This window comes from Haloferax sp. DFSO52, from assembly GCF_048158745.1.
GTDB lineage: Archaea > Halobacteriota > Halobacteria > Halobacteriales > Haloferacaceae > Haloferax.
Genome location: NZ_JBLOPB010000004.1, coordinates 112,217 through 168,349, shown reverse-complemented (window position 1 = coordinate 168,349; position 56,133 = coordinate 112,217). Strand labels below are relative to the sequence as shown.

Sequence of the window (56,133 nt, the reverse complement as noted above, 5' to 3'; positions counted from 1 at the left end):
CGTGTCTATCTTTGGTGACAGAGATGTTCGGGTACTGTCGCTCCTCCTCGGTGGAATGAGTGTCTTTAGCATCATCGCACTTCCGCTCATCCGTGGATACTACTATCTCGGGGCGGGCGATTCGCTCACTCACCTCGGGTGGGTTCGTGACGTCATCGACGGCGAGACTGCCATCAGCGAGTTGTTGTACCCCGGGATCCATTCGTTCGCAATCCTCCTCTCGAACGTCACCGGATACTCTCCAGAACGGTCGTTGCTGTTGGTCGTCCTTTCGTTCGTCGCACTCGCGTTCCTCCTCATCCCCCTGATCGCGTTCGAAATTCTCCCACGGGACGATACGATCGTCATCGCCACGTTTTCTGGGTTACTCCTCCTCCCGATCAACACGATCAGCACGCACCTGGCTCCGCACACGTTCAGCCAAGCGATGCTGTTTTCGGCACTTGGGCTGTATCTGTTCCTCCTGTACGTGGCCCGTGCGGACCCTCGCCGGTCGAAGATTCCAGTCACGTCGTTCGGTGTTCTGTTCGTCATCGTCGGGATGGCGACGGTGTTGTACCACCCGCTGCAAGCGCTCAACTTGTTCGTGCTCCTCTTCCTCGCATCGGTACTGCAGGCTGCTGTTCGGTGGCGCGGGTGGGAGAGTCCGATTCGGGACCACAAAACCACGTACGTACAGACCGGCATTCTCGGGATTGCATTCCTCGCATGGACGAGTCGTCGCGATGCATTCTGGAGCACGCTCAGGGCAGTTGGACGGGCGGCCGAAGGGTACCTCAGTGGGACGCCACCGACCGCGGCCGGCAGTACAGTCGCACAGGGTGCCTCGCTGCAGGCAATCGGTGCGGGACTCCCCGAGATATTCGCGAAGCTGTTCCTGGTGAGTTTCGTCTACGTCGTGCTCATGGGTATTCTCGTCCTCGTGGTCGTCCTCCATCGCCTTGATAGCCTCCCAGAGACCGATGCGAAAGTTCGGTATCTCACACTCGGTGCTGCCGGAACGCTTCCGTTTGCAGTCGTGTTCCTTCTCGGGGACATCGGCGAACTTCACTTCAGACTCTTTGGCTACCTCATGCTGATTGCATCGGCTGTCGGGTCTGTGACTATCGCCCTCGGATTACGGCGACTCGCTTCGAGAGTCGGGGTCCGTGGAACCCACGTTGCAGTTGCAGTGATGCTGCTCTTGTTACTGCCCGCTGCACTCGTCGCAGCGTACCCGTCACCGTACATCTACCAGCCGAACCAGCACGTCACACAGTCCGAACTGGTCGGATTCGAACAGGCGTTCGAACTACACGATGGCGACCTGCCGCTTGCGGCCGTCCGTCAAGGGCCGTGGCGTTACAACGACGCGATCTACGGAACCGAAGAGACGCCACGTGACGACTACGACCGCTCGGTTCCGACACGGGAGATAGATACGCTCAATTCGACGTTTGCGAGAGATGGCTACCTCGCGGTGTCCACGTACGACCGTGAGCGCGAGATTCGCGCGTACAAGGAACTCAGATACACTCGAGAAGAGTTCGATTCACTCGACGCGCGCCCGGGAATCAACCGAGTCATCTCGAACGGTGAGTTCACGCTCTACTTCGTCGAAGAGCGTGCCCTGAACGCAGACGCCTGAATTCGGGCGCGTCTGGCGGACGTCGGATAGTATGCGAATTATAACTATCCAGTAAACGAGCGAATGTCGCGGCAGAGCTATGACTGCGCATCCGAACATCGTCTGGATTACGTTAGAGAGTACGAGGGCGGACCACACTACGATGGGTGGGTACGACCGTGAGACGACACCGAACGTACAACGAATCGCAGACAGCGACGGTGGACGGTATTTTTCGAACTGCTACTCGCACGGTATCTGGACACTCGCCTCTTCAGCTTCTATTCTCACTGCGACCTATCCATCGCACCACGGAGCGGGAATGACCGGTGAAGCGATTCCAACTGCACTCCCGACTGTGGCGGAACGATTCAAGCAGGTCGGTTACGACACAGCGTGCATCTCTCCGAACTCCCACCTCAGTTCTGCGACCGGACTCGACCGTGGGTTCGACGAGTTCGTCTGGCTGAGTAAATCGACGTTGCGGCAGTCAGTGGGCCTCAAGACGATTCTCTCGTACGTGCGCAATATCGGAACTCACGGTGGTGGCTTGACGCTCGACACCCGGAAACACGGCACAGATTACATGCTGAACAAACTGGCGCTTCGATGGCTCAGAGCGCGGGAAACGAAGTCTGCCCCGCTGTTCTTGTACCTCCACTACGGTGGTCCACACCACCCGTATTACCCGCCAGACCGATATCTCGAGCAGTTTGCCGACGACACCGGTCTCTCGATGGACGAAATCAAAGCGATTGGGCTGGACCACCACGATAACCTCTACGAACACATGGCCGCAGACAGTCCCTTCTCTGCCGAAGAGTGGCGGGCGCTCGCGGCGCTTTACGACGGTGAAATCGCACACGTCGACGAGTTCGTCGGCGAACTGTTCGATACGGTTCAGACACTCGATATCGGCGACACCGTCTTCGTCATCACGTCAGACCACGGCGAACTGTTCGGGGAGAGCGGGCTTCTCGCGCACCAACTCGTAACGAACGAGGCAGTCTCGCACGTCCCACTCGTGACGCACGGTTTGGACCCCGCGCTCGCGTACGAAGGAGAACTAGTACAGCATGCAGACGTGATGACGACGCTGTTAGCGATGGTCGGCGCACCGACCGAAGGAACACAGGGAATCGACTTCCAGACCGGACACCGCGACGTAGCAATCGTCCAGCGCGGCGCAGACCGGTGCCGACAGAACGTGAACAAACTCCTCGAACTCAACCCCGATTTCGACGCGTCTCGCTTCCCCGACTCGACGCTTACAGCACTCTTCACCCATGAATTCAAGTACCAACACAGTGACGACGGAACCGAACTCTTCCGTCTCCCGGACGAAACGACCGACGTGTCCGAAACGTACAGTGCCGAGAAAGCAGAGTTGAATGAAGCATTCGTTGCATGGTCCGCGACACAGGGAACTCCGGTGACCGACCAACGGCAGAAAGGGAAGTTCACCAACGAGATGCGCGAGCAACTCGCCGACCTGGGGTATCTCGTCGACTGAGTGGCCCATCGCGTCACTCTGGACTGACGCTCGATTCGATACTGTTTCTCACCGGTTTGTACCCACTCTAGCTCCCTTCTCCCGCTACCCTACTCTGTAATTTCACTATCTACAGAAAATACAGATATTCACGGTCACACACTAGTCAAATTCTCACACAGTCAATTTTCTTCATATTTTTCTCCCCCGTGTGAGAGCACCTGATAACTAACTGGCGAGCGCTCTACACGCTACTAATAGCCTAATGGTTAACAAATGTCCAATAAAAGGACTTAATCGAAGCATAAATTTGGTCTAATCGCTTCAAATGTGGTCAAATCTGTTATTTATTCAAGTTTCTTTGGACCGAGTATGCAGAAGGACCCCGACCAGACCGAAAGCAACCAAACCCACGACAAGCCTTCCAGCAAAACAAACTTGGGTCGCAGATCGTACCTGCGCATGGCCGGCGTTGCCCTCGGCAGCGTCGCCGCAACCAGCACCGTCGTCGAGAACGCTGCTGCAGCCCAGACCGTCCGTGGTATCACGTTCGACCGTGTACTGAACGCCGCCGACTTCTGTGACACCTCGGGTCAGAGAGATTGTTCCGGCGCAATCGAGAGCCGCCTGACCAACGGAACGCTCATCAAGTTCCCCAAGGGGACGTACAAGATTTCGAACACCATCTATCCGGGTGGACCATCCAACGTCGGGATGTACTCCGAAGATGGTGCCGTGTTCAAGATTCCGTCGAACACTGAGCCAACGGTGTTCCTCAACAAGGGCGGCCGCAACGTCCTCTTCGAGGGCATCACGATCGACCAGACCGCGAGTGGCGCGTTCGCGAACATGAAGTTCCTGTGTGAGCGCAACGCACAGATTCGCGACATCGAGATTGTCGGCCGCGCGCCTGCGGCAGACCACCGCCTCGACCAGCACATCCTCTGTGACGTCCACGACCCCAATGGGACCTCCGTCATCGAGCGGTTCGTAGCGAAAGACGGTGGTGTCCTCGGTGAGTACCGCAACAGTGCGGGTGGTATTCAGGCGACGCCAAGCCACCACGGGACGCTGAAGATTATCGACTGTCACATCGAGGAGATGTCGAACAGTGCAATCTACGCCACGCGTAACGACGGTAACATCCAGATCGAAGGTGGTGTCTACCGGAACAACGACGTTTCGCAGGTCCGCTTCATGGGGCCGAACTCGTACGTCGACGGCGCGCTCATCGAGATCGACATGAGCAAGGCCAACAACCCCGGCACCCCCCGGAAGATGCGTGGTGTCTGGATAGAGACCAAGCAGTCCAAGTTCGACGGGACGAAGAACGGTGGCTACGTGCGCAACAGCACGCTCATCGTTCGCGACTCGCCCAACACCATCGAGGCGATCGACCTCGACGAGACTGGTGGCTGGCTCGAAGTCGAAAACTGTGACTTCATCATCGACCGCGACGGTTCGCGCGCCATCACAGGGTACAAACCGACGGACAAAGCGTCGAACTACCCGAAGGCCCCCAAGCCGTGGGACCTCAAGGTCACGAACTGTACCATCAAGGGCAGTGCGGCAAACCGCGAGAGCCTCAAGATCGTCGGCCGTCCAAGCTCGACAGTCGAGAACGTCTGTATCCAGCAGACTGCGTCGGGCCGTGACGGTGTGACGGTCGTCGATGCACCCGACTGTTTCGTCGGCAACTCGACCATCAACGTCGGTGGCCAGGCTGTCAACGAAGTCGATGTGAACGTTCAGACGACCGATATCCAGACGTCCGGTAGCTGTTCGCTCACTAGCGATTCGGGTTCGACGGATTCGGGTTCGACGGATTCGGGTTCGACGGATTCGGGTTCGACGGATTCGGGTTCGACGGATTCGGGTTCGACTGACTCGGACTCGACTGACTCCGGTTCGACTGACTCAGGAACCACGACGCACGAACTCGTCATCGACGGCAACGGAAGCTCACAGCTGTCTTCCTACGAGTTCACGGTCAGTGGCTCTGTCGAGCAGACGGACGACCCTGGCGAGGACAACGTCAGTGGCAGTACCGTTTCGGGTGCTGTCGGTGGTGGCCTCGACAGCTTCGACTTCACGGGTGAAATCACCTCGTTCAGCATCGACGGACCTGCGACGGTCTCCCTCGATGGACAGGAAGTCGACCCAGCGACGCTCGATGGCTCGAGTGACTCGTCTGGCTCGGGTGACTCCTCTACCGACACGACCACGACGCACGAACTCGTCATCGACGGTGAGGGCCGCTCCGAACTGACGAACTACGAGTTCACGGTCAGTGGCTCTGTCGAGCAGACGGACGACCCCGGCGAGGACAACGTCAGTGGCAGTTCGGTCACCGGTGCAGTCGGTGGTGGCCTCGACAGCTTCGACTTCACGGGTGAAATCACCTCGTTCAGCATCGACGGCCCTGCAAAGGTCACTGTCGACGGAACGGAAGTCGACCCGGCGTCGCTCGACGGTTCGAGTGACTCGTCCAGCGACTCCACCGACACGGTCGACACGGTCAGCAAGCTCACCATCGACGGAATGGGTACTGACGACCTTGCCCACTACCGGTTCGCTGTCAGTGGCTCTGTCAAGCAGATCGACGACCCCGGTGAGGACACCGTCACCAACAACAAGGTCAGAGGAGCGACCCGCCGTGGTATCGACGAGTTCGAGTTCACCGGTCAGATTACCGACTTCGCGATCAAGGGCCCTGCCCGTGTCTACCTCGACGACACGAAGGTCGACCCTGACACGCTCGGGTAACCCGACCACACTGAACTAACCACACCCCCGCTCCTTCTGCCGTCACGTCCCTCCACCACCCTTTTATCGCGACCGACCCGCTCGAAACTGGCCGACTGCAGAGTATCGGCGGCCTGTCTGGTGGGTAAGTCACCCATAACAAAGCCCTGAGGTGCCCCTCATTTTCATGAACACGTCGGCACAACGAGGCGACCACCGTGGTCTGCAATCGGGGGTCGAGACACTCGTCTGCGTGCGCTGGCCCCGAAAACGAGTTCGGGTCTGCGCTCGACGCGACGACGAGGAACCCAATTCATGGTGACAAGTTCGATAATTCGAGGGTTGAAAGCGATGTTTGCTGCGCAGAGCGTCTCGCTTCTCTCGAAAGGACTGTTGATTATCCTCCTCACCCGATTTTTCCTCACCGCCGAAGAGTACGGACTACTCTATTTTGCGATTTCCATACTTTCGGTCGCACTTCTCTTTGCAAACCTCGGGCTCGCGAAGTCCGCAGCGAGATATCTCGCAGAGTACCGAAGGACCCAGCCGGGGCAGGTACCGAACATCCTCTGGTCGACACTGAAGTACAATCTCGTGACGATACTCGTCGTCTGTGCTGCGGTCGTGGTCTTCAGCGAACCTGTGGGACGTCTGCTCAACGAACCACGGGTGGCCCCACTCCTCGTGGCCGGTGTTGGCTACATCGCCTTCAGTTCGCTGAAGACGTTCCTCTCGCTCACGTTTCAGGGATTGAATAGCGTCGACTGGAGCGCAAAGACGGATATCGTCGCTAACGTCACCCTCGTCGTCTTCATCGTCGGGTTCCTGTTGCTGGGCCTCGGTCCACTGGGTGCGATTCTTGGGTACACTGTCGGCTTTGTACTCGCCGTCATCGTCGGGTTCGTCATCCTCTACGTCAAATTCTACCGGCCACTCGACGAGGGTGCACCGATGGAGTCCGGCCTCTCCCGACGAATCCTTCGGTACAGCATCCCACTGACGGTGACTCGCGGGGCAGTGATGCTCGACAGCCGTGTCGACGCCATTCTGGTCGGCTATTTCCTGAATCCGGTGGCAGTCGGGTACTACATGCTCGGAAAGCAAATTACGGACTTCGTCATCGCGCCTGCGACGACGATTGGGTTCTCGGTGTCACCGACCTACGGCGAACAGAAGGTGACGAACAAACTCGAACGGGCGGCGAACCTCTACGAGACGACGTTCGAGTACGTGGTCACGCTGTACATCCCTGCCGCCGTGGGGATGGCAATTCTCGCAGAACCGGCCGTCCGTCTCATCTTCGGTGCTGAGTATCTCGGTGCGGTTCCCATCGTTCAGGTGTTCAGTCTCTACGTCCTACTGCGCGCGATAGACAAAATCACCAACGACAGTCTCGACTTCATCGGACGCGCTGGCGCGCGCGCCTACGCCAAGTCGGCGACTGCAATCGCCAATTTCGCGCTCAACATCGCACTCATCCCGACGTTGGGCGTCGTCGGTGCCGCCCTCGCGACGGTCATCACGTACACCTTCCTCGTCGTGTTCGAAGTCTACCTCATCTACACCGAGTTCTCGCTGTCGCTCACTCGACTCGCCCGAACGACGGCTATCGTCTGTCTCGTCACGCTCGGGATGGCGCTGCCAGTCCTCGCGTTCGAACCGTTCATCTCCGGCCTCGTGACGCTCGGTGCGGCGGTCGTGCTGGGTATCGTCATGTGGTCCGTCCTCGTTTCGGTGAGCGGCCTCCTCAGTTTCCGACGCGTCGTTGGGATGCTCCGATAAGTTCTCTCATTGCCCGACGTGTACGGACGCGTCATGTGAATTGAACGCACCATCGCACCGGTTTCTGTTGGGGACGAACTTAGACTGCCGGCCGAGTTCGAACCGTTGGCCATGTGATTCGAGAGTAACTCGCGCCGTTACCACCTCGCGGTCATTCTACACTAACCGACATCTGTTTCTGTTCGTCAATTGTCAAGGTATATCGAAGCTCGACCGAAGGGCCTTCCATCATCGTTCCTGCTAGCTTGAGAGTACTCGTGATGCTGTACTTCCCAGTTGGAAAACACGACGTTGTCTGGCTTGGTTCGAAGATATAGTGACTTTTGGCGTACGTCTCGCCAGGTTCAATTACCGTGTCGAAATCGAGGTCCTCGACCACGAATTTACTCCCGTCCGGCAGTTTCCAACAGCCATCTGTGCGTGACTCAGGGAGTTCGCCACCTCGAATGTGAACGTGTTGTTGGACTTTTGGAACGAAGTAGACGGTGTGACCGGAGTCGTCCGATAACGTGAGAAACTCCAGTGGGAGGCCGCTACTCTCGGGTGAAACAGGAACAGAACGTTCCCCGTCGTTTGTGAGACCTAACTCGACCTCCGCAGGGCGTTCTTCTGATGCCTGCTTGACTACCTCCGCGTGAGGGGAGATAACTGAAGGGTCGTATGGAGGGGTTGTTGTTTGTTCAGTCACTGTTGTATTTTGAGTCGACGCCTGTGTTCGCTGCGTCCCAGTTGAAGTCTCCAACGGTGGTGACTCTACTGTGGTCGTGGGGCTCTCAGCATCCCCTTGTGGCGGTTGAGATGGAGCAGTACAGCCAGCAATCACGGTGACTAGTGCTGCACCAGAACGAAGGATATTGCGACGTGAGTGGGAGGACATGACACAAATACTGTCACACTGACATATATTTTTTTTAATTTATATCAGGGTTGCGAGAAATCGTATAACCGATACACTCCCACTATTCAGCCAGTCTCAGCAAACTACCTGCGACCGAGGATTTCGATAGAGCCGCATTCGACTACGCATTCTCGACCGTCATTGAGCGGGAACAGGTGCCGAAACAACCGTTCGAAAAATGAGAGCGTCGTTAGTCCTGTCGCGCAGCGTCGCGAATCGCTTCGAGGAGGACCATCGTCCACATCGATTCTTCTATGGGGACCGGCATCGGGCGTCCCGAGGCGAGTGCCTTGGCTTCCAGGTCGATCTGGTAGAAGTGGGGATTGGTCTGTTTGACGTTTTCCCATCCGTCGTCGTACTTCACCTTGAGGACGGTGCTGGCGTTGCCGACGACGCCACCGATGAGGTCAGCGGAGCGCTCGACGTTGTAGCGGACTTTCGACAGCGACGTGCTGGTTGGGTCGTGGGACACCTTCATCACGGTCTGTGAGACGAGGTCGGCCATCAGCGACCGCTTCTCGCCGTGGACGACGACGAGGCGCTGTGGAATCGCTCCGGAAATCATCTTCACGCTCACGAGGCACCCACCGTTCGTCCGATACTGCACAGCCGCGTTGTCGTAGGTGAACCCCTGTTCGTACTCGTATGCCAGACTGGTAACCGCGGAGATGGCGTCTTCGTCCTCTGGGTAGCCACCCGTGGCCAAGGCAAGATATAGTGGGTGGGGGAGGCCCTCCTCGAACTCACCGCCGTCGAGTTCGAAGGTCCACGCACCGCGTTGTTCGAGATCGGGTTCGGTCAGTCCCGTGAAGATGACTTCCACGCTGCGGACTCTGCCGAGGTCACCGCGTTTCATCTGCCGGGTGACTGTGCGCATCGCCGGGTCGAAAACGTGCTGGTGAACTTCGGAGAAACGAACGCCACGTTCGTCTGCGTACGCCTGTAGTTCGAGGAATTCGTCGAGCGTCGTGGTGATCGGTTTCTCGATCTGTACTGGAATGCCCTTGTCGATCACTTTCTTCGCCAGTGCGACGTGGCTCTGGACCGACGTACAGATGTGGACCCAGTCGAGCTCCTCAGATTCGAGCATCTCGTCGATGTCGGTGTACGCAGTGATGTCGTACTTGGTGGCGACATCAGTGGCACGCCCTTCGTCGATATCACAGATTGCGACGAGGTTGGTCTGGGGATTTCGGTCGAGTGCAGAGAGATGCGTTCCAGAAACGACACCTGCACCGACGACTGCTGCGTTGAGTGTCATACGTGAGGCGATAAGAGTGAGAAGTGTATTGTTATACGCTCAATGACTTCTGGAGTGTGGGTGCTAACGGTCTCGCGAAGTCGGACAGGGCGTCGAAATTCGCGTGACTGAATCCGAGCAGGAGCGAGTTAGTGGCGGCTCGCCGACCGCGTCACTGCGCGACGAACCGAAGCCATTCGAGGTGGCCGTTGCTCGTCCCCGTAATCGCGAGCGTGTTCTCTCTGTTTGACAGTTGCGCGAGGTCGCCACCCGCAACGCAGCTGCGTATCTCCAGTAACCCCCCACCGTCGACACGATACTCGTTTTCGTCGATGGTGACGGTACTCCCGCTTCGGATTGGCCCGCTCGAACTCGACGAGGGTTGTACCTGTGGATTAGATTCGAACTGGAGGAGACACGAATCGGTCTCGGCCTGCCCGTTCACTTCGACGACGAACGGGTAGCGGGTCGTCGTGACAGACCCACCGTCGATGAGCGTCGAAATCGAGTCGACCATGAAGATTCCATCTCGGTCTGGCCCTGTTTGCTCGATCGTGCAGTTTCTGATGACCGAGTCTGGTGCATCGTACAGCATCACGCCCGCGAGTCCACCTGCACTTCCAGTGATTCGAACGTTTTCGAGGTCGACCCAGTGTGGTCCAGCGGTCGGTTCGAACCGACCCTGCGATTCGAGTGGGCTTCTGTACACTGCAGGTACTCCGTCTGCGTCTACCTCGACTGTGGTATTTCGCACCGTGACAGTCCGCCCAGTCGGGAAGAGGTTGATTCCGCCTTTCGACCGGGGGGTATCTTTGATACGAATCGTACAGTCACGTATCAGTGCCCCGTTTTGTTTGTCTGCAGGCCCCTGCTCGATGGCGATTCCACGGGTGTTGAACTGTGAGTCGAGTTGTGTCAACGGACCCGTGTACGTACCCATATCGACTTCGACAGTCGCTCCGCTGACGAAACTACCGTTGCCTGAAATTCGGATACTGGCGACGTTGTTGTTGCGGAACAGTCCACCGATGACCTCGACGTTTCCCGACGTCCGACTGGCGTAGATTCCGTTGTTCCCGAACTCTTCGAGATGGCAGTCTTCGATACGAACTGTCCCGAAGTTCCATGGACCAATCGAGATACCTGCTCGGCCGTCACCGTTCTTGTAGTGACCGATTGCAGACCCCTTCAGGGCACGGAAGTTTCGGATGAGGCCGCGGCCGGACGCTGTCGTCAGTCCGAGAATCATCGAGTGGACGACCCTGTTGTCGGGATGTTCGCCCCGTCCGAGGTATTCGATGTCTTCTATTTCGAACGAATCTCGGCAGATGACCCGCACACCGGCGGTGGTGTCTGTCGCGTTGATGTCGATATCGATTCCACGGAGGAGGAACCGGCTCACTTCTCCGACGTCGATGAGCACACTATTGTAGCCGTTCGGTGGGACGAGTCTGACAGCACCGTCTCCCACGAGGCCGATGGAACCGAATCCGGAGATGTCGAGTCTGTCTTCTAATCGATAGGTTCCCTCTGGAAATAGAAGTGCGACGCCGTCTTCGAGGCCACGTTGCAGTTTCGATGCACAGGGTTCGGTTCCGGTTGGGTCACATCCAAGGTCGTCGACGACGTTCACTTCCGTCAGTTCGGGTGTCTCTGGCATCTCGGTCGGTGTTGGTGTCGGTGTGGGTGTTGGCGATTCGTCTTGTCGTGTCGAACAGCCAGCTAACGCGGCAGCAGTAACTCCGACCAATCCGAGATACGCCCGTCTGTCCATTTTTATAAAACTCGTCTGCAATTGGTGGCACGAGACTATAATTATGAAGCGTCGTCCACACGATAGTGTCCGGCTGTCTCGTGGCTCTCGATTGGATGAGACGGAAGCGAGTTGCTCCGAACGCTGTTAGTTCCGAACTTACAATGTGATTTCTTCACCCAACATCATACCTGATGTACTCGCTTTCACAGATTCGAACGGGGTTGAAAAGCGCCCGTTCGAACCCTGCCATTTTTGGGCGGGAACTGAATCGTCTCTACTATAGCCGTCTGGACCGACTGAGCTACAATCCGAACGGTACCGACGTTGTCGCCGAAGATTGGGACAATCTCGTGATTTTGGACGCCTGTCGATACGACATGTTCGAACAACAGAACACACTCCCCGGGCAATTAGAAAAACGCATCTCTCGTGGCTCTCACACAGTCGAGTTCCTCCGGGGGAATTTCGCCAACCGCGACCTGCAGGACACCGTGTACATCAGTGCGAGTCCGCAGTTTTTCGCACAGCGTGAGGAGCTCGCTGCGACGTTCTACGACGTCGTCAACGTCTGGATAGAAGATGGGTGGGACGAGTCGATTGGGACGGTCCTCCCGGAGACGATGACGAGACGTGCGATAGAAGTGAGCGAGCGGTACCCGGATAAACGTCTCATCATCCACTATCTCCAACCACACTATCCGTTCATCAACGCCCCCGAGTTGAACCCACGGAATCCGTACGAGGACATCGAATCGAAAGCAGACATCTGGGGCGAGTTGATGGAGAAAAAGCGGACCGTCGCACCAGAGACTGTGTGGGCTGCGTATCGAGACAACTTGCAAATTGCACTTCCGTCGGTCGAGGAACTGATGCAGACGCTCCCCGGGCGAACCGTCGTCACGTCAGACCACGGCAACATGATCGGCGAACGCTCCGCTCCGATTCCAATTCGTGAATGGGGCCACCCGCCAGGTATCCACACCACGGAACTCGTCACAGTCCCCTGGCTCGTCTTCGACAACGGCGAGAGAAAGGAGATTCTCGCCGGGGAATCGGTCGCAACCGAGGACGACGTCTCTTCGGATGTCGTCACGAAGCGGCTGGAGAATCTCGGGTACGTCGACTAACGTCCACTCCTTTTCTTCTGCGCTCTGTTCACGGTGAGTGTGTCAGGTAGCCCGCCGTGTAGATGAGTACGTCGAGTAACCCGCCGTGTAGCGTGCTCACAACGCGCGGTGACGGACTCACAGGGCCAACGTACATGTCACATCCGTGGCGCTCTCGGAACGACTCTGTGTGCCGAATCTGTCACGGTTAGATGGGTGCTAACGACAGACTGAACCCGGCCGCTCAGCGAAAATAGAGTACGATATAAAAAATCCGACTGCTGACGTATTCGAGTGATGCCGAGTGTAGCTACTCGATGTAGCCGAGGTTCGCAAGACGCTCTTCGACGTGGCTGTCGGTTGTCTTGCTAATCTCTGCTGCGTCTAACGGTGGGTACGCCATCGTCCCGACTGACTCGACGAAGGGGAGTGCGGACCCATCCATCTGCGTGTCTGCTTCGAGGCCGAACGTCGCGAGGACGGTCGGTGCGATGTCGAAGAGGTGCGCGTTTTCGAGCGTCACCTCGGTGTCGATGTTTTCCCCGATCGCGGCGACGATACCGTGGAGTTTGTGGTTCCACGGTTCGGTTGGGTCGTCGAATATCTCGTCGGCAAGCATCGCAGAGAGGAAATGGTCGAAGTCACGTGGGACGAGCACGATGTCGACTGCATCGTCGCTTCGGGGACCATAGAAGTACACGTCCCGTGGTGCAACCTCGTCGAACACCGGCGTTCCGTCGGGGTCGGTCGCACTCCTGAACAGGTTGATGAGCGCCTGCTGTACCGACTCGAACTCTGCTTCGGAGACGACACCGTTTGGTTCTCGCCCCTGGAGATTGATTCTGATGCCAAGTTCGGTTCGCGAGCGCATGTATGCGAGCGACCGTTCGAAATCCACCTGCTGGGTTCCGGCGCTGATGATCTCTGCGCTGATTCGGCTCGTGACGAACTCTTCGAGACCGAGTTTGCGAATGACAGTGCCGAGACGCTGACTCGTGAGCCCAGTCCGAGCAACGAGTTGCATCACCTTGGCGGCCATGGTCGGCTCGACTGATTCCGACTCGATACCCGCCATGAGCTTCGAATCTCGCACCGTCGCCCACGTCGGCATCCCTTTGCCACCGTTGACGGTCTTGACGAATCCGTGTTGGCGGAGATATTCGTTGACGCGGAAGTCGTAGCCGTTGTACTCTCCGATTCCGTGGTCACTCACGACGAGCACGTTCCGTGGCTGGTACGCATCCAGAATCGATTCGAGTTGCCTGTCCACTTCGACGTAGATGTCTCTGACCGAGTCGAGGTCACCTGGTCGCTCGTGGAAGACGGTGTCCGTCTGCTGGAACTGGATGAACCCGAAGTCTGGGTCGAACCGGTCGACGAGGTACTTAAACGCCGCCCCGCGCATTCGAATGAGTTCACAGTAACGTTCACTCGCTGTTGGGTCCTCCGGTGATGGGTCTCTGGGATAGATTTGGTACTCGCCGATTGCCGCACGGACATCGTCGAGGATTCCGACGGGATGGCATTTCGGATTCTCCGGTGCGGTGTATCCCGGAATAAGCGCCCCATCGAACGACCGGCAGGGGTGGGTCACCGGTGTGTTGACGACGACACTCGAGTATCCGTGGTAGTCGAGTAGTTCCCACAGCGTCCGCTCACGGATGTGGCTTCCGTTGATGACGGTCCATTCGTAGCCGTCGAACGTCAAGAAGTCGAACACACCGTGTTTCCCGGGGTTCATTCCCGTATAGAGCGATGGCCACGCACTGGCCGTCCACGGCGGTATCTGTGATTCGAGAGACGCAGAGACACCAGATGAAAATATTCTGTGGAGCGTTGGTAACGCTCCGTCGTCGAAGAGAGGTTGTAAAATCGGGAGGCACGCCGCATCGAGGCCAACGAGCAACGTGTTCATCTCTCCCGTCCGGTCTTCAGTCATACTGGAACCGTCGTGAGTAGAGCGTTTTGTTATACGCGGACTTAGCCGGATGCCGGTGTCGCTTAACAGCGTCTTTCGGTTCGAATTCGAGACATGCCTTCCGTACCCAGAAACCGAGGGGAAAACCAACTCAGGTGGCGCTGTCGGTCAGTCGTATGAACGCAATAACATCGATACGATGACCAGGTTCCTCGCGTAGGGGACTCGTAACAAAGCCATCAAACTCTGTTTGTCCACACAGTAGTATGTCGCAGAATGGTCCACTTCTTTCACCTGCTGTCCGAACGTCGAACAGCGAGTCACACCCGCCGCTCGAGTTCGACGGTCAACCGCTCTCTACAATACTCGCTGAGACGCTCGAATATGCGAGAAAACGCGATTACACCGGGTGGGATTACGGGGACGGAATGAGCAGTCGGCTCCTGCAGGCACTCCCATTCGAAAACAAGTGGGTGAACCTCGTCGTCCAGGAGTTGGTCAAGCGCCCGCCGATAAACGTTCGACCACTGTTCCTCGTCGAGCAACGACGAAACTACAAGGGGACTGCACTGTTCACGATTGCGAATCTGAACTATCATCACTATCTGGACGCGAGAGGCGAGGTGAGTACCGTCGATTACCTCTCAGAGGCCCGGCAGCTAGCCGATTGGCTGGTCGACAACCGAAGCATCGGTTATCACGGGTTCTGCGGCGGTCACAAACACGAGATTCAGCATCTCGAAAAGAAAGGAGTTCCCAACGACCCGGACGTCGTATCGACGTCGTATGCCGTGAAGGCGCTTCTCGAAGCGTCCCCGTACGACCCAATTTATGCACCGATTGCTCGGACTGCATCCGATTTCGCCGTCGAAGACCTGAACTACCGTGAGGTGGACGGTGGCGCGAAAATCAACTACCACATGAACCACCCGGATACGTATTACACGCTCAACTCGGGTGCACTTGGGGCCCGACTCTTCGTCGACCTGTACGCACACTTCGGCGACGAGGCTGATTTAGAACGAGCGACTGCGATTCTCGACTTCATCGCTGCTCACCAGGCAGATATCGGCGGCTGGACCTATCGGGTTCCAGCGTCGAGTTCGCACCTCTCGATGGACAACCACCACAACGGGTTCGTCCTCGATGGGTTCCTCCGCTACAGAACGGTCACTGGATCTTCACGGTTCGACGAGACAATCGAACGTGGACTGGAGTTCTACCGGACGACGTTGTTCGACGCTGACGGTGCACCGAACTGGGACGAGTCGAAGTCGTACCCACGAGACATTCACGCGGCGGCGACCGCAATCGCTGTGTTTAGCGCCGCCGATGATCTCGAAACCGCTGGTCGAATCCTTCGCTGGACGCTCGAAAACTTGTACGCTGGAAACGGCCGGTTCTACTACAGAAAACACAGGTTCTTCACCGTTCGAACGACGCTGATGCGGTGGGCCCAGGCGTGGATGGCGTACGCGATGTCTGAGTACCTCCTCGCAGTCGCTCGCGAACGTGGCACCGACCTCGACGTAGAAAATTCTATGACTGAACCCAGACCGTCTCGATAACATCGTTTATCTGGATTTTACGCCACGTTCCTGAAACGACACATTTTGCCCATCACGTCCGCCTGCCGCTCAGGGGACGACTCGCGGACTCATTCTGGAAGGGAGAGCGGTGGTATTCAGGCAGCGCCACCAACGTCTGTACCCTGTTCCATCTCCATCGCTTTGGAGACTTTCCGTGCGCTGTAGGCGAAAATCACCATCGAGCTCCCGCTCACGAGGAGGTTGACACCGAACAGGAGGCCGATTGCCCACGCTGCACTCGATGGGAACCCTGCCCAGAGCATGACGGCCAGAAGGACACCGATGGCCCCACTGACGACGGCGAAGAACCAGTTTGGTTCACCGCGAAGGCTCAGCCCCATCGCGATTTCGACCACACCACTAACGAGCAGGTAGGCGATGACGAGAAGCGTCAGCGTCGCGAGACCGGCCACTGGGTTGACGAAGAGGATGACACCTGCACCGATGCTGATGCCGCCGAGGAGGATCTGCCAGATTGCACCGCCCCAACTTCTCGCTGAGAAGACGCCGATGAAGTTGAGTACCCCCGATGCGATGAGGAAGAGACCGACGAGGAGCGATATCGAGATTCCGGTAACGAACGGTGTGAAGATTGCTATGAGCCCGATGACTCCGATGATGACGCCTGCAATTGCTAACCACCGCCAGTTAGTTTGGAGGGAATCCGACATTGCTTCTGATTGGCTGGCCATTCCGGTATCTGTTGATGGAGAACTCATTCCAACATTCTGAATGGATGTATGAGAGAATAAACAATTTGTACTATCTTCCGTATAATCATGCGTACGAAACTGTCCGGGGCGACGGTACTGTCTAGCAAGATGAACGTCATTCAGTCATGGGGTTTCTCACTCGAATCGGGTACTGGCTCGGTCGAATTCTGTCGCTTTCGCCTCCGAAGGGTTCAGTTGTCGTCTTGAGTGACATATTCTCGAACCGCTGGCCCGTCTGGAACAACACGGGTTGTGTCTTCCAATCGGTTCTTTTTCCGAGATAGTTCCCCTCCGACGATATTCACGAAACACGTAAAAAATGTTAATGAATCTTCAAGTAGATGTAGAAGTCGCTATGAGCAGTTTGATAGTCCTCGCATTCGAGACGATGGAAGGTGCGAAGGAGGCTCGTGACGAGTTGTACAACCTCCAAAAACAGGAGTTGATTACACTGGACGACGCTGCCATCGTCGTCCGGAAACCGAACGGGAAAGTGAAAGTCGACCAGGCGACGAGTCTCGTCGGGACTGGCGCACTCGGAGGAGCGTTCTGGGGAATGCTCATCGGCCTCTTGTTCTTGGCACCGTGGCTAGGAATGGCAGTCGGTGCCGTGACTGGTGCGCTGTCCGGGAAGTTTGCTGATTACGGTATCGACGACGACTTCATCAAAGAGGTCGGCGACACCATCCAACCCGGGCACTCGGCTCTGTTCCTGCTCGTTCGTGAAGCCCAGGGTGAACGCGTCGTCGAGGACATGGAACGGTTCGCACCCAAAGTCCTCCAGACGAACCTCTCGCCAGAGCAAGAAGACCAGCTCCGCGAAGCGTTCGGTCAGGAGCCCACAGCGGCCTGAGAGCGTCGTACCACTCCGTTTTTACACAGAATTTTCCAACCGTGAGCACCATACCCCCTAAGCGGTGTACGAGATGACAGACCGCGTCGTAGACGTGCGACTCTCCCGCGAGCGCGCGGGACTCTGGGCGCTCACGCTCGTGATCTTTGCCCTCGTCGTGTTCGTCACGTGGCGCTACATCGGGACGTTCGTACTCGGATTGTTCCTCTACTACGTGACACGACCTGTTCACGCGCGTATCAGTCATCGAGTTCCCTCTCGGACGGCGTCTGTGACGCTAGCACTCGTGATCATCGCAATCCCAGTGCTGTTTCTCGTCGCGTGGACGATTACCGTCGCGATTCGAGGGATTCGTGACCTCCTCGGAGCTGACCTGACGGCCCAGCCGATTCCCGGAATCGACACGCTTCCGGAGATATCAGATATCATCATCTTCACTCAATCGACGGCCCGTGAACTCCTCGTCGACCCCAGTGGGTTGTTGTCCAACGGTTTCGGACAGAGTCTGTTGGGCCTCGTAGATACGGTCTCTGGCTCACTCGCAGTGGTGGTCAATGCGGGCCTCCACATGTTTATCGCACTCATCGTCGTGTTCTTCCTGCTCCGCGACGACTACCGAATCGCAGCGTGGGGGCGTTCGACGGTTATCAGAGACGGGAGTACCATCGAGTCGTTCCTCGAAGCCGTGGACCGTGACCTCACACAGGTATACTTCGGAAACATCCTCAACGCGATACTCACGGGGGCACTCGGTGCAGTGACGTACAGTCTCCTCAACCTCGTCGCTCCAGAGGCGGTTCGTATCCCCGAACCGGCGCTATTCGGTCTGTTGACTGGTGTCGGGAGTCTCGTCCCAGTCATCGGTATCAAAATCGTGTGGGTTCCGCTCGGGGTGATTCTGCTGGCCGAGGCCCTCCTCACGGACCCATCGACACTCTGGTTCGTCATCCTCTTCGCCATCGTCTCCGTCGTCGTCGTCGATACCCTCCCAGACCAGGTTCTTCGACCATACGTCTCGGGACGCTCACTCCACGTGGGCGCAGTCATGCTCGCGTACACACTCGGGCCACTTCTCTTCGGGTGGTACGGTGTCTTCTTGGGGCCGCTCTTGCTCATCGTCGTCGTCGAGTGTGCCCGACACGTGGTCCCGTCTCTCGTCAGTGGTACGCCGACGTCTGGCGAAGCACCGAGCGGAGACGACGACACCGAGACGACTACTGAAGAGCAGATGGGAGACACCGGTGACGCCGACGTGGATACGAACCGACAGCGGGGACCCGACGACGACCAAGATGGGTCAGTCGCCTCCGACTAAGTCCACGCGCCGAACTGAACCTGGCACGTAGACTCCTGTCGAAGTGGACTACTCGGGGGACGTGGTGTCAACGAATCACGCATACAAACAACACACAAATAGGTATTTGTGGGGTTCGGTACCACAGGTCAACAATGTCAAGACAAGCACCCCCGAACTCCCCCCGTACCGAGACGCGTATCCAATGCGACCGGACAGAAGGGTACAGTATCAAAGCGGGTGCTCATTACTACGAATACTGTCCGTTCTGTGGCCACCGGACTACCGAAGGGCAGGACCACGAGATTATGATCGATATTCGAAACTGACTGTCACCCCGGGAACTCATTACTCAAACGGAACATCGTTTTCCTGAGACGTCTGAGTCACAGTGTTTCCCATAACTGACAAATAGAGTGAATGATTCTCGTCTGTGACGTTCGGGATTACACGTGTATCACTGTAATTGGTACGTACTGTATTGGTGAATGCTGTGGTCGTACTCGTCGCGATGGATGGCCAGTCGGGTGTTTTTGGCGTACCGTGTGACCCAATCGTGAGTCTCAGTACTCTGGTTTCCCCGACTCATTTTGTGTCACCAGTCTCCCACGTTTATTATCTCAGGAGTTGTATGTATCGCATGCGTCTAGTTCAGGTATTGATACCAGATGGTACACGCGAGAGCGTACTCTCTGCCCTCGATGAACAAGAAATAGACTATGCTGTGTTCAACGAAGTCGGGCGGGGTGATTTCGAGGCGATGGTGCAGTTCCCTGTCCCACCAAGTGGGGTCGAAACGGTGATGGACAAACTGACTGAAGCGGGGATTCAAGAAGACACGTATACCATCGTTCTTCCGACAGAGACGGTCGTCTCACAACGGATTTCTGCGCTGGTCGAGCGGTTCCCTGGACTTCGCATCTCTCGTGAAGAACTGTACGCACGGGCCCAGGACCTCGCACCGGCGAACTCGACGTTCTTCGCATTTTTGATTTTGAGTACCATCATCGCTACAACAGGACTCTTGCTCGACTCTGCGGCGACCATCATCGGCGCGATGGTCGTTGCACCACTGATGGGCCCTGCCATCTCTGCGAGTGTCGGCACGATTCTCAACGACCAGCAGATGACCCGTCGCGGAGTTACGCTTCAGGTAACTGGGCTCCTTGCTGCCATCGCGACGGCCGCAATCATGGGATTACTTCTTCAACAAACGATTCTCATCCCACCGCAACTCGACATCACGTCGATTCCCCAAGTCGCAGAACGGACGAACCCTAACTTCTTGTCGCTGTTTTTAGCGCTTGGTTCTGGGCTTGCAGGGAGTATCAGTATCATGCGGGGTTCAGGCTCGACACTCGTTGGAGTCGCAATCGCAGTAGCACTCGTTCCGCCGGCAGCAACCTCTGGACTTGGACTCGCGTTTGGACTGCCCGGTGTTGCAGTCGCTGCAGCGGTGCTCGTCCTCGTCAACCTCCTCGCAATCAACCTGTCCGCGCTCGTCCTCTTTTATATATCCGGGTTCAAACCGCTCGATGCCGGTAAATACGAAGGGGTCAAATCCTCACTGTTCACTCGTATCGCCATCATCGCAGTCGGAATCGCCGTTCTCTCTATCGTCCTCGGCGCGGTCACCTTCACGACGTTCCAGACGCAGTCGTTCGAACGCGAGGTGCAAAACGACCTCCAACAGCGGTTCGACGAAGCCAACATCCCCGGTGTCGCACTCGTCAGTGTCACCGTCGATTACAAACCAGTAGATATCCTTCTTGGGAACGAACCGGAGGTCAACGTTCTCGTTGCCGTTCCTCGTAATCAAGAAATCCCACCGGACCTCGCCCAGCGATGGGACGACGAACTAACGGAATCACTCGGCCGTGACGTGTACGTACGCGTTGGGTTCGTCGAGGCGCAACTTTCGGAGCAAGAAGAGCCAAATCCACCGCTTGGATGGCCATCGATTGCACCTGCGATAGCTGCTGGACCTCACGTAGTTCCCGTCTAGGCACTGTCTCGCTGCGTCTCCTTTTTGCCCATTGAAGTTGTACAACTGACACGAGGAACCGAATGCTCCAGTATCCCCGCCGTCTCGTTCAGATTGCACTCGCTTTTTTCCCTTTCTTCGTTGCGGGGCTTCGTGACCGGCATCGGTTCATTCTGTTCGGGCGCTCCCGAACAGTATCTACCGAACAGCATCAGCGACGTGCCCAGCGGTTACGGGACACGATGGTGGACCTCGGACCGACGTTCATCAAAATCGGTCAGGTACTCTCGACACGGCCGGACATCGTTCCACAGGTCTACGGGAAGGAGTTGAGTACGCTCCAGGACACCGTTCCGCCCGGGGCGTTCGAGGAAATCGAGCGTATCGTCGAAGCGGACGTTGGAATGGATGCATTCGACTGGTTCGAGCCTGAGGCACTCGCCGGTGGGTCGCTCGCTCAGGTTCACGAGGCACAGTATCGGGGGAACCGAGTCGCGGTGAAAGTTCGCCGGCCGAACGTCGTCGACGTAATCGATACCGACCTCAGGGTCGTTCGTCGACTCCTCCCGGTCGTCATCACGATTGCTCCGGAACGCCACCACTTCTCGCTTCGGAACCTCGCAGACGACTTCGAGCGCGTCATCAAACAGGAACTCGACTTCGTCCGCGAGGGCCGGGTGATGACCGAGACACGAGAAAACTTCGCAGACGAACCCGGTGTGAAGATTCCCGAACAGTACCCCTCGGCCTGCTCCGAGCGAGTACTCACGATGGAGTTCGTCGAGAGTACAAAAATCAGCGATATGGATGCACTGCTGGCGACTGGCTACGACCCGGTCGCAATCGCGCACGACATCGCTGACGCCTACTTCAAGATGGGTATCATCGACGGCGTCTTCCACGGCGACCCGCACCCCGGAAACCTCGGTGTCGACGACAGGGGTCGAATCGTCTTCTACGACTTCGGGATGTCGGGACGGTTCACCCCGGAGATGCAAGATGCAATCGTCCGCCTGTATCTCGCTGCAGCAGCACGTGACACCGAAGATATCATCGACGTTCTCATCGACCTTGGTGTCCTCGACAGCGACGTCGATAGGCCGTCGATGAAGAAAGTGCTGGAGCTGGCAATTCGAGATTTAGAGGGGACTGGCCTCTCAGATTGGCGGGCACTCATAATCGAAGTGAACGAAATTCTCCACTCGTTCCCGTTCCGAATTCCGCCAGATCTCATGCTCGTTATCCGAGTCGGGACCGTCAGCGAGGGCGTCCTCCGACAGTTAGACCCGAATTTCGACTTTCTCTCCGCGGCACAAGAATTTCTCGTCGAACATGGCTACCGACGACGCGGTGCAGAGGCGTGGTTCAAAGGAGTTGGTGACGACGCAACGACATCGATTCGCTCGACAGTACGTGTTCCGGAGAAACTAGAGCGCGTGCTCGACATGGTTCTCGACGGGAACCTCCAAATCGAGGGAATGCAGTTAGAACAACCGCTCACAGCAATCGGTCGCGCACTGGCGTACGCGCTGATAACTGCGTCGTGGGTCATCGGCTCTGCGATATTGACCAACATTCACCCGACGGCGGGCGCAATCGGGTGGGGCATCGCGGCATTCATGACGCTCTTGTTCTTGGTCGCACTCCACAACGCCCGGACGAACGTTTGAACTCCCTAGCAAAACAGGTATCTCTTCGCCGATGGACCAGTCCCGCTGTTCCGGTGAGACTGTGAGTGCTATCTGCGAACGACGAGTTGGCCGTCCGCTGTGAGCGTGCTATCAGCGTTCACGGGTGAAGTTCTGTAACATCCGGTCGCCGAAGGCGACGACGAGAAGTGCACCGACGAGGTTGAATAGAAGGTCGTATACCGTATCCTCGGTCCCATACTGGACGAGAATTGGTTCTATTCCAAGGCGTTCAGCGGCGAAGTGGATACCGTACTCGATGAGTTCCCAGACGATGCCGACAAACATGATTACTCCAACGACTCGTGGGCGTGGATTCCAACCATAGCGCTCAGAGAGAACGTGGACGACGCCGCCGACGACAGACGCAGAGTGTGTATGGGTGAGATGGTCCCACCACCAGACGTCGTCGTATGGGCCCAGCATCCCCACTGAGTGTGTGAGCATCGCGGTTTCGACGTAGATTCGTTGCCACGGCCTGAACGTGACGCCGAAGACGCGTTCGAGCACGTCGGGGAGATACGTCCCTGCGAGTGAGAAGACGGCGTTGGCAACTGCGCCCGGATTTCGACGGCGTATACCCAAGATAAATACGAAACCGATGCCACACCTAATCACACGTTCTACTGTTTTGATACCTGAGTCTGGGTGTTGGTCCGTCACGCGTGTCCTTCGGTATAATTCTCCGAGCACAATAATATAGATATTGACAGACCATTCACTGACGTCGTACCGCGCTGACGAACGGCCGGAATCTACCCAACCCAATACTACTTTGGTTCCGAAGATGAAGGTGTGATCATGCGTCTGAAGACCACCGCGAACAAACCGGGACCGAGTCGATGACAGATGGAAACTCGTTCGACTCGGAGTCCGTCCGGAAAAACACGCCAGGTCGTGGTGTACGTCCCGAGGCGGCGGAAATCGAACCTGCCGCACCCACCGAGTTTGGACTCGTCCAAGTGTGGTGGGGCGATGGAAAGGGGAAGACAACCGCCGCCATCGGAATGGGGTTCCGTGCTGCAGGACACGGCTTTCGTGTCCACATGCTCCAGTTCATGAAAGGTGGTGCAGACTCCGTCGAAGCAGTTCGCGGCGAGTACAACGCGATCGCGGCGATGCCAGGGTTCTCGTTCGAGAATCTTGGTCACTACGGATGGGCCGGGATGGCCGACGGGAGTCGAGAGGACGACCACGTCGAACAGGTCGCTGCAGGCATGGAACGGGCGACCGAACTGCTTGATGGGGCGACTGCGGCCGACCTCACGTCACCCCTTGCACTCGATGGCAACCCAGAATACGGCGTACACGTCCTCATCCTCGACGAGATACTATACGCTGTTTCGATGGGTCTCCTCGACGAATCCGCGGTCGTCGACCTCGTCGAGCGGAAACCTGACCATCTCGAACTCGTCTTGACCGGAAGCCACGACGACCCGACGTATCTCCACGACGTGGCCGACCTCGTTACCAACGTCCGAAAGGTGAAACACCCAATCGAGCGTGGCCAGCGCGCACGAAAAGGAACTGAGTACTAGCGCGAACTGACGCTACTCGGACGCGTCCTGTCCTGGACCGACTGTAATCACTGGAACGGGTGCAGTTCTGACCGTCTTCGCTGCGACGCTTCCGAGGAGTATTCGGTCGACACCACTCTTTCCGGTGGTCCCCATCACGACGGCATCGATGTCGTTGTCCTCGACGGTTTCGAGGATTTGCTCGCTCGGTTTCCCGTGTTCGAGGTGTTCGACGACATCCGAAACACCGTGTTCTTCAGCGAGCGAGGTGACAGTTTCGATGCCAGTGGACACTGCCTGTTCGTACTCACTCCCGGAGAGCATCGAGCGCACGTCTGGACCGAGTGCCGAATCGTCGACGACACCGAGGACGTGCACCGTCGCGTCTGTCGCCGCTGCGAGTTGGATACCGTGTTCGGCCGCACGCTTTGCTGAGAGGCTCCCATCGGTTGGAACGAGGATTCGTTCGTATGGATAGGTCAACCGGTCAGTATCCGTTAATCGAGCAGTCAGAACAGGCCGCGATGAGAGGCGAACAACTTTCTCTGTGATACTTCCGAGGATACGTCTCGACAGCCCCTGTCGGGCGTGCGTCGGCAGTACGATGAGGTCGTAGTCGTACTGCTCGGCATATTCCGCTATCGTCGGGGCAGGATTTCCCTGCACGACGTCGGTCCCAAAGTCGACGCCAAGTGATTCGAGTGTTTTCCCCGCTTCGTTCACGACGAGTTCGCCTTGATTGACGAGCGCGTCGACGACGGTATCGTCGACCAGCGTGACACTATCTCGAGCGGTGTTTGCCACGAACAGGAGTTGGACTGTCCCGTCCGCCCAGTGAGCAATTTCACTCACGTGGTGGAGTATCGCACTCGACTCGGTGGCCTCGTCGATTGGGAACAAGATTTTCTCGTACATTGGTTACATGTTCGTTCGGATTTGGGTAAGAACTTTCGCCACGGGAGGTGCCCAGTCACGAGAGCCGATTCTGGCACAAGAGAAGGACGAATGACTCGAACAGGCTTGTTGCTGTACGTCTCTCGCGAACCTGGAAGTGATGGCGTCTGTCCGTTAAAAAATCCCGGCCAGTGGTGATTGCGCTTAGTTTGCGTCGACGATTTCGATATCGAAGACGAGCGTCTTGCCGGCGAGTTCGTGGTTGAAGTCGATACGCACGACCTCGTCGTCCGCGTGGACGATTTCTCCGAGCCCACCTTGCTGGGTCTGAACGTACATGCCCTCTTCTGGGTCGTCGCCGAGGATGTCGCGGAGTTGTTCGGTGTCGTGCTCGCGGATTCGGTCTTCGGATGGTTCGCCGTATGCCTTTTCTGGCGGAATCTCGATGGCCTCTTCGTCACCGACCTCCATTCCGACGAGCGCTTCGTCGAGTCCTTCGATGACCGTCCCCGCTCCCACTTCGACGGTGAGCGGTTCGTACTCTCGGTCGGGTTGTGCTTCGGCGAGGCCTGCCTCTTCGGCGACGTCCGGTCGGGACGTGTCGAAGATCGTGCCGTCTGTGAGCTTTCCGACGTATTCGAGCGAAACAGCGTCTCCAGTTTCGATTGCCATGGTCGAACCTCTCTGCTGGACACGGATAAAAGACAGTATTGCCCTGTCGGGTGAATGCTGGCCCCGGCACCACCGACGAGTCACCGTCGTCCTGTGGGGGTGCTCTCTCAGAACAGACGCCAGAGAAGAGCGCGAATCCTGTAGCTGAGTGAGCCATTTTGATACCCTTTCCACCCACTCATTCCGCCGGCGAGCGTCGTCGCTTCGTAGCCTTCTGACCGGAGAACCTTGGTCGCGCGTTTCGCGACGATACCCATCTTGCAGACGACCACGACCTCTTTGTCACGCGGGATTTGGTCGAAGTATTGTCGGAGCGACTCCTCGTCTCCAGACCGAACGTCGTCGTACACAGGTGCGTTGAAACTGCCATCGAGAGCGTTTCGTCGATAGTGGTCTGCTGGTCGAATATCGAGGACGAACGGTTCCGTCTCGTCGTCCAACCGGGCGTCGAGTTCGTCTGGTCGAATCTTCCCCATCGTTCGTACCGAACGGGGCAACACGCAAAGCGCTGGTGCTTCGACGACACGATCGGAGTGCGCTGGTAGATTCAGGGAAGTGGGAACCACCGCGTACGTTGAACAGGGAGGGGTCCGTACGGGCCGCATGGACAAGTGGGACGAGCGATTTCGCGAAGGTGAGTATCCGACCGACCCAGAGCCATCGCCGGTGTTACGGTCGTACGTAGACACGTTCCCAACCGGCCGTGCGCTGGACGTGGCCGCAGGCACTGGCAGAAATACACTGTTTCTCGCAAACGAGGGGTACGATGTCGATGCGCTCGACCAATCAGCGGTCGGACTCGACATCATCGACAGTCGAGCAGACGAACTCGGCGTTGGTGACCGGGTACAGACGGTCCGAGCAGATGCGACAGAGTTCGAGTTTCCAGAGAGCACGTACGACGTAATCACCATCAGTTTCTTCCGAACACTCGACCGGTTGGGCGACATCAAAGAGGCACTCGCCCCGGGCGGGGTTCTGTTCTATCAGCACCACCTTCAATCGACGTCGCCTGCGTTGGTCGGACCGAGCACGAACCGGTACAGGTTCCAGTCGAACGAACTTCTTCGAGCGTGTCTGGACCTGACGGTCCTCTACTACGACGAATCGACCGAACAACGTGACGACCGGGTTTCGGCGACGGCGACGGTTCTCGCCCGGAACACGCATGGAAGCACGCAGTCGTATCCTGAACGCCAGTTAGAGTGACGTTTCGCCACAGAATTTGTTGTATCTAACTCTGTCATAAAGCATGACAGAAGTTAATAAATCATCAGAATAGGTAAGTAGTTTAATTTTATGCGTGATAGGATGCAGAACACTATCTGGCTGTAACACGTAATATAGGCGTATTTTCATCGATTTATCCGAGAGTGGCGCGCGTCATATCAATCAAAGTGATTATCAAACTAGATGGGTATTATTGTATATTGAGATTAACAATATCGGATACAGATGACCGGGTTTCTTGGCCGATTCAGTATCAGTACAGTCGTGTCTGAAATACTGACACTCACAGATTGATGTTTGTCTAGCAGCTTTATCTGTTTCTACGTTGTTATGATTACTATGGGGAACGAGAACAGTGGTGGTCCAAAACGGACACATTCAGAGCAACCAGGGGCAATCGAAGAACCGCCGAGACGCGTCGCACCCGACTATGTCGACCGGATTCTCCAGTACGAGTGGGCGGATGCCCTCGTCTCGGCACCTCCCGAAACGGCGGAAATCAACTGGGTCCCCGGACACGTTGGAAGTTCCTGGGGCCGTGTCGCGCCCGACGTGTGGAGTACGATTCGAGTGCAGGGGTACGACCCTCACTTTCGACATTATCCAACACACGAACGGTTCGAACATGGAGAATTCGAGTTCGAACTGTGCTTTCCACTCGTAACGGACGGCGCGTCCGGAACCACGCCTCCAGAACAGATACAGTCGACGCTCAGAGAACGACTCGACGACTATCTCTCGAACGGACAGCCAGGCCCGTCGTGGGAATCCGCATCGGTCGTTACAGAGTCACAGGAGGTTCTCTGGAGAGCGACCTACCAGTACGAGTCGTGCGATAGCGTTGGATACACCAACACGTTGCGGCAGGCCATCGAAGACCACGAATGGATGGTCGAACTCGTGCACGAGGTCGTCGAAGAAGTCGCCAGTAACTGAGACGGGTACACTGACCCTGCCTTGGGGTTTTTGTCGAACCGAGCCAATCTATCAGGGATGAGTATGAGGGATTCGCTCGACGAGCCACGAATAATCGACACACACGCACATCAACCGACGGCGGAGTTCCTCCAGGACGCTGGCGGGGAGATGATGCAAGATGCGGCAACCAAATTCGGTACCGATATCCAGACGTGGGACTACGAGGAGATGATAGAAGAGTACCACGAGTGGGGTATTGGGAAAGCCATCCTTCTTGGATGGGACGCCGAAACGAACACCGGAAACCCGCCTGTTCCGAACGACTACGTGGCAGAAGTTCGCGACGAGCACCCAGAGTTCTTCATCGGATTCGGAAGTGTCGACCCACTGAAAGACGACTGCGTCGAGGAGGCGGTTCGGTGTGTCGACGACCTTGGTCTCTCGGGCTTCAAATTCCAACAAATTGCACAGGGATTCGACCCGAGCGACGACGTTCACACCGACCTCTTCGACACCATCGAAGCCCTCGGCGTCCCCGTCATCTTCCACGGTGGCAACTCGACGCTCGGTGCCGGGTCACCCGGTGGTCGGGGGCTGAAAATCAAGTACGGAAACCCGATGCTCATCGACGACGTGGCCGCGGAACATCCCGACCTGAAAATCCTCATCGCACACCCGGCATTCCCGTGGGAGAAAGAACAACTCGCCATCTGCCAGCAGAAAGGGAACGTCTACATGGATTTCTCGGGATGGCTCCCGAAGTACATTGACGACCAGGTACTCCACTACGCCAAGACGGTGTTGCAAGACAAAGTGATGTTCGGCACCGACTACCCGATGATTCGTCCGGAACGGTGGTTCGAATCGTTCGACGACCACTTCGACGCCCCTGACGAAGTTAAGCGGAAGATTCTCTGGGAGAATGCTGAACGCTTCCTCGGACTGGACTGAGTCATAGGGCTTATCGTAGCTGTTCGTAGATTCGAGGTCGTCTGAATCGAATACCGCGGTCAACTGATTGACACCAGACCTCCAGCTGGCTACGATAACCCCTATCAGTCGAAGTTCGGTCGGCGCTTCTCCAAGAATGCCGAGACTCCTTCTTCGTGGGCGGCAGTGTCGTACGCGAGTGTCTGCGCTTGCGCTTCACGTTCGAGTCCGTCTCGCCACGGGCGTCCGAGGTTGGCGTGAATCGCTTCTTTCGCCAGCGCGAGCGTCTCTGTAGGCCGGGAAGTGAGCGTCTCCACCATCTCGTCGACGACGGTGTCGAGTTCGTCCGCTTCGACGACATCGTTGACGAGTCCGAGTTCGGCGGCACGTTCGGCCGAGATGAGTTTCCCGGTGAACGCCAACTCTTTCGCTGCCCGGAGGCCGACCAGTTCGGGAAGCGTCACCGTCGCACCGGCGTCGGGGACTAGCCCGACGTTGATGAACGACGCTGCGAATCGCGCGTCGGTGGTAGCGTATGCGAAGTCACAGGCGGCGACGACGGACATTCCGGCACCAACAGCGTCACCGTTGACGCGCGCGACGACGGGGACGGGAGCGGTGAGAATCGCCTCCGCGACCCGGCCGAGCGTGCCACGGACGCGTTGATACGCTTCACGTGCTGTTTCGTCTCGTTCGGCCATCGCGTCGATATCACCGCCTGCACTGAAGGCGTCGCCGTCTCCAGTCAGAACGACTGCATCGTGAGATTCGGCCGTGACCGCTTCCAGCGCAGCAGAGAGTTCCCGAGCGACGTCGGCAGTGAAGGCGTTCTTCACCTCGGGACGGTCGAACGCGACAGTCCTGACCCCATTTTCGTCTTCGATTCGCATACGTTCGCTACACGGAGCCGAGATAAATAGCCTCGCCGTCGGCCGGGGGTGACACTTACCCGTAGAGCGTCCCGAACAGCGATTGTTGTGCCCGACGGAGACGTTCGAGAAACGCAGACTTGCTGATGTCGAGTTCCTCGGCGACGTCGACGGCCGTAATCGTCCGGGGAAGTTCGAAGTAGCCCATCTCGTAGGCGACGTGAAGACTCTCTTCTTGTGCCGGCGTCAGGTTCCAGACTCGCCCGATAGACGACTCTTCGTCCGCTCGAAGTGGATAGACTCGTTGCAGTTGAATCCCGACGGTCTGTCCCGCTTTCTCCATGACACCACGGAGCACGTCGTTTCCGACGACAGCACCACGCATCGTCGCTCCTCCGTCGTCGTACTGCATCGATTCGACGAGAAATCCGACGTCGACGAGTTCGTGGACCACACACGGATGTTTCGAGAGACATCGATAGGTGTACGCGTCGTCGTTCCTGGTGACGTGCAGATATCGGATATCCTCGTCGGCATCGAGCGTCGACGGGAGACGGTCGTCTGGCGGTGTCGAAAAGTATAGGAGCACGTTGCCGTCGGCTCTGAGCTGTGGTGGGCTCGCATCGATTGTGACCGGGACGAGCTTCGTTGCTCTGGCGAGTGGACAGTCGTCGCCATCGATGCGGAACTCTGCAACCAGACACTCATCTATCATTCCCACATCATCTCTGTGATTCTTACACAAGGAGAGTATAAAAACCCCGCCTATAGACGGGCCAATTCGTAAGTGGTTAACCGTGATAGTTCTGTGTATACCGATGGACCTCGAAACTGTCAAAGAACGGGCGGGACCACGAGAGTTCTCCCCGAAAGACGAGATGCCTGAGGAGTACCGAAAGGCCGCAACTCGGATGATTCAGTTCCACGCGAACAGTGAAATCATGGGCGCGTACCTCGAACGCCCGTTCATCCGCCAGGCCCCGAGTCTCGAACGAAAGCTGGCGTTCTCCGCGAAAGTACAGGACGAACTCGGCCACGGTCAGTTGCTCTACCGTGCCGCCGAGAGTCTCGGCATCAAGACCCGCGAAGAGATGCTCGACGAACTCGCCAACGGGCAAGGAAAGTTCCTGAACTGCTTCCACTACCCGATGGACTCGTGGGTGGAGACGCCGATGATTGCCTTCTTCGTCGACGGTGCGGCGATGCGCCGGCAGGCGACGCTGAAGAGTACGTCGTGGGAACCCTACGCCCATGCGATGGACAAGGTCTGTTTTGAGGAGGGATTCCACGTCAAGCACGGTGAGGCGATGCTCCACGAACTGATGAACGGTTCGAAGCGAGAACAGGAGATGACGCAAGCGGCTTTCGAGAAGTGGTGGCCGCGTATCATCCAGTTCTTCGGTCCGACCGACAAACAATCGACCCACCACGGATTCGCAAGTGAAGTCGGTCTGAAGAAGATGTCCAACGACGAACTCCGTCGCGCATTCCTCAACAGTTACATCCCGAAGGCGGAGAAGTACGGACTCGAGATTCCGGACACGCCGACCATCACGAAGAACGACGACGGGACGTACAACGTCGCTGAAGACGAACTCGACTGGGACGAGTTCTTCCAGATTGCGAAGAACGAGTACGAACCCGGTCTCGGACAGATCGACGCCCGGAAGAAGGCCCAGGAGGCGGTCGCCTGGGTCCGTGAATCGATGGATAGCCACGAACACCGACTGTACGGTGGCAGCGGCGCACCGCAGGCGGCGGACTAAACGGAGTGATTCGATGATTTGGGAAGTTTTCCGACAAAAGAAAGCAGGCGACTACCACACCCACTGCGGCAACGTCCACGCACCCGACAGGGAGATGGCGTTGCTCTTCGCAGAAGTACAGCACGCACGACGGATGCCCACGAACAGTCTGTGGGTCGTCCCGAAAGACGAAATCGGCGAGGTCGACACCGAGGACGTTTCCTTCGGCGGCACGACTGACAAGTCGTACCGCTGGGCGATGACGTACAACTTCGAGGCCGCGGCCGAAGAAGTCGCTGCGTCCGAAGACGAACAGGCAAAGGCCGAACAACAGCGAAAGGCCGTCGTGGACGGTGACGACTGATGGCAGCAGCACAACAACTCCCCGGCCCATCCGAACTCTCTGACGAACAGCGCGAGGCGATCGAGACGCTCCTCTACCGATTGGCTGACGACGAGTTCGTCATCGCAGAACGCTACACTGAGTGGCAGGTCCGCGCCCCGACTATCGAGTCCGACATCGCTGTCGCGAACATCGCACAGGACGAACTCGGCCACGCGCGTCTGTGGTACGACCTCCTCGAAGACTTCGGCTACGACGAACCAGACCTCATCTGGGAACGTGACCCATCAGAATGGCGTCACAGCACGCTCTGTGAACTCCCCTTCGAAGAGGGTGACTGGGCGGACCTCGTCGTTCGGTCGTACCTCTACGACGAAGCCGAGTTCGTCCGCGTGAAGGCGCTCGAAGGGTCGTCGTACCCGCGTCTGGCCGACCGCGTCGAGAAAGTCCTCGCCGAAGAGCGATACCACCGCGAACACGCCCGCAGTTGGCTCGAACGCCTCTGTGAAGACGACGACTCGCGTGCACGGATGCAGGACGCCGTGGACAGACTCCTCCCGTACGCGCTGACGCTGTTTTCGCCCACCGACGAAGCGATGGAAGAACGCATCGACGAACTCGGCCTCCGGACCGAGAACCTCCTCTCGATGCGCGAAGCGTGGCTGGACGAAGTCGTCCCGACGCTGGAATCAGTCGGCCTCCACGTCGAAGAAGCACAACTACCCGAACAGTACGACGTCCACCACGCGGACTTCGACCTGCCCGAGGAGACCGGTCGTGACCAGTCGCACACCGACGATTGGTTCGACCTCTTCGACGAGTTCACGACGAGTTACCGTGAACTCGGCCGCCACTCGGCGGCGAAGATTATGAAGGACCCAGACGATGAGTAGTGAATTCGACCCCGACCCGACCGACGCGCAGTACTGCGCCCACACAGACTACACCGAGGGCACGCCCCACGACGAACTCCCGGCCACCGGCGACGGTGCAGTCGGTATCGAGCGAGCAGTCTGGGACGCGCTCTACACGGTCGAAGACCCCGAGATGCCGATCAGCATCGTCGATCTGGGTCTCATTTACGCTGTCGGGGTCGAACCGGAGACAGGAGAGGCACGAATCGACATGACGCTCACGTACACTGGGTGTCCAGCGCGGAGTATGATGCAAGACGACATCCGCGAGGCCGTCACTGCAGTCGAGGGCATCGAAGACGTGCTCATCAACCTCGTATGGAGTCCGGCATGGACCACTGCGATGGTGACTGAACAGGGCCGCGAAGACCTCCGCGAATTCGGCCTGAGTGTGTGACCATGCGACGATTCTCTGACCCCAGCGTCACGACGACGGGCGAGACGGAAGGCGCACAGTGTCCGTACTGTGATGGAACCAACACCGACCGCGAACACCCGAAAGGACCGTCGCTCTGCCGGTCGATGCACTTCTGTCACGACTGTCAAGAACCGTTCGAGAAGTTCGGGTAATACCCGCTGTCTTCTGGTAATCCCCGCTAGTCTTCTACCGCCCTTCGCTGAACCGAACTGTCTCCGCTGATTTTCCGTGACTACTTACCCAGTCTTGTAGACGCCTCTGGCGGTTGCGATGAGCGTGTCGTCCTCCGTCGCATACACGTCTACGTCGACGGTTCCGACATCGCCGCCGAGCCGGACCACGTCCGCCTCAGCGCGGAGGTCACCCGTTCCCGCACTCAGGTAGTCGATTCGCATGTCGATAGTCGGAACCGGCTGGTCGACGCGACTCACGAGTGCCGCGCCGCCGACCGTATCTGCGAGTGTGAACGTAACGCCGCCGTGGGCCATCACCCGGTCAGCGTTCCACGACAGGTCCTCGCGCATCTCGATGTATCCCGCCGCGTGTCCGTCTTCTGCGTCGGTAATCTCGACACCGAGTAACTGTGCGAAGGGCATGCTCTCGAAGAATTCCTCGATATCCATGGTTGTCTATCTCTGGTGTGTGTTAAGTTGGTTTCGCCGACAACGCACCGTCAGGTCGACTGAGCGGTGCATCGGCATCGAATCTCGAAGACGGGTCATCACCGAATCTCGAAGACGGACCATCATCGGTGGTCGTAGACTCGCTGTACTTTCCCGACCTTCGTACGTTCGATGCTGCCGGGTGCGACGAGTTCCACCCCATCGGGAGTAAACGAGAGGACGTTCGAGAGTCGCTTCCGAATCCGGCCTTCGAGTTCCGCTCGCGACCCGTCGAAGTCGTCCGTGAGTTCGACCGTCAGGTCGAGGCGGTCGAGCGTGCCTTCGCGTCGGAGGTCGATTCGGTAGTACGGGGCGACCTCCTCGAATTCGAGAACGACCGACTCGACTTCGCTCGGGTAGAAGTTCACCCCACGAACGATGAGTAAGTCGTCTGCTCGCCCCGTGACCGAGTCCATTCGGACGACAGTCCGACCGCAGTCACACGTCCCGTAGTCGAGCGTCGTCAGGTCACCGGTACGGTACCGAAGCACTGGAAGTGCCTGCTTCGTGAGTGTCGTCAACACGAGTTCGCCCTCTTCGCCCTCGGCTACCCGTTTTCCTGTCTCGGGGTTGATTACCTCTGGGTAGAAGTGGTCTTCCCAGATGTGCATCCCCGTCTGTTCCAGACACTCGACTGCGACACCCGGCCCGATTATCTCCGAGAGGCCGTAGTTCTCGACTGCTGTCGCGTCGAATCGCCGTTCTATCTCCGTTCGCATCGGTTCCGTGCACGGTTCAGCCCCGTAGAGAACCGTCGAGAGCGGGAGGTCGGCAGGGTCGTACCCCATGTCTTCGGCGACTTCTGCGAGGTAGAGCGCGTACGACGGGGTGAGGCAGATAGCGTCGCTGCCGAGGTCGGCGAGCATCTCGACCTGTCTTTGGGTGTTGCCACCGCCGGTAGGGACGACTGTCATGCCCAGTTCGGTGGCACCGTCGTGGAACCCGAACCCTCCAGTGAAAAGCCCGTAACTGTAGGCGTTCTGCAGGGTGTCAGCAGCGGTCAACCCTGCACCACGGAAGCCACGCATCATCACCTCGCGCCATACGTCGAGGTCGTCACGAGTGTAGCCGACGATTTTCGGCTTGCCGGTGGTCCCCGACGACGCATGGATACGAATCACGTCTTCCATCTCGACGGCGAACATCCCGGTCGGGTAGTTGTCGCGGAAGTCCTCTTTCGTCGTAAATGGGAGCAAAGTGAGGTCGTCGACCCCTGTCACGTCGTCTGGGTGGACGCCCGCGTCGTCGAGCGCTCGTTCGTAGAACTCCACGTTCTCGTACGCGTATTTGACGACCTCCCGCACTCGTTCGTCCTGTATCCGCCGCAGCTCCGCTCTCGGAAGACGCGTCACGTCGGTATCGTCACTGACACCCATCGTTTAGTTGTCCTCCGTACGTTCACAAAACAGTATCCACGACATGGCTATTCGGCGGCAGAGACGCCGAGGTACCGGTCGAGAATCTCGTCGGAGGCGGCAACCTCGTCGGCAGTTCCTTCGTGGACGACCTGACCTTTGTCGAGGATGTAGACGTAATCTGCTGCGTCGAGCGCCACCTGAACGTTCTGTTCGACGAGGAGGATCGTGACGTCGTCGTCGTTCAACTGTTTGATTTTCCGCTGGACCTGTTTGACGATAGCGGGTGCGAGCCCCTCGGTCGGTTCGTCGAGCATCAACAGGTCGGGCGCAGAGACCAGTGCCCGGGCGATAGCGAGCATCTGCTGTTCGCCACCCGAAAGGTTCGCACCCTTACTGTTGCGGTGACGTGCGAGGTTCTCGAACTCGTCGATTATCTCGTCGACAGCGGGTTTGTCGATGTCCTGTCGGCCACCGATACGACCGATTTCGACGTTCTCGCGGACGGTCAGTCCCGGGAAGACGCGCCGTTCTTCGGGGACGAGGGAGATACCTTCACGAGCAGTCTTCTCCGGCGAGAGGTGAGTGATGTCTTCCCCTCCGAACGAGATCGAGCCGCTCGTCGGTTCGACGCTGCCGAGAATGGTACGGAGCGTGGTCGTCTTCCCGACGCCGTTGCGCCCGATGAGCGTCACGACGGACCCGCGCTCGACGTCGAGGGTAATTCCCTGAAGAACGCGCGTCGACCCGTACCCCGAGACGAGGTCACGGACCGACAGGAGCGCGTCGTCGCTCACGCTTCGACACCTCCGAAGTACGCCTCGCGGACCTCGGGGTCCTCAGAGACTGCCTCGGGCGTCCCCTCGGAGAGGACCTCACCTCTGTGGAGGACGGTGATACGGTCGGAGACGCGCATCACGAGGTCGATGTCGTGTTCGATGAGGAGCAACGTCCGGTCGGAGAGCACCTCGTCGATGAGGTCCATCGTCGCCCGCGTCTCTTCGGCACTCATGCCGGCAGTCGGTTCGTCGAGGAGCACCATCTCCGGGTCCGTCGCGAGGACGATTGCGATTTCGAGACGACGTTTGTCACCGTACGCGAGGACGTCTGCCAGTTCGTCGCCCCTGCCGAGGAGTCCGGACCGTTCGAGGACGGTGTCGGTGTGTTCGTTCACGTCGTCGAACGCGTCTTTTCGTTCGAGGTACTCCTCGACGGGGGTGAACCCCTCGTGCCGTGCGGCCTGTGCAGCGAGGCGAACGTTCTCACGGACGGTCAACCCCGAGAAGACGTTCGTAATCTGGAACGAGCGGCCGAGGCCACGTCGGACACGCTGGTGTGGCGGGAGCGACGAGACGTCTTCACCGTTGAACGTCACCGTCCCGTGTGTCGGTCGAAGCGCTCCTGTCAGCAGGTTGAACGTCGTCGTCTTGCCAGCCCCGTTCGGGCCGATGAGACTGCGGAACTCACCGCGTTCGATGTCGAGGTTGACGTCGTCGACGGCGACGAGTTTTCCGAACTCTTTCGTGAGGTTCTGCGTCTTGAGGATGGAGTCAGTCATGGCGTTCTACCTCCGCGTCTTGTACGTTGGTACGGTCACGAACCGCAGATTCGAACATCGGGTGTTCGGCAATCGTTTGTGGGAGCGACACGAGGCCTCGGGGGACGAAGATGACGAACAGGACGAACAACACGCCGATAACGAGCTGCCACTGGTCGATGTACGACGAGAGGATGTCCTCTGCGGCGACGAAGACGCCCGCGCCGATCATCGGGCCGTAGAGCGTCCCCATGCCGCCGAGGACGGTCATCACGATGACCTCGCCGGAGTTGATCCAGTGGAGGAACGACGGCGCGACGTACCCGTTGTTGGCGGCGAACAGCCCCCCGGCGAGACCAGCGAGGCCTCCGGAGACGACGAACGCTCGTCGTTTGTACGCCGTGACGTCGTATCCGATGAACGAGGCCCGCTCTTCACTCTCGCGAATCGCCTGGAGGACCGACCCGAAGGGTGCGCGGATGAGACGACGCGCCAGGAGGTACGACCCGACGACGACGGCGAGGAGGAAGTAATACTGGACCATCCCACCGTCGATGGTAAGGAAGCCGAGCGGGATCTCGAACTCCCCGGGGTCGATGCCGATTCCAGCGAGGCCGTAAAACACGTCCACGCCGAAGAGGCCGTCAGACCCGCCGGTGAAGTCGAACTTGAACACGGCGTTGTAGAACAACTCTGCGAACGCGAGCGTAATCATGGCGAAGAAGACGCCGGACACTCGTATCGAGAGATAGCCGACACTCCACGCGATGATAGCGCAGATGACGACTGCGACGAGAAGCGCCACGAACACAGACGGCGAGAGGTGCATGAGCGTCAGCACCGACGCGTACGCACCCACACCGTAGAAGAGGGTGTGGCCGAGCGAGACGAGTCCCGCGTATCCGAGGACGAGGTCCAGACTGAGCGCGAACAGCGCCCAGATGAGGATGTCTTCGAGGAGCGTGACCGAATAGGTGACACCCGTCAGTTCTGCGAAGAACGGGACGAGGACGAGCACGCCGACGGCGGCGTACCCGAGTTTCGCCCGCGTCTCCGACGAGAGTACGCCGCCGCGTGCGCCGTGGAGGAGTGCCCCGTCGTGGTGTTCACCGGCACCGATGTTCGTTCCGAACAGTCCCGTGGGACGGACGACCAGGACGACGATCATCAGGAGGAAAACGATGAGGCCTTCGAGAAACGGCGTGTAGGTTCGTGCGAACGTCTGCACGAGACCGACGAACAGGCCGCCGACGACCGCACCTCTGAACGACCCGAGGCCACCGAGGACGACGATGACGAACGCCGGGATGATGACGCTCGACCCCATCGTGGGACTGACGTTCTGGAACGCGCCGAGGACGATTCCCGCCACGCCGGCGAGTGCCGCCCCGAACCCGAACGTCAGCGTGTAGTATCGGTCGATGTTGATACCGAGGTTGCGGACCATCTCTCGGTCTTCCGACCCGGCACGGATGATCATCCCGAAGCGGGTACGGTTGAGGAGGAGCCACGTCGCGAGGGCGAGCACCGACCCGAAGACGATGATACCGTAGTTGTACAGCGAGTAGTTGAAGCCGAACAGCGCGACAGGCTGGTCGAGAATTGCCGGGATGGGGAACGGCTGTGCAGACTTGCCCCACACCGACGTGATGAGGTCGTTGATGATGAGGACGAGCCCGAAGGTCAACAAGATGTGATACAGTGGGTCGCGACCGTAGAGCCGTTTCACTGTGAGTCGCTCGATACCCATGCCGACGACACCCACGAGGAGTGGCGCGACGACGAGAGCGACCCAGAAGCCGGCACCACCGAGTGGCCCGGCGATGGCGAACGCGAAGTACGCACCGAGTGCGAACAGTTCGCCGTGGGCGAAGTTGATGACGTCCATCACGCCGAAGATGATGGACAGCCCCGCCGCGAGGAGGACGTAGACCATCCCGACGACGAGGCCGTTGAGGACCTGCTCTGCGACAGCACTGGCGACCGACATGCTAGAGGGTGCAGCCGAGTTCGCCGCAGTCTGGCAAGGCGTCGACGCCGTCTATCATCTCACCGAGTTGGACCGCTGCCGGTCCGCTGCCGCTGTCCGGAGCGACGAGTTCACCCGGCCACACCGGGTTCATGGCCTGGTGGTCGCAGTCGCGGAACTGGTTCGGGCCGAGGATGGTGTCCATCTCGAGTCCGGGGAGGACGTCTTTGACTTCCGCAGGGTCGGTCGAATCTGCTTCCGCGATACCGCGAGCAGTCATCCGAATCGACATGTACGCAGCACGGGCGAAGTTGTCCGGGTCGGCGTCGTACTCACTCCGGTATGCTTCGACGAACGACTGGTTGTCACCCGTTTCGAGCGTCGGGAGGTATCGAACGCCCCCGTAGGTTCCATAGGCCGCCTCACCGAGTGCACCACGAACGACAGAGAACGTCATCGTCGGAGACATGAGGTTCACGTCCTCTTTGAGCCCCTGACTCGCCGCCTGCTTGACGAAGTTGATGAGGTCACCACCCGTCATCCCGAGGACGGCGACTTCGGCGTCGGAGTTGGCTATCTGGCTGATGTAGGAGTTGAAGTTGGTCGACCCCAGTTGTGAACGACTTCGGCCGACGACTTCGATGTCGTGTCCGTCATTCATCCGCTTTTCGACGCGGGACATCACCGATTCACCGTACGCGTAGTCAGCGATGTGGAACCACACTTTCGTTCCGAGGTTCTCTGCGGTGTAGTCGGAGACTGCCTCGGCCATCTGAGCGGTGTTGGTCTCCGCGCGGAACACCCACTCGTTACAGTTCGACCCAGTGATAGGAACGGCCGCGCCACCGGGGTTGTAGATAATCTCCTGTTCCTTCGCGAATTCGTTGAGTGCGAGAGCGACACTCGACGAAATTGCACCCATGAGATACGACGCGCCGTCCTGTTCGACGACAGACTGCGCCTTCCGTCGCCCAGTCGACGGGTCGGCTTCGGTGTCCTCGTAGACGCCGGTAATCTCGACGTCGAGGTCATCGTTTTCGTTGACGTGCTTGATAGCGAGTTCTGCCCCGTTTCGCTGCCCGACTGCCAACCCACCGTACGGCCCAGTCATCGGACTGATCACCCCGTAGGTGATCGCGTTCGTCCCACCGCCACCGCCACCACCGAGACACCCCGCTGCCCCGGTTAGTCCAGCAACCCCTGCCAACCCGGCCGCTTGTACGAACCTCCGTCTGGACGAACGAGGGCCGTAGCCATCGTTCGAAGAATAATCCTCTCTCTTCATGGTGTATGTTCATGAGTAACATGATAACCTTCACGTTTAAATGTTTGCGTTAGCGTGCAAACAAGAATACGCGGGTTCAGTGGGTATCTGTCAGGAGAAGTGCGGAATGACATCCGTTCCGAGTCGCTCGATGCACTCGACCATCCGGTCGGTACCGATACCGGGGTGGTACGTCCGGAGGATGAAGTGGATGTCGTCACCCAGTGCATCACGGTACTGTTCGAGTTCGTCGATGACCTGTTCTGGTGTGCCGAATATCGCCTGCGCTTTGAGTTCCGCTCGCCGCTCGTCGGAGAGTTCCGTCACCGCTTCCCCGGAGAAAATCTCCGCGTACCGACGTTGGATGTAGAGATATCCGTCTTTCATCGCGTCCCACGCCTCCGATTTGGAGTCGGCGACGAACCCGTGTTGCAAGACGTAGATGGTGAACTCCCCGTCGAGTCCTTCGTTCTCGCGGACGCTCCTGATGTCGTCGACGCGTTTCTTCAGCCCGCCAATCGAGAGCGACGAGGGGGCACACCACGCGTCTGCAGTTCGAGCCGCCCGACGCACTGCGGGTTTGGCTGCCCCGCCGAGCATAATCGGAACGTCTCGGGACGGTTTCGGCGTGATATCGACGCCCGACGCTCCCTCGTGGAACGGCGACTCGTGTGTGACGGGCCCCGCAGACCACGCATCGCGGAGGAGTTCGACCGTATCACCGAGTCGTTCGACGCGCTCGTCACGCGGGACGTCGAACGCGTCGAACTCGCGCGGGTTCGACCCAATGGCGAGTCCGAGCGTCGTCCGGCCGCCAGAGAGGAGGTCCACGGTCGCGGTGTCTTCTGCGAGTCGGATTGGGTCGTACAGCGGTGCGAGTGCGATACACGTCCCGATTTCGACGTTCTCCGTCACTGCGGCGAGTGCACCGAGCGCCGGCATCGTCCCAGAGAGGTAGCCATCTTCCATGAAGTGATGTTCAGACACCCATGCGCTCGCGAGTCCCGCGTCGTCGATTGCCCGCCCGAGTGTCAACATCTCCTCGTACAGTTCCGACATCGGTCGGTCGTCGTCTGGCCGCCGCTGACACGTGAACAGGCCGGTCCCGATTTCCATGCCAGTGAGTCTCTACCTCGACTCTTAATAGTTCGGACCGGTGATGGTGTTGCATGGCGACGAACCGAACCGAGACGGAGATGCCACCCGCCCGCGTCGACCACGTGGGAATCGCAGTGACCGACATCGACGACGCGGAAGCGACGCTGCTCGCACTTGGGTGTGCGTGTGTCCACCGAGAGACTGTCACGGACGGAACCTTCGAGTGGGCGACGTACAGCCTCGGCGACGCCTCGCGCCTCGAACTCATCGCGCCGGTCGAAGGCGAATCGTTCCTCACGTCGTACCTCGACGACCACGGGCCTGGGCTCCACCACGTCACACTCGAAGTCGTCGACATCGACGCGGCCATCACGGCACTCGAGGGGGCGGGAGAACGCGTCGTCGGATATGCTGTCGAAGACGGGTGGACTGAAGCGTTCGTCTCACCACGAAATCCGACCGGCGCGCTGTTCCAACTGATGGAGTATCACGACGACTACGACGAGAAGGGGGACGCCGACGCACTCTACGTGCGTGGCGAATCGCTGAAAACTCGGTGAACCGCTTACTCTTCGCCGGCTTTCGTCTTGATGAGGAACTTCATGTCGCCTTCGAGGACGACGGTTCCGTCCTGTTTGGTCATGGTGACGTCGATGACGACGAGTCCAGCGTCGTCACGACTGCTGAGGTCTTTCTGCTCGGTGACGACCATCGTCTGTGAGAGCGTGTCGCCGATGAAGACAGGGTTGGGGAGGTCCATGTAGTTCATGCCGAGGAAGGCGATGGCCGTGCGTTCGACGATACCCGACCGGTAGACGAACCCGGTCGATTGAACGAACGTCATCGGCCCGTGGGCGATACGCTGGCCGAACTGCGTGTCTTCGGCGTACTCGCTGTTGGTATGGAGTTCCGTCCAGTCGCCCGACAACGCCGAGTGCATCATGAAATCTGCCTCGGTGACGGTCCGACCGACGCTCTCGAACTCTTTGCCCTCCACGAAGTCCTCGAAGTAGTGCGGCTCGTAACTGTATGCCATATCCAACCGTCTCTCCCATTGGATAAAGTATTTTACATAGTTATTGTTTCTGACAGTCGATGCCTACTTGACTGGTGACGGTGAGTGTGTTCACATGCCAGCAGGAGACGACCACGCAGAGATACGTGACCGTGCGTCGAACGACCCGTTCTGTGGCCGCGTCGGTATCGAACTCGCCGAACTCGACGAGGGGTACGCCGAGACGACGCTGACCATCGATGAAAACCACCTCAACTTCCACGGGACGCCACACGGCGGAGCAGTCTATTCGTTGGCCGACGCGGCGTTCGCGGCGGCGTCCAACAGTCACGGTGACGCCGCGTTCGCACTGGAGACCAACATCTCGTATCTCGCCGCGGCCGACGTGGGAGACACCATTCGCGCCGTCGCCGAAGAGACACACCTCGGTGGGCGAACCGCCGAGTACGAAGTGGTGGTCTCCGACGACGCCGGTGAGCGAATCGCCACGTTCCGCGGTCGAGTGTACAAACCCGGCCGCTGACGGGGCGACGGGAACGCCCGCATACGAACCAGCAAACTCGACGACAGTCGAACGACCGAATTCGACTGCGACCGAGACAGGAGAACGAGACGAGGGTTACTGCCCGCGGTGGTCGTAGACACGCTGGACCTTGCCGACTTCCGTCCGTGCGATGTTCCCGTACTCGACGAGGTTCAGTTCGTCGGGCGTAAAGGAGAGCACGTTCGAGAGACGGCTGGTGATTCGACTCTTCAGGTCGCTGATACGCCCGTCGAACTCGTCGACGACTTCCACGGTCACTTTCAACTTATCGAGGTTGTTCTCGCGACTGATGTCGATGCGGTAGTGCGGTGCGACTTCGTCGAACTCGAGGACGACCGACTCGACTTCGCTCGGGTAGAAGTTCACTCCGCGAACGATGATGAGGTCGTCCGACCGTCCAGTGATGTTGTCCATTCGGACAGCGGTGCGACCGCAGTCGCACGTCTCGTAGTTCAGCGTCGTCAGGTCACCAGTGCGGTACCGAAGCACTGGAAGCGCCTGTTTCGACAGCGTCGTCAACACGAGTTCGCCCTCCTGTCCCGGTTCAACTGGGTCACCGGTGTTTGGGTCGATAAGTTCGGGATAGAAGTAATCTTCCCAGATGTGGAGTCCCTCCTGTTGTTCGCACTCGATGGAGACGCCGGGGCCGACGATTTCGGAGAGGCCGTAGATGTCCACGCCAGTGACGCCGAGCCGTTCTTCGATTTCATTGCGCATCGGTTCCGTACACGGTTCGGCACCGAAGATGACGACGCGCAGAGGGAGGTCACGAATGTCGTACCCCATGTCTTCGGCGACTTCTGCGAGGTAGAGCGCGTACGATGGCGTACACGAGATGACGTCGCTGCCAAGGTCGGCGAGCATCTCGACCTGGCGCTGGGTGTTGCCGCCACCAATCGGGATGACCGTCGCCCCGAGTTCCTCGACGCCCTGGTGGAGGCCGAGACCCCCAGTGAAGAGACCGTATCCGTAGGCGTTCTGGACGATGTCGTCCGGCCCCACACCGGCGGCGACGAGACAGCGAGCGACTGCCTTACTCCACACGTCGAGGTCGTCGCGAGTGTAGCCGACGATTTTCGGTTTCCCAGTCGTTCCGGAGGAGGCGTGGATACGAATCACGTCTTCCATCTCGACGGCGAACATCCCGGTCGGGTAGTTGTCGCGGAAGTCCTCTTTCGTCGTGAACGGCAGTTTCGAGAGGTCATCGACGCTCTGGATGTCGTCGGGGGTGAGCCCCTCGTCGTCGAACAGCTCACGGTAGTAGTCGACGTTCTCGTACGCAATTTCCACCATCTCCCGTACCCGCTCGTCTTGGACCTCACGCAGTTCGTCCCGTGAGGCAGTCTCCATGCTATCGAATACCATGTACAATCGAACCCGATGATAGAATATGATAAAAATGATGCGGTCATCTACCACGCCACTCGGAAGCGAACTTATTTCGCAGGGGACATGCAAGCGACTATCATGCGAGATGCGTACATCGTCGGTGCGGGCCAGTCAGCCTATGGCGCGTTCCCAGACGAAAGTTACCGGTCGCTGTTCGCGACGGCCTACGAGGAGGCGATGGACAGCGCACGAGGGGTCGACCCAACCGACATCGACGAGGCAGTCGTTGGGTCACTCGGCGTCGGCGGGCGACAACTCGGGCTCTCTGGACCAGCAGTCACCGAACACGTCGGAATCCACGGCATCCCCTGTTCGCGGCTCGAAAACGCCTGTGCCGCGAGTGGGTATGCGGTCAGACAGGCCGTCCAGGCAGTCAAGAGCGGCATGGCCGACGTTGCCCTCGCCGGCGGCTACGAGGTCATGACCGACATGAGCGGCGACGTGGCGAAGTACTGGCTGGGTGTGAGTGGCGAGACGGAATGGGAGCGGCTCACCGGAACGACGTTCTCCGGCGTCTACGCGCAGATGGCGTCTGCGTATCTCGATGCGTACGACGCGTCACCGGACCATTTCTCCAAAGTCGCCGTCAAGAATCACTCGAACGGCGCGAAGAATCCGAAGGCACACCTCGGGTTCGAATGTTCGCTCGAAGACGCACAGAACGCGCCCGTCGTCGCCGACCCGCTGAACCTCTATCACTGTTGTCCGACCTCCGACGGTGCCGCAGCGGTCATCGTCGCGAGCGAAGACGTGGCGAGTACCTGTGACGATGCGATTCGCGTCGCGGGCGTCGGTGCCGCGTCTGAACGCGTCGGTCTCTTCCAGCGCGACAGTTACACCTCTGTGGAATCTTCTGCGCGGGCGGCAGAGGCAGCCTACGAGATGGCGGAACTCGGACCAGACGACATCGATTTCGCCGAGGTCCACGACTGTTTTGCAATCGCAGAACTCCTCGCGTACGAAGACCTCGGGTTCTGTGAACGGGGCGGTGCAGCCAAACTCGTCGACGACGGCGTGACCGAGTTAGACGGCGACTTACCCGTCAACCCCTCGGGTGGCCTCAAATCGAAGGGACACCCAATCGGTGCGACCGGTGCCGGACAGGTCGTTGAGGCGTTCAAGCAACTTACGGGCCACGCCGACGACCGACAGGTGTCGGGCGCGACGGTCGGCCTGACGCACAACGTGGGTGGGTCGGGCGGTGCTGCCGTCGTTCACGTCTTCGAAGGAGGGGTGCTATGAACGGTATCGCGGGTGTCGGTGCGTACGTGCCCCGACTGTACCTCCCCGCAGACGCGTACCGCGAGGCGTGGGGCAAGGGCGGTGCTGCGGGCGTCGAACGCATGGCCATTCCCGACGCGGACGAAGACACACTCACGATGGCTACGGAAGCAGGGTGGCGAGCCCTCACCGCTGCCGACGTCGACCCTGACGACGTCGAACATCTGGCGTTCGCGACGACGACGCCACCGAACGACGAAGAAGAGGCGACGGCCCGCCTCGCGTCACTGCTCGGTCTCTCCTCGACGACGATAACACGACAATACGGCGGTGGAACGCGGGCGGGTGCTGTCGCACTCGCAGCGACGCTCGACGTTCCCGGACCCGCACTCGTCGTGGTCGCGGATAGCCCTGAAGGGAGTCCCGAAAGCGACGAAGGGGCAGGAGCAGGGGCGGGCGCTGCTGCACTCGTTCTCTCTGAGGACGGCCCTCTCACCATCGATGCCACAGGTGAGTACGGAGACGCCTACCCCGGGACCCGGTTCCGCCGACGCGATTCCGCCGAGACGGAGTCTATCGGCATCACACAGTACGAACGCGATGCATACACGTCGGTACTCGCGGGTGCCGTCGAAGCCCTCGACGCAGAACTCTCCGACGTCGATGCAGTTGCACTCACGTCGCCGGATGGGAAACTCTCGTACCGCGCTGCGCGTGCCCTCGGCGTCTCGACAGGGCAAATCGCAGCAGGGACCGTCGTTTCGCAAACCGGAGACACCGGTGCCGCAGGGCCATTTCTCGGACTCGCATCGGCACTCGAAGACGGTGCAACGTCGGTCCTCCTCGTCGGCTACGGCGGTGGGGCAGGTGCGACGGCGGTCGCACTGTCTACAGACACCGCGGTGCCAACTCGTGTCGTTCTCGACGGTGACACCGAACTCTCCTACGCCGAAGCACTTCGCCGGCGCGGGACCATCACCGGCGAAGAACCCGAAGGCGGTGGTGCGTACGTGAGCGTCCCGACGTGGCGACAGACCATTCCGCAACGCCACAGACTCGTCGCTGGACGCTGCCGCGACTGTGGTGCGCTCGCGTTCCCCCCTGAGGGTGCGTGTGTCCAGTGTGGGTCGCTCGACGGCTACGACGACACCACCCTCTCGGGTGACGGCACCGTCGAGGCAGCGACGCGAATCGGACAAGGCGGTGCCCCACCCGAGTTCGTCGAACAACAACAGCGCTCGGGGTCGTTCGCCGTGGCAGTCGTCGCGTTCGACGGGCCAGACGGCGAGGAATCGGTGAGCGTGCCCGCGCAAGTGGTCGAGTCACCCGTCGGAACACCCGAAATCGGCGCACGTGTCCGGGCGGTTCCCCGCCGCATCTACGAACAGGAAGGCGTCGTTCGCTACGGGTTCAAAGTGGTTCCGACGGCAGCAGACCGGTAGGCTTCGATTTCTTACTGTTTCTCGGGTCGCTCGAACACCGTGGCGACGCCCTGTCCGAATCCGACGCACATCGTCGCGAGACCGTACCGGCCCTCACGTCTGTCGAGTTCGTGGAGGAGCGTGGTCGCGATGCGCGCGCCCGAACACCCGAGTGGGTGGCCGAGGGCGATTGCCCCTCCGTTGGCGTTCACCTTCTCGTCGTCGATACCGAGTTCCTGCGTACAGTAGAGACTCTGTGAGGCGAACGCCTCGTTGAGTTCGACGAGGTCCATGTCGTCGAGCGTCAACCCGGCCTTGTCGAGTGCGAGGCGCGTCGCAGGAACCGGGGCGATGCCCATGACCTCCGGATCGACGCCAACGACAGCACGCGAGACGACACGCCCGAGCACTGGTAGGTCGTTAGCGTCGGCGTACGACTCTGCCGTCACGAGTGCGCCCGCTGCGCCGTCGGTCAGCGGAGAGGCGTTCCCGGGGGTGACAGACGCTGCATCGTCGTCGGCGAACACCGTGGGGAGCGATCCGAGAACCTCCATCGACGTGTCTTCGCGTGGTCCTTCGTCCTGTTCGACCACGCCATCGGGCGTCTCGACGGTGACGATTTCAGCATCGAATCTGCCTGCGTCACGTGCAATGATTGCTCGCTCGTGAGACCGGAGTGCAAACGCGTCCTGGTCTTGGCGGGAGATGTCGTATCGACGCGCAACCGTCTCCGCAGTCATCCCCATCGAGAGAGACGACTCATCGCCGTATCGCGATTTCAACGCAGGGTGAAGCCAATCGGAGAACGGAACACGGGACATGTGTTCGACGCCAGCGATGGGATAGACGTCGCCATCGCCAGATTCGACTGCCCGTGCAGCATCGTTGAGCGTCGTCAGTGAGGACCCGCAGAGCCGAGATAGCGTCGCCCCCGGAACATCCTCTGAGAATCCACCGGCCAGCAGTGACTGGCGCGCGAGATTCCGTCCCTGTTCGACTTCCTGGTTCGCACACCCGAGTCGGAAATCGACCCACTCTTCGGGGGAGACACCGGTTCGTTCGACGAGAGCGTCGAGAACCGAGACGACCAAATCTTCCGGATAGACGTCCGCAAAGCCGCCATCTTTCTTCGCTTGCGGCGTTCGCACTGCGTCGACGACGACTGCTCGCTCGTTGGAACCGCTCATACAGAGGTGTGTGGCACCATCTGTCTTGAACCTTCGTCAGAACTGAGGCAAACGGTTATGATGGTTCCCGAGTCCAGTTGTGATAATGCACGTTAGTGTACTCGGCGCGGGAACGATGGGGCACGGAATCGCCCAGGTATCCGCCATGGCCGGCCACGAGGTGACGATGCGGGATATCGAAGACGAATACGTCCAGAACGGGCTCGACGCAATCGAGCGAAACTTGCAAGGAGGTGTCGACCGAGACAAGGTGACGCCGGCAGAAATGGAGGCGACGCTCGACCGAATCACTGGCACGACGTCGCTCTCGGCGGCCGTCGTCGACGCTGACCTCGTCGTCGAGGCGGTTCCCGAAGATATGGGTCTCAAGCAAGACACCGTCAGCGAGGTAGAGTCACTCGTCGGTGACGAGACGGTCATCGCTTCGAACACCTCATCGCTGTCCGTGACAGAGATAATGAGCGCCCTCGACGACCCCGGACGGGGTATCGGTCTCCACTTCTTCAACCCCGTTCACATCATGGGACTGGTCGAAGTCGTCGTCGCAGAACAGACCGACGCAGAGACGCTGTCGTTCGCGACAGCGTACGTCGATGGCATCGACAAGACCGCAATCGAAGTCGGTGACTCACCCGGATTCGCGTCGTCGCGTCTCGGCGTCGCACTGGGCGTCGAGGCCATGCGGATGGTTCAAGAGGGCGTCGCTTCTCCACGAGACATCGACGCCTCGATGGAACTCGGCTACAATCACCCGATGGGACCAATCGAACTCGGTGACGTTGTCGGACTCGACGTTCGACTCGGGATTCTGGAGTACCTCCGAGAAGAACTCGGAGAACGGTTCCGCCCGCCGCAGATTCTCAAGCGGAAGGTCCGCGCCGGGAAGCTCGGCAAGAAAGCTGGCGAAGGGTTCTACGTCTGGGAAGACGGTGAGATAGTCGGCGTGAGCGAGGACGTGATGAGCCGATGAACGACGTCGAATCCATCGCTTCGGAGTGTGAGACGGTGGACGTCGCCGTCGACGACAGAGTCGAAGGTGTCGCGACGGTCACCCTGAACCGACCGGATGCGCGAAACGCGCTCAACGCGACCCTCCGTGCCGAACTCAAGCGCGTCCTCGACGCGATCGAAGACAGTCCCGTGCGCGTCGTCGTCCTCACCGGTTCGGACGAGGCGAAAGCGTTCGTCGCTGGCGCTGACGTGACGGAACTGCGCGAACGAGACATGCTCGAACAGCGTGAAGCGAGCAAGCGCCCACGCGTGTACGAGTACGTAGACGACCTGCGGCAACCCGTCATCGCGCGTATCAACGGTCACGCCCTCGGCGGCGGGTGCGAACTGATACAGGCGTGTGACGTGCGAATCGCACACGAGCGAGCGAAGATTGGCCAACCGGAGATAAATCTCGGTATCATGCCCGGCGGCGGCGGGACACAGCGTCTCCCACGACTCGTCGGAGAGGGGAACGCGATGCGACTCATCCTCACGGGCGAACTCATCTCCGCTGACGAGGCGGCAGACATCGGCCTCGTAGACGAAGTGTACGGTGACGACGAGTTCGACGACCGAGTGTACGAACTCGCAGAGATGATGGCGACGAAGAGCCCTGTGGCACTCGAATTCGCCAAGAAGGCGGTCAAAGCAGCGTCCCGAATGGACCTCGAACAGGGAATCGAGTACGAAGCAGAACTCTTCGCACAGCTCTTCGGAGGCCCCGACAAGAACGAGGGAATCGACGCGTTCTTCGAGGACCGAGAGCCGGAGTGGCACGAACGGTAGCGTTCGAGCAGTTCGAACGCTTTCGAACCGGGGTCGAACGGAACGAGCGTCTCTCATCGCACAAATATTCTGGAAATTAGATGCGTTTTTCCGGAATAGTACGCTACTTCCTGCTCAGTGTGAGCATTTTGCCGGTGACGAGCGAGTGGAGTACAGTAATTATGTTCCGTATATTCGAACGAGAGTACGTAACAACAGAACACTGGTACGCACTAATAGAACGACAGTTCGACCAAGTGACACTATCGGTCGAGGGGCAGTGCCCGTCGAGAACCACATATCGCTACTCGGAGTACACAGAGCAGCAGTGGCGGTGAGTTCGCCGTCAGGAGAAGGTGAACGTTCCTTACATGCGTACCAGTGTAACGCCACTGGGAACGTGGCGACAGATGCGCTGGTATACATTACATATGTAGGCTCGTAATTGTCAGACAGGTGTGTCTATGCAGCGAGATTCTTCACAATTGTTTGTCTAAAATCTGTTCGTATTATTCGAACAGAGAAAATGTCCTTGTACTTGGTGAATTCAATGGTTTCAAGCCGTTTTGGGCACGAATAGCTGAATATATAGGGGGAACCACGAGCGTAGTGGGTTCGAGTTATTCGAACAAGCGTTCGAGAACGTGAATCAGACCGGATGAGGCCCAGTTAGCGAGCAGGCCCAGCACGCCGAGTCGCTCAGGAGAAGTTGAGATTGATTTCGACTTCGTTGGCCGCGCCGAGCAGAAGGTTCGCCAGGTCGACGGTCAGTCGCTCTCCTTTGAGGCGGTTAGACGGCCCAGAGATGCTGATTGCGCCGACCGGGTATCCGTCCTGGTCAGTGACAGCGACACCGACAGCGTGGAGTTTGGGGACGATTTCCTCACGGTTGAGTGCGAACCCGCGCTCGCGAACTGTGCGCAACTCTCCGAGGAGTTCCTCCGGCTCCGTTATCGTCTGTGCCGTCTTTGCCGGCAGTCCGTGCTGGTCGATAATGTCCATAACGCGTTCGTCTGGCAACTCCGAGAGGATGGCCTTCCCTGCGGCGAGTTGATGCAGGTAGGAAATCGTCCCCTCTCGGGCAGGAGTCCGAACCGAGTTTTTCCCGGCAGCGCCGTACAGGTGGAATCCGCGTCCCTGTTCTTCCGTGACGCACCACACCTTTTCGCCCGTCTCTTCGGCGAGTTCGTCGACTTTGGGGCGCGAAACCTCGTAGAGTTGGTGTTGGTTCCGGGCGTAAATTCCCAGGTCGAGCGTTCGAAGACCGACCCTGTATCCACCGTCGTCCGGGACGGCGAACCCTTCCTGTTCGAGCGTCTTCAGGTGTCTGTGAACCGTACTCTTCGCTAACCCGAGTTCGGAGGCGAGTTTCGTCGGTCCCAGCGGACCACGTTCCTTCAGCCGTTCGAGGATTGCGAAAGACGTCGTCGCCGTCTTTACTGGGCGGCGTTGTTCGTCGGTCATCGTGTGTCGTCTGTTCTCAGTACCCATAAATTTGTTCGAACTAATCGAACACGTGTTCAGATTATTCGAATGCTTGCGCCGGCGATAGAGCAAAGTACTCCCCCGTGGGATAGCAGACGTGCATGATTAAATTGGTGAATCTAGTCGTTAGGAAACCGGACTACTCTCACGAGGAGTTCGTCGAGCGGTGGACCGGAGAACACGCCGACATCGCCAAAGAACTGCCCGGTCTCCAGAAATATTCGACGAGTCTCCCGACGGACCCGGAGCGGTCGTCGTACGACGGCATCGTCGAACTCTACTTCGAAGACATGGACGCGTTGAAGACAGCGTTCAGTTCGGAAACCGGTGAACGCGTCAACGCCGACGCCGCACAGTTCATCGACATGGAGCAGGGACCGACCCTCTACGTCGATGAGACGGTGCAACTCGACAGGACGTGACGGAGCGATGGACACCAGCGAACGACTCGTCGAGAGTCTGGAGCGTCTCGGTGTAGAGCGCATCTTCGGCTACCCCGGCGGTCGCGTCATCGAACTGTTCGACGACCTCCCCGAGTCGACTATCGAACTCGTCCGGCCACGCGACGAACGGGAAGCGAGCGTCATGGCGGAGATGCACGGGCGATTGACCGGCGAACCGGGCGTGCTCGCCGGCCAGGGGCCGTGGGTGGGAAGTCTGGGTCTCATCGGACAGATGGAAGCCCGTCTCGCCTCGTCACCGATGGTCGCGATTACCGAAGCGTCGGAACGCGGAAATTACTCGACGATAGCGCCGTATCAACAATCTCGCGGCGACTATGGAGGACTCGAACTCCCGAAGATACTCGACGCCGTCACCAAGGAACACTGGTTCCCGCGGACGCCGACAGAGACGATTCGGAGCGTCCAACTCGCGTTCAAGCACGCCGTCGCCGGACGGCCTGGCCCGACGGCAGTCATCCTCGACGGCGACGCCATCACCCGTGACTACTCCGACGACGTACTCCCCCCTGTGTGGGACGAGGAGACGCAAACGCGAACGTGGAAAGCGGCACCGACACCACAGGACGTGGCTGCTGCAGTCGAGGCACTCGAAGGTGCTGTGCGGCCGGTCATCGTCGCCGGAAACGGCGTCCACGCGTCCGGAGCCTACGACGAACTACAGGAGACTGCCGAAGCGTACAACGCCGCCGTGGTCACGTCGTATCTCGGGAAATCGACGTTCCCCGAGACACACCATCTCGCGGGCGGCGTCATCGGGTCGTTCGGTCACGAAGGAGCGAACCAACTCGTCAGCGAGGCGGACGTCCTCCTCGTCGTCGGCTGTCGGATGAATCCGATGGACACCAACTGGCAGGCACCCGAGTTCATCCGCCCCGACGAACAGACCATCATCCACGCCGACATCGACCCCCGGAACGCTGGATGGGTCTACCCCGCCGACGTCGGACTCATCGGCGACGCCGCCGAATCGCTCCGAGAGCTGGTCGCATCCGGCGGCAACGAAACCGACTGGGCCGCAGACCGGGCCCAGACGGCCCGCGAGTCGTTCACTGCGCCCGAGTGTGAGTCAGACGCCGCACCGATTCTCCCGCAACGGGCAGTCAAGGAGATAGAACGGATCGTCGACGAGGACACCATCGTCACCGCAGACTCGGGGAACAATCGGTTCTGGCTCCTCAACTACCTGCAAGTGCCCGCCGTTCAGACCTACTACGGGTCGGGCGGCGTCGGCGGGATGGGGTGGGCGACGCCCGCCGCAGTCTCGGCGGCGCTCGCGACGGACAAACACGTCGTCGGCGTCGCTGGCGACGGCGGGTTCGCCATGACGATGACGAGCGTGGAGACAGCCGTCGAACACGATGTCGCGCCGACGTTCGTCGTCCTCAACGACACCAGTCTTGGGATGGTCAGACAGATGCAACACGGGCCAGACGACATCTCGGGCGTCGAGTTCCACGACACTGACTTCACGCGCGTCGCGGAGGCGTTCGGTGCCAACGGCATCCGAGTCGAGACGCCGGGCGAACTCGGTGACGCACTCGCCGATGCGAAGGGGAGCGGCCTCCCAACGGTCATCGACGTACGAATCGACCGGGACCAGAACATGGCCGAGACGCTGCAGTCGTCGTTCTACGCGTCGGTCGGCGGCCTCCACGAGTAAGACGAGACGGCCGACGCGTGCTGACAACGCGTGCTGGCAACCCGTGTCGGCGCGGGAAACACTTTTCTCACCCGGTGGTAGACCTATGTAGCATGTCAGCATCGACCGTGATGGTCACCGGTGGTACTGGATTCATCGGTTCGTACGTCGCACTCGACCTACTAGAAGCGGGCCACGACGTGGTGGCCTACGACCTTTCGACCGACCCGCGCATCCTGAACAAACTCGGCATCGCCGACGACGTGACGATACGCCGTGGCGACGTGACCGACTCGACGGACGTGATTCGAGCGGTCAAAGAGACCGGAACGACCCACATCATCCACCTCGCAGCGCTCTTGACGACGACAGCACGTGCGAATCCGCGCGCCGCTCTCGAGGTGAACGTCACCGGGACGAACAACGTCTTCGAGGCGGCACGCACCCTCTCGGACCAGGTCGAACGCGTCGCGTGGGCGTCGTCCGCAGCGGTGTACGCACCGCCAACGAACTACGGCGACGAGTTCGTCACCGAGTCCGACCTCGTCTACCCCGACACCCTCTACGGGGCGACGAAAGAGTACAACGAACACCAGGCACGCGTCTACTACGAGGACTTCGGCGTCTCGCACGTCGCCATTCGCCCGACTGTCGCCTACGGTCCCTACCGTGAGACCGGTGGGTCGGCGTTCCTCGCCAACATCGTCGAGAAGCCTGCACTGGGCGAGTCGTTCAGCGTCGAGTACGGCGACCAGATTATCGACTGGCAACACGTCCGCGACATCGCACAGGCGTTCCGAAAAGCCGCGTTCACCCCCGACGACGACCTCACACAGCGCGTGTACAACGTCCGGGGAGAACTCGCGACGATTCGAGCGGCCGCAGACGCGGTCAAGAACATCATTCCTGACGCAGACCTCACCGTCTCCGACGAAGGTGAACTTCCGTGGACGCAACAACTTGACATGACCAAGGCGCAAGCAGACCTCGGATACGACCCCGAGTACGACCTCGAAACCGGGTTCCGCGACTACATCAACGTCCTTCGCAAGGAAAACGGACTGGACCCCGTCTGACAGGACACGTCAGTCGTCAATCGTCGGTCGCCGTGTCTTCACCGAGCAAGTCGCGGATGTCGTCGGCCGACAGGAGGTCCACCAAACTCTCACCCTCGTCGTAGCGCTGACGTTCCTCTGCGGTCAAATACTCGTCTCTGTCGCGGTCCAAGAGCAGTTCTTCGAGTCGTTCGTCGAGGTCGTCTGGGTCGTAGCCGGGGATGACCATACCCCACGATATGTGCTGTGTTACCTTATATCTCGGTGGCGACGTCGACAGGGCGCAGACCTCAGGGATACGTTCCAGCACCGCCGGTGAGCGTTCCCTCGGTCTCGAACCATCCGTTTGTCGTCCCGTCGAACGTAGCAGACATCCGCTGGTCGAACCAGTTCCACCCGTTGGCCAAGAAGAACCCCCAGTCGGTCTGTCCGTGGAGAGAGACCGATACGGACACGCTTCCGCGGGTGGACGCGGTAGCGTCTGCGTAGAGGTGACTCCCGTACGTGTAACACCGTTCTGTCTCGTCGGTCCACGACGGACACTCGACCTGGGTCACGGCGTTCGCAGGTGTGAGGACGAAATCGGACACCCAGGGGTCTGCCGTGTGGATGCGGCCCGGTTCTAACTGCGTGTTCGCGCCAAAGACGTACGTCCCAGCCTCGACGCTCGACGCGCGAAGCGCGAGCATCGGCCCGTGCTCTGTCTCCACTATCTGGGTCGTCCAGTCGGCCGACCCGCCGGTGGCATCGGGTACGTGCGGACCGTCGTCGCCAACCCACACCTCCGGTGGGTCCTGAATCACCGCTGCGTCCGCGTACTCGTCCGCCAGCGTTTCACCATCCCGCGTCGGAACGGGGACGTAGAGGGTCACGTCAGTCAGGTTCGTGTCTGTTTCGACGGCGACGCGGTAGGTGTACGAGTGGAAGTACGACGTGAGTGCCGTCTCGACGACGAGGATACCCCCACCGACGACTGCGGTGAGGACGACGATTGCACCGAGGACGATTCCGACCGTCCGCCGGTTCATTTAGACCACCTCCTCGGCGTTCGTCGCCTCGCTGTTGGTCGCCCGTTCGGAAGCGTATCCACCGAGAAATCCGCCGAGTGCTGCGATCGTGAGGACCATCACGGTTGCGACGACCAGTGCCGCGGCGATTCCGAAGGGGAAGAACCCGAGTGTGTTGAGGGCGACACCCGGAAGGTAGAGAGACGTGACCAGTATCATCAAGACGATGACGACGGATGAGATATCGAAGGCAACACCGACGACGACGACGATGAGAACGGGAACGAACGCTATCGTCCCCGCAAGCAATCCGGTCCACGCACCAGTCCGGCGACCATCGGAAGCGAGATACCCTGCGAGGAACCCGCCGGCGAAACCAGCGAGAACCGCGTTCCAACCGAGGAAGACAGCGAGGACTGCACCGAATACCGCACTCGTGACCGGCGGGCGTCGTTTCATGTCGTGTATATCACGTCTTGACATATTGGACCGTACAGACGGTTCTCACCGTCTGAGAGCAACGGAATCGTGATAATCGGTCGCTCAGTCCACGACGACGCCGTCGTCTTTCGTGTTCGGCGCGCCGACGATGAACACCTCGCCCGCGTCGAGGCAGGTGAGTTGGCGGACTTCGTCGGACGAGACGACGACGACGTCACCGGGTTCGAGTTCGAGCGTTTCTGTCTCATCGTCGTCGAAAATGGTCAGTTCGAACTGTCCAGAGAGCACGTGATAGAGTTCCTCTTGTTCTTCCTGATAGTGTTTGGTACTCTGCTCACCAGGTTCGAACACCCAGACGGACGGGCGCATCTTCGCGGGGCGGAGTTCGTACCCGACGGCACGAACCCGGCCGTCCGCGATGGTGTTTTCGTGCAGTTCGAGGTCCGCGAGATTGACGCGATCGTACATCAGACCGACCTTGGACTGGTAGAAGGTAAATGTGTAGGTG

Annotated in this window: 54 protein-coding genes (1 of these 54 running past the window's edge); 28 read left to right on the top strand and 26 right to left on the bottom strand. The window is 59.1% G+C overall.

Going from position 1 to position 56,133, the window contains the following annotated elements; translation table 11 throughout:
• From ACK3SC_RS18145 to ACK3SC_RS18130, 4 genes are all read left to right on the top strand, one after another.
• Positions 1-1,627, top strand: partial view of a hypothetical protein gene (locus ACK3SC_RS18145; RefSeq protein ID WP_416841656.1) — the 3' portion only. Its footprint begins 179 nt before the window's first position; the window shows 1,627 of its 1,806 coding nt (coding positions 180-1,806); its start codon lies beyond the left edge, outside the window; it ends in the stop codon at positions 1,625-1,627.
• A 79-nt stretch (positions 1,628-1,706) separates the two neighbouring features.
• Positions 1,707-3,119, top strand: a complete 1,413-nt coding sequence (locus tag ACK3SC_RS18140; RefSeq protein ID WP_416841655.1) for a sulfatase — start codon at positions 1,707-1,709, stop codon at positions 3,117-3,119.
• 441 nt (positions 3,120-3,560) lie between these two features.
• Complete coding sequence (locus tag ACK3SC_RS18135) at positions 3,561-5,864, top strand: hypothetical protein (RefSeq protein ID WP_416841654.1); 2,304 nt, start codon at positions 3,561-3,563, stop codon at positions 5,862-5,864.
• Between the two features lie 330 nt (positions 5,865-6,194).
• Positions 6,195-7,625, top strand: a complete 1,431-nt coding sequence (locus tag ACK3SC_RS18130; protein ID WP_416841653.1) for a flippase — start codon at positions 6,195-6,197, stop codon at positions 7,623-7,625.
• A gap of 151 nt (positions 7,626-7,776) precedes the next feature.
• Here the strand turns inward: ACK3SC_RS18130 and ACK3SC_RS18125 are convergent, their stop codons facing one another.
• The 3 genes from ACK3SC_RS18125 to ACK3SC_RS18115 form a co-directional block, all read right to left on the bottom strand.
• Positions 7,777-8,313 (bottom strand): hypothetical protein, encoded by a 537-nt coding sequence (locus tag ACK3SC_RS18125; protein WP_416841652.1) that lies wholly within the window; start codon positions 8,311-8,313, stop codon positions 7,777-7,779.
• A 400-nt stretch (positions 8,314-8,713) separates the two neighbouring features.
• Positions 8,714-9,784, bottom strand: coding sequence for a Gfo/Idh/MocA family protein (locus ACK3SC_RS18120; RefSeq protein WP_416841651.1), 1,071 nt, complete (start codon positions 9,782-9,784; stop codon positions 8,714-8,716).
• A 151-nt stretch (positions 9,785-9,935) separates the two neighbouring features.
• Complete coding sequence (locus tag ACK3SC_RS18115; protein WP_416841650.1) at positions 9,936-11,537, bottom strand: hypothetical protein; 1,602 nt, start codon at positions 11,535-11,537, stop codon at positions 9,936-9,938.
• Between the two features lie 173 nt (positions 11,538-11,710).
• Between ACK3SC_RS18115 and ACK3SC_RS18110 the strand changes: the two genes are divergently transcribed.
• Positions 11,711-12,646 carry a hypothetical protein gene (locus ACK3SC_RS18110; protein WP_416841649.1) on the top strand — a complete coding sequence of 312 codons (936 nt, stop codon included), beginning with the start codon at positions 11,711-11,713 and terminating at the stop codon, positions 12,644-12,646.
• A gap of 289 nt (positions 12,647-12,935) precedes the next feature.
• Here the strand turns inward: ACK3SC_RS18110 and ACK3SC_RS18105 are convergent, their stop codons facing one another.
• Complete coding sequence (locus ACK3SC_RS18105; RefSeq protein ID WP_416841648.1) at positions 12,936-14,564, bottom strand: alkaline phosphatase family protein; 1,629 nt, start codon at positions 14,562-14,564, stop codon at positions 12,936-12,938.
• A gap of 245 nt (positions 14,565-14,809) precedes the next feature.
• Here ACK3SC_RS18105 and ACK3SC_RS18100 point away from each other — a divergent pair, with 245 nt between their 5' ends.
• Entirely contained in the window at positions 14,810-16,111 is a 1,302-nt protein-coding gene (locus ACK3SC_RS18100) for an antibiotic ABC transporter permease (protein WP_416841647.1), read from the top strand.
• Between the two features lie 116 nt (positions 16,112-16,227).
• Here ACK3SC_RS18100 and ACK3SC_RS18095 read toward each other — a convergent pair whose 3' ends face one another.
• Positions 16,228-16,803, bottom strand: a complete 576-nt coding sequence (locus ACK3SC_RS18095) for an HdeD family acid-resistance protein (RefSeq protein WP_416841646.1) — start codon at positions 16,801-16,803, stop codon at positions 16,228-16,230.
• A 430-nt stretch (positions 16,804-17,233) separates the two neighbouring features.
• Between ACK3SC_RS18095 and ACK3SC_RS18090 the strand changes: the two genes are divergently transcribed.
• From ACK3SC_RS18090 to ACK3SC_RS18075, 4 genes are all read left to right on the top strand, one after another.
• On the top strand, positions 17,234-17,698 hold the full coding sequence (locus ACK3SC_RS18090; protein ID WP_416841730.1) for a DUF1269 domain-containing protein: 465 nt from the start codon (positions 17,234-17,236) through the stop codon (positions 17,696-17,698).
• Positions 17,699-17,771: 73 nt separating this feature from the next.
• Positions 17,772-19,013 (top strand): AI-2E family transporter, encoded by a 1,242-nt coding sequence (locus tag ACK3SC_RS18085; protein ID WP_416841645.1) that lies wholly within the window; start codon positions 17,772-17,774, stop codon positions 19,011-19,013.
• Between the two features lie 619 nt (positions 19,014-19,632).
• A complete protein-coding gene (locus tag ACK3SC_RS18080; protein WP_416841644.1) occupies positions 19,633-20,997 on the top strand; it encodes a TIGR00341 family protein in 1,365 nt (454 codons plus the stop codon).
• A 62-nt stretch (positions 20,998-21,059) separates the two neighbouring features.
• A complete protein-coding gene (locus tag ACK3SC_RS18075; RefSeq protein ID WP_416841643.1) occupies positions 21,060-22,646 on the top strand; it encodes an ABC1 kinase family protein in 1,587 nt (528 codons plus the stop codon).
• 111 nt (positions 22,647-22,757) lie between these two features.
• Here the strand turns inward: ACK3SC_RS18075 and ACK3SC_RS18070 are convergent, their stop codons facing one another.
• The gene (locus tag ACK3SC_RS18070) at positions 22,758-23,327 is read right to left on the bottom strand and encodes a hypothetical protein (protein WP_416841642.1); all 570 of its coding nucleotides are present in this window, start codon (positions 23,325-23,327) and stop codon (positions 22,758-22,760) included.
• Positions 23,328-23,506: 179 nt separating this feature from the next.
• Between ACK3SC_RS18070 and ACK3SC_RS18065 the strand changes: the two genes are divergently transcribed.
• A complete protein-coding gene (locus tag ACK3SC_RS18065) occupies positions 23,507-24,202 on the top strand; it encodes a cob(I)yrinic acid a,c-diamide adenosyltransferase (protein ID WP_416841641.1) in 696 nt (231 codons plus the stop codon).
• Between the two features lie 12 nt (positions 24,203-24,214).
• Here the strand turns inward: ACK3SC_RS18065 and ACK3SC_RS18060 are convergent, their stop codons facing one another.
• The 3 genes from ACK3SC_RS18060 to ACK3SC_RS18050 form a co-directional block, all read right to left on the bottom strand.
• Positions 24,215-25,096 carry a universal stress protein gene (locus ACK3SC_RS18060; RefSeq protein WP_416841640.1) on the bottom strand — a complete coding sequence of 294 codons (882 nt, stop codon included), beginning with the start codon at positions 25,094-25,096 and terminating at the stop codon, positions 24,215-24,217.
• A gap of 183 nt (positions 25,097-25,279) precedes the next feature.
• On the bottom strand, positions 25,280-25,747 hold the full coding sequence (locus tag ACK3SC_RS18055; RefSeq protein ID WP_416841639.1) for an FKBP-type peptidyl-prolyl cis-trans isomerase: 468 nt from the start codon (positions 25,745-25,747) through the stop codon (positions 25,280-25,282).
• Between the two features lie 107 nt (positions 25,748-25,854).
• Complete coding sequence (locus tag ACK3SC_RS18050; RefSeq protein WP_416841638.1) at positions 25,855-26,223, bottom strand: rhodanese-like domain-containing protein; 369 nt, start codon at positions 26,221-26,223, stop codon at positions 25,855-25,857.
• Positions 26,224-26,350: 127 nt separating this feature from the next.
• Here ACK3SC_RS18050 and ACK3SC_RS18045 point away from each other — a divergent pair, with 127 nt between their 5' ends.
• The 3 genes from ACK3SC_RS18045 to ACK3SC_RS18035 all read left to right on the top strand — a co-directional run bounded on the left by ACK3SC_RS18045 (position 26,351) and on the right by ACK3SC_RS18035 (position 28,846).
• Entirely contained in the window at positions 26,351-26,956 is a 606-nt protein-coding gene (locus ACK3SC_RS18045; protein ID WP_416841637.1) for a class I SAM-dependent methyltransferase, read from the top strand.
• 360 nt (positions 26,957-27,316) lie between these two features.
• On the top strand, positions 27,317-27,913 hold the full coding sequence (locus ACK3SC_RS18040) for a hypothetical protein (protein WP_416841636.1): 597 nt from the start codon (positions 27,317-27,319) through the stop codon (positions 27,911-27,913).
• Between the two features lie 57 nt (positions 27,914-27,970).
• Complete coding sequence (locus tag ACK3SC_RS18035; RefSeq protein ID WP_416841635.1) at positions 27,971-28,846, top strand: amidohydrolase family protein; 876 nt, start codon at positions 27,971-27,973, stop codon at positions 28,844-28,846.
• 104 nt (positions 28,847-28,950) lie between these two features.
• On the opposite strand, the gene ACK3SC_RS18030 is transcribed toward ACK3SC_RS18035, so the two are convergent.
• Both ACK3SC_RS18030 and ACK3SC_RS18025 read right to left on the bottom strand, forming a co-directional pair.
• A complete protein-coding gene (locus tag ACK3SC_RS18030; RefSeq protein ID WP_416841634.1) occupies positions 28,951-29,715 on the bottom strand; it encodes an enoyl-CoA hydratase/isomerase family protein in 765 nt (254 codons plus the stop codon).
• Between the two features lie 55 nt (positions 29,716-29,770).
• A complete protein-coding gene (locus tag ACK3SC_RS18025; protein ID WP_416841633.1) occupies positions 29,771-30,409 on the bottom strand; it encodes a helix-turn-helix domain-containing protein in 639 nt (212 codons plus the stop codon).
• A 103-nt stretch (positions 30,410-30,512) separates the two neighbouring features.
• Here ACK3SC_RS18025 and paaA point away from each other — a divergent pair, with 103 nt between their 5' ends.
• The 5 genes from paaA to paaE are packed head-to-tail and all read left to right on the top strand — an operon-like array spanning position 30,513 to position 33,266.
• The gene (paaA, locus tag ACK3SC_RS18020) at positions 30,513-31,460 is read left to right on the top strand and encodes a 1,2-phenylacetyl-CoA epoxidase subunit PaaA (RefSeq protein WP_416841632.1); all 948 of its coding nucleotides are present in this window, start codon (positions 30,513-30,515) and stop codon (positions 31,458-31,460) included.
• A 13-nt stretch (positions 31,461-31,473) separates the two neighbouring features.
• Positions 31,474-31,803, top strand: a complete 330-nt coding sequence (paaB, locus tag ACK3SC_RS18015) for a 1,2-phenylacetyl-CoA epoxidase subunit PaaB (RefSeq protein ID WP_416841631.1) — start codon at positions 31,474-31,476, stop codon at positions 31,801-31,803.
• Entirely contained in the window at positions 31,803-32,675 is an 873-nt protein-coding gene (gene paaC / locus ACK3SC_RS18010; protein ID WP_416841630.1) for a 1,2-phenylacetyl-CoA epoxidase subunit PaaC, read from the top strand. Before paaB ends, paaC begins: the two co-directional genes overlap by 1 nt.
• The gene (gene paaD, locus ACK3SC_RS18005) at positions 32,668-33,093 is read left to right on the top strand and encodes a 1,2-phenylacetyl-CoA epoxidase subunit PaaD (protein WP_416841629.1); all 426 of its coding nucleotides are present in this window, start codon (positions 32,668-32,670) and stop codon (positions 33,091-33,093) included. The genes paaC and paaD overlap by 8 nt, the downstream gene beginning before the upstream one ends.
• Before the next feature lie 2 nt (positions 33,094-33,095).
• A complete protein-coding gene (gene paaE / locus ACK3SC_RS18000; protein ID WP_416841628.1) occupies positions 33,096-33,266 on the top strand; it encodes a 1,2-phenylacetyl-CoA epoxidase subunit PaaE in 171 nt (56 codons plus the stop codon).
• Between the two features lie 84 nt (positions 33,267-33,350).
• On the opposite strand, the gene ACK3SC_RS17995 is transcribed toward paaE, so the two are convergent.
• The 7 genes from ACK3SC_RS17995 to ACK3SC_RS17965 form a co-directional block, all read right to left on the bottom strand.
• A complete protein-coding gene (locus ACK3SC_RS17995; protein ID WP_416841627.1) occupies positions 33,351-33,737 on the bottom strand; it encodes a PaaI family thioesterase in 387 nt (128 codons plus the stop codon).
• Positions 33,738-33,859: 122 nt separating this feature from the next.
• Positions 33,860-35,152 (bottom strand): phenylacetate--CoA ligase PaaK, encoded by a 1,293-nt coding sequence (paaK, locus tag ACK3SC_RS17990; protein ID WP_416841626.1) that lies wholly within the window; start codon positions 35,150-35,152, stop codon positions 33,860-33,862.
• Between the two features lie 47 nt (positions 35,153-35,199).
• The gene (locus ACK3SC_RS17985) at positions 35,200-35,928 is read right to left on the bottom strand and encodes an ABC transporter ATP-binding protein (RefSeq protein WP_416841625.1); all 729 of its coding nucleotides are present in this window, start codon (positions 35,926-35,928) and stop codon (positions 35,200-35,202) included.
• Positions 35,925-36,689, bottom strand: coding sequence for an ABC transporter ATP-binding protein (locus tag ACK3SC_RS17980; protein WP_416841624.1), 765 nt, complete (start codon positions 36,687-36,689; stop codon positions 35,925-35,927). Before ACK3SC_RS17980 ends, ACK3SC_RS17985 begins: the two co-directional genes overlap by 4 nt.
• Positions 36,682-38,658, bottom strand: a complete 1,977-nt coding sequence (locus ACK3SC_RS17975; RefSeq protein WP_416841623.1) for an ABC transporter permease — start codon at positions 38,656-38,658, stop codon at positions 36,682-36,684. Before ACK3SC_RS17975 ends, ACK3SC_RS17980 begins: the two co-directional genes overlap by 8 nt.
• Before the next feature lies 1 nt (position 38,659).
• A complete protein-coding gene (locus ACK3SC_RS17970; protein ID WP_416841729.1) occupies positions 38,660-39,844 on the bottom strand; it encodes an ABC transporter substrate-binding protein in 1,185 nt (394 codons plus the stop codon).
• Between the two features lie 168 nt (positions 39,845-40,012).
• Entirely contained in the window at positions 40,013-41,017 is a 1,005-nt protein-coding gene (locus tag ACK3SC_RS17965) for an LLM class flavin-dependent oxidoreductase (RefSeq protein WP_416841622.1), read from the bottom strand.
• A gap of 53 nt (positions 41,018-41,070) precedes the next feature.
• Here ACK3SC_RS17965 and ACK3SC_RS17960 point away from each other — a divergent pair, with 53 nt between their 5' ends.
• Entirely contained in the window at positions 41,071-41,559 is a 489-nt protein-coding gene (locus ACK3SC_RS17960) for a VOC family protein (RefSeq protein ID WP_416841621.1), read from the top strand.
• A 5-nt stretch (positions 41,560-41,564) separates the two neighbouring features.
• On the opposite strand, the gene ACK3SC_RS17955 is transcribed toward ACK3SC_RS17960, so the two are convergent.
• Positions 41,565-42,035, bottom strand: coding sequence for a MaoC/PaaZ C-terminal domain-containing protein (locus ACK3SC_RS17955; RefSeq protein WP_416841620.1), 471 nt, complete (start codon positions 42,033-42,035; stop codon positions 41,565-41,567).
• Positions 42,036-42,129: 94 nt separating this feature from the next.
• On the opposite strand from ACK3SC_RS17955, the gene ACK3SC_RS17950 reads away from it, so the two are divergent.
• Positions 42,130-42,537: a PaaI family thioesterase gene (locus tag ACK3SC_RS17950; protein WP_416841619.1), complete on the top strand. Its 408-nt coding sequence runs from the start codon at positions 42,130-42,132 to the stop codon at positions 42,535-42,537.
• Between the two features lie 96 nt (positions 42,538-42,633).
• Here the strand turns inward: ACK3SC_RS17950 and paaK (ACK3SC_RS17945) are convergent, their stop codons facing one another.
• On the bottom strand, positions 42,634-43,959 hold the full coding sequence (gene paaK / locus ACK3SC_RS17945; protein ID WP_416841728.1) for a phenylacetate--CoA ligase PaaK: 1,326 nt from the start codon (positions 43,957-43,959) through the stop codon (positions 42,634-42,636).
• A 66-nt stretch (positions 43,960-44,025) separates the two neighbouring features.
• Here paaK (ACK3SC_RS17945) and ACK3SC_RS17940 point away from each other — a divergent pair, with 66 nt between their 5' ends.
• Together ACK3SC_RS17940 and ACK3SC_RS17935 are read left to right on the top strand one after the other, a co-directional pair.
• A complete protein-coding gene (locus ACK3SC_RS17940) occupies positions 44,026-45,189 on the top strand; it encodes a thiolase domain-containing protein (RefSeq protein ID WP_416841618.1) in 1,164 nt (387 codons plus the stop codon).
• Positions 45,186-46,610, top strand: a complete 1,425-nt coding sequence (locus ACK3SC_RS17935; RefSeq protein ID WP_416841617.1) for a zinc ribbon domain-containing protein — start codon at positions 45,186-45,188, stop codon at positions 46,608-46,610. The genes ACK3SC_RS17940 and ACK3SC_RS17935 overlap by 4 nt, the downstream gene beginning before the upstream one ends.
• Positions 46,611-46,621: 11 nt before the next feature.
• Here the strand turns inward: ACK3SC_RS17935 and ACK3SC_RS17930 are convergent, their stop codons facing one another.
• Entirely contained in the window at positions 46,622-47,776 is a 1,155-nt protein-coding gene (locus ACK3SC_RS17930; protein WP_416841616.1) for a thiolase family protein, read from the bottom strand.
• Positions 47,777-47,861: 85 nt separating this feature from the next.
• On the opposite strand from ACK3SC_RS17930, the gene ACK3SC_RS17925 reads away from it, so the two are divergent.
• Positions 47,862-48,746: a 3-hydroxyacyl-CoA dehydrogenase family protein gene (locus ACK3SC_RS17925; RefSeq protein ID WP_416841615.1), complete on the top strand. Its 885-nt coding sequence runs from the start codon at positions 47,862-47,864 to the stop codon at positions 48,744-48,746.
• On the top strand, positions 48,743-49,555 hold the full coding sequence (locus tag ACK3SC_RS17920) for an enoyl-CoA hydratase/isomerase family protein (protein WP_416841614.1): 813 nt from the start codon (positions 48,743-48,745) through the stop codon (positions 49,553-49,555). Before ACK3SC_RS17925 ends, ACK3SC_RS17920 begins: the two co-directional genes overlap by 4 nt.
• 678 nt (positions 49,556-50,233) lie before the next feature.
• Here ACK3SC_RS17920 and ACK3SC_RS17915 read toward each other — a convergent pair.
• Complete coding sequence (locus ACK3SC_RS17915) at positions 50,234-50,998, bottom strand: IclR family transcriptional regulator (protein WP_416841613.1); 765 nt, start codon at positions 50,996-50,998, stop codon at positions 50,234-50,236.
• Between the two features lie 122 nt (positions 50,999-51,120).
• Between ACK3SC_RS17915 and ACK3SC_RS17910 the strand changes: the two genes are divergently transcribed.
• From ACK3SC_RS17910 to ACK3SC_RS17900, 3 genes are all read left to right on the top strand, one after another.
• Entirely contained in the window at positions 51,121-51,441 is a 321-nt protein-coding gene (locus ACK3SC_RS17910; RefSeq protein ID WP_416841612.1) for an EthD domain-containing protein, read from the top strand.
• A gap of 7 nt (positions 51,442-51,448) precedes the next feature.
• Positions 51,449-53,143, top strand: a complete 1,695-nt coding sequence (locus ACK3SC_RS17905; protein WP_416841611.1) for a thiamine pyrophosphate-binding protein — start codon at positions 51,449-51,451, stop codon at positions 53,141-53,143.
• A 110-nt stretch (positions 53,144-53,253) separates the two neighbouring features.
• A complete protein-coding gene (locus tag ACK3SC_RS17900; protein WP_416841727.1) occupies positions 53,254-54,198 on the top strand; it encodes an NAD-dependent epimerase/dehydratase family protein in 945 nt (314 codons plus the stop codon).
• A 16-nt stretch (positions 54,199-54,214) separates the two neighbouring features.
• On the opposite strand, the gene ACK3SC_RS17895 is transcribed toward ACK3SC_RS17900, so the two are convergent.
• From ACK3SC_RS17895 to ACK3SC_RS17880, 4 genes are all read right to left on the bottom strand, one after another.
• On the bottom strand, positions 54,215-54,406 hold the full coding sequence (locus ACK3SC_RS17895; protein ID WP_416841610.1) for a hypothetical protein: 192 nt from the start codon (positions 54,404-54,406) through the stop codon (positions 54,215-54,217).
• 61 nt (positions 54,407-54,467) lie between these two features.
• Positions 54,468-55,205, bottom strand: a complete 738-nt coding sequence (locus tag ACK3SC_RS17890) for a hypothetical protein (RefSeq protein ID WP_416841609.1) — start codon at positions 55,203-55,205, stop codon at positions 54,468-54,470.
• Positions 55,206-55,643 carry a DUF5518 domain-containing protein gene (locus ACK3SC_RS17885; protein WP_416841608.1) on the bottom strand — a complete coding sequence of 146 codons (438 nt, stop codon included), beginning with the start codon at positions 55,641-55,643 and terminating at the stop codon, positions 55,206-55,208.
• A gap of 84 nt (positions 55,644-55,727) precedes the next feature.
• Positions 55,728-56,093, bottom strand: coding sequence for a cupin domain-containing protein (locus tag ACK3SC_RS17880; RefSeq protein WP_416841607.1), 366 nt, complete (start codon positions 56,091-56,093; stop codon positions 55,728-55,730).
• Positions 56,094-56,133 lie beyond the last annotated feature (40 nt).

What these genes read in the sequence shown, in the direction of transcription:
- ACK3SC_RS18140 (WP_416841655.1), top strand. Translation starts at nt 1,707, where the DNA reads ATGACTGCGCATCCGAACATCGTCTGGATTACGTTAGAGAGTACGAGG.
- ACK3SC_RS18135 (WP_416841654.1), top strand. Translation starts at nt 3,561, where the DNA reads ATGGCCGGCGTTGCCCTCGGCAGCGTCGCCGCAACCAGCACCGTCGTC.
- ACK3SC_RS18130 (WP_416841653.1), top strand. Translation starts at nt 6,195, where the DNA reads ATGTTTGCTGCGCAGAGCGTCTCGCTTCTCTCGAAAGGACTGTTGATT.
- ACK3SC_RS18120 (WP_416841651.1), bottom strand. Translation starts at nt 9,784, where the DNA reads ATGACACTCAACGCAGCAGTCGTCGGTGCAGGTGTCGTTTCTGGAACG.
- ACK3SC_RS18115 (WP_416841650.1), bottom strand. Translation starts at nt 11,537, where the DNA reads ATGGACAGACGGGCGTATCTCGGATTGGTCGGAGTTACTGCTGCCGCG.
- ACK3SC_RS18110 (WP_416841649.1), top strand. Translation starts at nt 11,711, where the DNA reads ATGTACTCGCTTTCACAGATTCGAACGGGGTTGAAAAGCGCCCGTTCG.
- ACK3SC_RS18105 (WP_416841648.1), bottom strand. Translation starts at nt 14,564, where the DNA reads ATGACTGAAGACCGGACGGGAGAGATGAACACGTTGCTCGTTGGCCTC.
- ACK3SC_RS18100 (WP_416841647.1), top strand. Translation starts at nt 14,810, where the DNA reads ATGTCGCAGAATGGTCCACTTCTTTCACCTGCTGTCCGAACGTCGAAC.
- ACK3SC_RS18095 (WP_416841646.1), bottom strand. Translation starts at nt 16,803, where the DNA reads ATGTCGGATTCCCTCCAAACTAACTGGCGGTGGTTAGCAATTGCAGGC.
- ACK3SC_RS18090 (WP_416841730.1), top strand. Translation starts at nt 17,234, where the DNA reads ATGGAAGGTGCGAAGGAGGCTCGTGACGAGTTGTACAACCTCCAAAAA.
- ACK3SC_RS18085 (WP_416841645.1), top strand. Translation starts at nt 17,772, where the DNA reads ATGACAGACCGCGTCGTAGACGTGCGACTCTCCCGCGAGCGCGCGGGA.
- ACK3SC_RS18080 (WP_416841644.1), top strand. Translation starts at nt 19,633, where the DNA reads ATGCGTCTAGTTCAGGTATTGATACCAGATGGTACACGCGAGAGCGTA.
- ACK3SC_RS18075 (WP_416841643.1), top strand. Translation starts at nt 21,060, where the DNA reads ATGCTCCAGTATCCCCGCCGTCTCGTTCAGATTGCACTCGCTTTTTTC.
- ACK3SC_RS18065 (WP_416841641.1), top strand. Translation starts at nt 23,507, where the DNA reads ATGACAGATGGAAACTCGTTCGACTCGGAGTCCGTCCGGAAAAACACG.
- ACK3SC_RS18060 (WP_416841640.1), bottom strand. Translation starts at nt 25,096, where the DNA reads ATGTACGAGAAAATCTTGTTCCCAATCGACGAGGCCACCGAGTCGAGT.
- ACK3SC_RS18055 (WP_416841639.1), bottom strand. Translation starts at nt 25,747, where the DNA reads ATGGCAATCGAAACTGGAGACGCTGTTTCGCTCGAATACGTCGGAAAG.
- ACK3SC_RS18050 (WP_416841638.1), bottom strand. Translation starts at nt 26,223, where the DNA reads ATGGGGAAGATTCGACCAGACGAACTCGACGCCCGGTTGGACGACGAG.
- ACK3SC_RS18045 (WP_416841637.1), top strand. Translation starts at nt 26,351, where the DNA reads ATGGACAAGTGGGACGAGCGATTTCGCGAAGGTGAGTATCCGACCGAC.
- ACK3SC_RS18040 (WP_416841636.1), top strand. Translation starts at nt 27,317, where the DNA reads ATGGGGAACGAGAACAGTGGTGGTCCAAAACGGACACATTCAGAGCAA.
- ACK3SC_RS18035 (WP_416841635.1), top strand. Translation starts at nt 27,971, where the DNA reads ATGAGTATGAGGGATTCGCTCGACGAGCCACGAATAATCGACACACAC.
- ACK3SC_RS18030 (WP_416841634.1), bottom strand. Translation starts at nt 29,715, where the DNA reads ATGCGAATCGAAGACGAAAATGGGGTCAGGACTGTCGCGTTCGACCGT.
- ACK3SC_RS18025 (WP_416841633.1), bottom strand. Translation starts at nt 30,409, where the DNA reads ATGATAGATGAGTGTCTGGTTGCAGAGTTCCGCATCGATGGCGACGAC.
- paaA (WP_416841632.1), top strand. Translation starts at nt 30,513, where the DNA reads ATGGACCTCGAAACTGTCAAAGAACGGGCGGGACCACGAGAGTTCTCC.
- paaB (WP_416841631.1), top strand. Translation starts at nt 31,474, where the DNA reads ATGATTTGGGAAGTTTTCCGACAAAAGAAAGCAGGCGACTACCACACC.
- paaC (WP_416841630.1), top strand. Translation starts at nt 31,803, where the DNA reads ATGGCAGCAGCACAACAACTCCCCGGCCCATCCGAACTCTCTGACGAA.
- paaD (WP_416841629.1), top strand. Translation starts at nt 32,668, where the DNA reads ATGAGTAGTGAATTCGACCCCGACCCGACCGACGCGCAGTACTGCGCC.
- paaE (WP_416841628.1), top strand. Translation starts at nt 33,096, where the DNA reads ATGCGACGATTCTCTGACCCCAGCGTCACGACGACGGGCGAGACGGAA.
- ACK3SC_RS17995 (WP_416841627.1), bottom strand. Translation starts at nt 33,737, where the DNA reads ATGGATATCGAGGAATTCTTCGAGAGCATGCCCTTCGCACAGTTACTC.
- paaK (WP_416841626.1), bottom strand. Translation starts at nt 35,152, where the DNA reads ATGGGTGTCAGTGACGATACCGACGTGACGCGTCTTCCGAGAGCGGAG.
- ACK3SC_RS17980 (WP_416841624.1), bottom strand. Translation starts at nt 36,689, where the DNA reads ATGACTGACTCCATCCTCAAGACGCAGAACCTCACGAAAGAGTTCGGA.
- ACK3SC_RS17975 (WP_416841623.1), bottom strand. Translation starts at nt 38,658, where the DNA reads ATGTCGGTCGCCAGTGCTGTCGCAGAGCAGGTCCTCAACGGCCTCGTC.
- ACK3SC_RS17965 (WP_416841622.1), bottom strand. Translation starts at nt 41,017, where the DNA reads ATGGAAATCGGGACCGGCCTGTTCACGTGTCAGCGGCGGCCAGACGAC.
- ACK3SC_RS17960 (WP_416841621.1), top strand. Translation starts at nt 41,071, where the DNA reads ATGGCGACGAACCGAACCGAGACGGAGATGCCACCCGCCCGCGTCGAC.
- ACK3SC_RS17955 (WP_416841620.1), bottom strand. Translation starts at nt 42,035, where the DNA reads ATGGCATACAGTTACGAGCCGCACTACTTCGAGGACTTCGTGGAGGGC.
- ACK3SC_RS17950 (WP_416841619.1), top strand. Translation starts at nt 42,130, where the DNA reads ATGCCAGCAGGAGACGACCACGCAGAGATACGTGACCGTGCGTCGAAC.
- ACK3SC_RS17940 (WP_416841618.1), top strand. Translation starts at nt 44,026, where the DNA reads ATGCGAGATGCGTACATCGTCGGTGCGGGCCAGTCAGCCTATGGCGCG.
- ACK3SC_RS17935 (WP_416841617.1), top strand. Translation starts at nt 45,186, where the DNA reads ATGAACGGTATCGCGGGTGTCGGTGCGTACGTGCCCCGACTGTACCTC.
- ACK3SC_RS17930 (WP_416841616.1), bottom strand. Translation starts at nt 47,776, where the DNA reads ATGAGCGGTTCCAACGAGCGAGCAGTCGTCGTCGACGCAGTGCGAACG.
- ACK3SC_RS17925 (WP_416841615.1), top strand. Translation starts at nt 47,862, where the DNA reads ATGCACGTTAGTGTACTCGGCGCGGGAACGATGGGGCACGGAATCGCC.
- ACK3SC_RS17920 (WP_416841614.1), top strand. Translation starts at nt 48,743, where the DNA reads ATGAACGACGTCGAATCCATCGCTTCGGAGTGTGAGACGGTGGACGTC.
- ACK3SC_RS17915 (WP_416841613.1), bottom strand. Translation starts at nt 50,998, where the DNA reads ATGACCGACGAACAACGCCGCCCAGTAAAGACGGCGACGACGTCTTTC.
- ACK3SC_RS17910 (WP_416841612.1), top strand. Translation starts at nt 51,121, where the DNA reads ATGATTAAATTGGTGAATCTAGTCGTTAGGAAACCGGACTACTCTCAC.
- ACK3SC_RS17905 (WP_416841611.1), top strand. Translation starts at nt 51,449, where the DNA reads ATGGACACCAGCGAACGACTCGTCGAGAGTCTGGAGCGTCTCGGTGTA.
- ACK3SC_RS17900 (WP_416841727.1), top strand. Translation starts at nt 53,254, where the DNA reads ATGGTCACCGGTGGTACTGGATTCATCGGTTCGTACGTCGCACTCGAC.
- ACK3SC_RS17895 (WP_416841610.1), bottom strand. Translation starts at nt 54,406, where the DNA reads ATGGTCATCCCCGGCTACGACCCAGACGACCTCGACGAACGACTCGAA.
- ACK3SC_RS17890 (WP_416841609.1), bottom strand. Translation starts at nt 55,205, where the DNA reads ATGAACCGGCGGACGGTCGGAATCGTCCTCGGTGCAATCGTCGTCCTC.
- ACK3SC_RS17885 (WP_416841608.1), bottom strand. Translation starts at nt 55,643, where the DNA reads ATGAAACGACGCCCGCCGGTCACGAGTGCGGTATTCGGTGCAGTCCTC.
- ACK3SC_RS17880 (WP_416841607.1), bottom strand. Translation starts at nt 56,093, where the DNA reads ATGTACGATCGCGTCAATCTCGCGGACCTCGAACTGCACGAAAACACC.